Source organism: Acidovorax sp. GW821-FHT10E03, from assembly GCF_059415205.1.
The window spans coordinates 56512-99127 of record NZ_JBWKMU010000014.1 but is presented as its reverse complement, the minus strand read 5'-3'; the positions used below and the strand labels follow the sequence as shown (position 1 = coordinate 99127).

The 42616-nt window shown below is 67.9% G+C and carries 42 protein-coding genes, 1 tRNA gene and 2 pseudogenes; 18 read left to right on the top strand and 27 right to left on the bottom strand.

Annotated elements, in window-relative coordinates:
- Positions 1-2 precede the first annotated feature (2 nt).
- From AC07OD_RS23185 to uvrB, 10 genes are all read right to left on the bottom strand, one after another.
- A tRNA-Val gene (locus AC07OD_RS23185) sits at positions 3-77 on the bottom strand.
- A gap of 37 nt (positions 78-114) precedes the next feature.
- On the bottom strand, positions 115-828 hold the full coding sequence (gene dnaQ / locus AC07OD_RS23180; RefSeq protein ID WP_494598141.1) for a DNA polymerase III subunit epsilon: 714 nt from the start codon (positions 826-828) through the stop codon (positions 115-117).
- Positions 829-914: 86 nt separating this feature from the next.
- Positions 915-1253 (bottom strand): ISC system 2Fe-2S type ferredoxin, encoded by a 339-nt coding sequence (fdx, locus tag AC07OD_RS23175; RefSeq protein ID WP_218295116.1) that lies wholly within the window; start codon positions 1251-1253, stop codon positions 915-917.
- A 34-nt stretch (positions 1254-1287) separates the two neighbouring features.
- Complete coding sequence (gene hscA / locus AC07OD_RS23170; RefSeq protein WP_494598140.1) at positions 1288-3159, bottom strand: Fe-S protein assembly chaperone HscA; 1872 nt, start codon at positions 3157-3159, stop codon at positions 1288-1290.
- A gap of 72 nt (positions 3160-3231) precedes the next feature.
- The gene (hscB, locus tag AC07OD_RS23165) at positions 3232-3750 is read right to left on the bottom strand and encodes a Fe-S protein assembly co-chaperone HscB (RefSeq protein WP_494598139.1); all 519 of its coding nucleotides are present in this window, start codon (positions 3748-3750) and stop codon (positions 3232-3234) included.
- A gap of 86 nt (positions 3751-3836) precedes the next feature.
- Positions 3837-4160, bottom strand: a complete 324-nt coding sequence (iscA, locus tag AC07OD_RS23160) for an iron-sulfur cluster assembly protein IscA (RefSeq protein WP_063459049.1) — start codon at positions 4158-4160, stop codon at positions 3837-3839.
- Between the two features lie 9 nt (positions 4161-4169).
- The gene (iscU, locus tag AC07OD_RS23155) at positions 4170-4571 is read right to left on the bottom strand and encodes a Fe-S cluster assembly scaffold IscU (RefSeq protein ID WP_218295119.1); all 402 of its coding nucleotides are present in this window, start codon (positions 4569-4571) and stop codon (positions 4170-4172) included.
- A gap of 36 nt (positions 4572-4607) precedes the next feature.
- Positions 4608-5828 (bottom strand): IscS subfamily cysteine desulfurase, encoded by a 1221-nt coding sequence (locus AC07OD_RS23150; RefSeq protein WP_218295120.1) that lies wholly within the window; start codon positions 5826-5828, stop codon positions 4608-4610.
- A 113-nt stretch (positions 5829-5941) separates the two neighbouring features.
- The gene (gene iscR / locus AC07OD_RS23145; protein WP_015013980.1) at positions 5942-6478 is read right to left on the bottom strand and encodes a Fe-S cluster assembly transcriptional regulator IscR; all 537 of its coding nucleotides are present in this window, start codon (positions 6476-6478) and stop codon (positions 5942-5944) included.
- Between the two features lie 243 nt (positions 6479-6721).
- On the bottom strand, positions 6722-8812 hold the full coding sequence (gene uvrB, locus AC07OD_RS23140; protein WP_492805288.1) for an excinuclease ABC subunit UvrB: 2091 nt from the start codon (positions 8810-8812) through the stop codon (positions 6722-6724).
- A 105-nt stretch (positions 8813-8917) separates the two neighbouring features.
- Between uvrB and AC07OD_RS23135 the strand changes: the two genes are divergently transcribed.
- Entirely contained in the window at positions 8918-10114 is a 1197-nt protein-coding gene (locus tag AC07OD_RS23135; protein WP_494598138.1) for an amino acid aminotransferase, read from the top strand.
- A gap of 188 nt (positions 10115-10302) precedes the next feature.
- The gene (locus AC07OD_RS23130) at positions 10303-10905 is read left to right on the top strand and encodes a nucleotidyltransferase family protein (RefSeq protein ID WP_492805291.1); all 603 of its coding nucleotides are present in this window, start codon (positions 10303-10305) and stop codon (positions 10903-10905) included.
- Between the two features lie 104 nt (positions 10906-11009).
- Here the strand turns inward: AC07OD_RS23130 and ygiD are convergent, their stop codons facing one another.
- The gene (gene ygiD, locus AC07OD_RS23125) at positions 11010-11873 is read right to left on the bottom strand and encodes a 4,5-DOPA-extradiol-dioxygenase (protein WP_494598204.1); all 864 of its coding nucleotides are present in this window, start codon (positions 11871-11873) and stop codon (positions 11010-11012) included.
- Between the two features lie 175 nt (positions 11874-12048).
- Here ygiD and AC07OD_RS23120 point away from each other — a divergent pair, with 175 nt between their 5' ends.
- The 4 genes and pseudogenes from AC07OD_RS23120 to AC07OD_RS23105 all read left to right on the top strand — a co-directional run.
- A complete protein-coding gene (locus AC07OD_RS23120) occupies positions 12049-12939 on the top strand; it encodes a CoA transferase (protein ID WP_369642394.1) in 891 nt (296 codons plus the stop codon).
- Positions 12940-12955: 16 nt separating this feature from the next.
- Complete coding sequence (locus AC07OD_RS23115; protein WP_494598137.1) at positions 12956-13657, top strand: DUF1294 domain-containing protein; 702 nt, start codon at positions 12956-12958, stop codon at positions 13655-13657.
- Positions 13658-13847: 190 nt separating this feature from the next.
- Positions 13848-14309 (top strand): hypothetical protein, encoded by a 462-nt coding sequence (locus tag AC07OD_RS23110; RefSeq protein WP_218295125.1) that lies wholly within the window; start codon positions 13848-13850, stop codon positions 14307-14309.
- A gap of 234 nt (positions 14310-14543) precedes the next feature.
- Positions 14544-17003, top strand: a pseudogene (locus AC07OD_RS23105) (EAL domain-containing protein); the annotation flags it as partial.
- A 16-nt stretch (positions 17004-17019) separates the two neighbouring features.
- On the opposite strand, the gene AC07OD_RS23100 reads toward AC07OD_RS23105, so the two are convergent.
- The 3 genes from AC07OD_RS23100 to AC07OD_RS23090 all read right to left on the bottom strand — a co-directional run bounded on the left by AC07OD_RS23100 (position 17020) and on the right by AC07OD_RS23090 (position 21414).
- Complete coding sequence (locus AC07OD_RS23100) at positions 17020-18090, bottom strand: DMT family transporter (protein ID WP_494598136.1); 1071 nt, start codon at positions 18088-18090, stop codon at positions 17020-17022.
- 86 nt (positions 18091-18176) lie between these two features.
- Positions 18177-18968: a helix-turn-helix transcriptional regulator gene (locus AC07OD_RS23095; protein WP_494598135.1), complete on the bottom strand. Its 792-nt coding sequence runs from the start codon at positions 18966-18968 to the stop codon at positions 18177-18179.
- A 28-nt stretch (positions 18969-18996) separates the two neighbouring features.
- Positions 18997-21414, bottom strand: a complete 2418-nt coding sequence (locus tag AC07OD_RS23090; RefSeq protein WP_494598134.1) for a YgiQ family radical SAM protein — start codon at positions 21412-21414, stop codon at positions 18997-18999.
- Between the two features lie 191 nt (positions 21415-21605).
- Between AC07OD_RS23090 and AC07OD_RS23085 the strand changes: the two genes are divergently transcribed.
- Positions 21606-22580 carry a bifunctional helix-turn-helix transcriptional regulator/GNAT family N-acetyltransferase gene (locus AC07OD_RS23085; RefSeq protein WP_255594662.1) on the top strand — a complete coding sequence of 325 codons (975 nt, stop codon included), beginning with the start codon at positions 21606-21608 and terminating at the stop codon, positions 22578-22580.
- A gap of 33 nt (positions 22581-22613) precedes the next feature.
- Here the strand turns inward: AC07OD_RS23085 and AC07OD_RS23080 are convergent, their stop codons facing one another.
- The 4 genes from AC07OD_RS23080 to AC07OD_RS23065 form a co-directional block, all read right to left on the bottom strand.
- Positions 22614-23222: a pentapeptide repeat-containing protein gene (locus tag AC07OD_RS23080; RefSeq protein ID WP_255590805.1), complete on the bottom strand. Its 609-nt coding sequence runs from the start codon at positions 23220-23222 to the stop codon at positions 22614-22616.
- 179 nt (positions 23223-23401) lie between these two features.
- Positions 23402-23752: an SMR family transporter gene (locus tag AC07OD_RS23075; RefSeq protein ID WP_218295130.1), complete on the bottom strand. Its 351-nt coding sequence runs from the start codon at positions 23750-23752 to the stop codon at positions 23402-23404.
- The gene (locus tag AC07OD_RS23070; RefSeq protein ID WP_494598133.1) at positions 23749-24324 is read right to left on the bottom strand and encodes a TetR/AcrR family transcriptional regulator; all 576 of its coding nucleotides are present in this window, start codon (positions 24322-24324) and stop codon (positions 23749-23751) included. The genes AC07OD_RS23075 and AC07OD_RS23070 overlap by 4 nt, the downstream gene beginning before the upstream one ends.
- Before the next feature lie 186 nt (positions 24325-24510).
- The gene (locus AC07OD_RS23065; RefSeq protein WP_218295132.1) at positions 24511-24708 is read right to left on the bottom strand and encodes a hypothetical protein; all 198 of its coding nucleotides are present in this window, start codon (positions 24706-24708) and stop codon (positions 24511-24513) included.
- Between the two features lie 207 nt (positions 24709-24915).
- Here AC07OD_RS23065 and AC07OD_RS23060 point away from each other — a divergent pair, with 207 nt between their 5' ends.
- The 3 genes from AC07OD_RS23060 (at position 24916) to AC07OD_RS23050 (ending at position 27388) form a co-directional block, all read left to right on the top strand.
- On the top strand, positions 24916-25509 hold the full coding sequence (locus AC07OD_RS23060; protein ID WP_218338668.1) for an IMPACT family protein: 594 nt from the start codon (positions 24916-24918) through the stop codon (positions 25507-25509).
- A 156-nt stretch (positions 25510-25665) separates the two neighbouring features.
- Complete coding sequence (locus AC07OD_RS23055) at positions 25666-27081, top strand: dihydrolipoyl dehydrogenase (RefSeq protein ID WP_218295134.1); 1416 nt, start codon at positions 25666-25668, stop codon at positions 27079-27081.
- Positions 27082-27172: 91 nt separating this feature from the next.
- Positions 27173-27388, top strand: a complete 216-nt coding sequence (locus tag AC07OD_RS23050) for a YjfB family protein (protein WP_218295135.1) — start codon at positions 27173-27175, stop codon at positions 27386-27388.
- 31 nt (positions 27389-27419) lie between these two features.
- On the opposite strand, the pseudogene AC07OD_RS23045 reads toward AC07OD_RS23050, so the two are convergent.
- From AC07OD_RS23045 to AC07OD_RS23035, 3 genes and pseudogenes are all read right to left on the bottom strand, one after another.
- Positions 27420-28573: pseudogene (locus tag AC07OD_RS23045) on the bottom strand (NAD(P)/FAD-dependent oxidoreductase).
- Between the two features lie 21 nt (positions 28574-28594).
- On the bottom strand, positions 28595-30154 hold the full coding sequence (locus tag AC07OD_RS23040) for an amidase (RefSeq protein ID WP_494598132.1): 1560 nt from the start codon (positions 30152-30154) through the stop codon (positions 28595-28597).
- Positions 30155-30286: 132 nt separating this feature from the next.
- A complete protein-coding gene (locus AC07OD_RS23035; RefSeq protein ID WP_492255321.1) occupies positions 30287-30808 on the bottom strand; it encodes a P-loop NTPase family protein in 522 nt (173 codons plus the stop codon).
- 93 nt (positions 30809-30901) lie between these two features.
- Here AC07OD_RS23035 and AC07OD_RS23030 point away from each other — a divergent pair, with 93 nt between their 5' ends.
- The 3 genes from AC07OD_RS23030 to AC07OD_RS23020 all read left to right on the top strand — a co-directional run bounded on the left by AC07OD_RS23030 (position 30902) and on the right by AC07OD_RS23020 (position 33723).
- Positions 30902-31210, top strand: coding sequence for a helix-turn-helix domain-containing protein (locus AC07OD_RS23030; protein WP_218295138.1), 309 nt, complete (start codon positions 30902-30904; stop codon positions 31208-31210).
- 46 nt (positions 31211-31256) lie between these two features.
- A complete protein-coding gene (locus AC07OD_RS23025; protein WP_494598131.1) occupies positions 31257-32576 on the top strand; it encodes a type II toxin-antitoxin system HipA family toxin in 1320 nt (439 codons plus the stop codon).
- Positions 32577-32673: 97 nt separating this feature from the next.
- Positions 32674-33723 carry a phytanoyl-CoA dioxygenase family protein gene (locus tag AC07OD_RS23020; RefSeq protein ID WP_494598130.1) on the top strand — a complete coding sequence of 350 codons (1050 nt, stop codon included), beginning with the start codon at positions 32674-32676 and terminating at the stop codon, positions 33721-33723.
- A 94-nt stretch (positions 33724-33817) separates the two neighbouring features.
- Here the strand turns inward: AC07OD_RS23020 and AC07OD_RS23015 are convergent, their stop codons facing one another.
- On the bottom strand, positions 33818-35143 hold the full coding sequence (locus AC07OD_RS23015; protein ID WP_494598129.1) for a cation:proton antiporter: 1326 nt from the start codon (positions 35141-35143) through the stop codon (positions 33818-33820).
- A gap of 217 nt (positions 35144-35360) precedes the next feature.
- On the opposite strand from AC07OD_RS23015, the gene AC07OD_RS23010 reads away from it, so the two are divergent.
- From AC07OD_RS23010 to AC07OD_RS22995, 4 genes are all read left to right on the top strand, one after another.
- Complete coding sequence (locus tag AC07OD_RS23010; RefSeq protein ID WP_492805306.1) at positions 35361-35993, top strand: hypothetical protein; 633 nt, start codon at positions 35361-35363, stop codon at positions 35991-35993.
- 235 nt (positions 35994-36228) lie between these two features.
- Positions 36229-36513, top strand: coding sequence for a 7(1) septoil knot domain-containing protein (locus tag AC07OD_RS23005; RefSeq protein ID WP_492805308.1), 285 nt, complete (start codon positions 36229-36231; stop codon positions 36511-36513).
- Positions 36514-36752: 239 nt separating this feature from the next.
- Complete coding sequence (locus AC07OD_RS23000; RefSeq protein ID WP_218338673.1) at positions 36753-37352, top strand: chromate transporter; 600 nt, start codon at positions 36753-36755, stop codon at positions 37350-37352.
- Complete coding sequence (locus tag AC07OD_RS22995; RefSeq protein WP_218338674.1) at positions 37349-37969, top strand: chromate transporter; 621 nt, start codon at positions 37349-37351, stop codon at positions 37967-37969. Before AC07OD_RS23000 ends, AC07OD_RS22995 begins: the two co-directional genes overlap by 4 nt.
- A 90-nt stretch (positions 37970-38059) precedes the next feature.
- Here AC07OD_RS22995 and AC07OD_RS22990 read toward each other — a convergent pair whose 3' ends face one another.
- The 4 genes from AC07OD_RS22990 to AC07OD_RS22975 all read right to left on the bottom strand — a co-directional run bounded on the left by AC07OD_RS22990 (position 38060) and on the right by AC07OD_RS22975 (position 41679).
- The gene (locus tag AC07OD_RS22990; RefSeq protein WP_369642382.1) at positions 38060-39226 is read right to left on the bottom strand and encodes an ABC transporter substrate-binding protein; all 1167 of its coding nucleotides are present in this window, start codon (positions 39224-39226) and stop codon (positions 38060-38062) included.
- Between the two features lie 136 nt (positions 39227-39362).
- Positions 39363-40094, bottom strand: coding sequence for an SIR2 family NAD-dependent protein deacylase (locus AC07OD_RS22985; RefSeq protein ID WP_255594665.1), 732 nt, complete (start codon positions 40092-40094; stop codon positions 39363-39365).
- Positions 40095-40128: 34 nt separating this feature from the next.
- Positions 40129-40875 carry a 23S rRNA (guanosine(2251)-2'-O)-methyltransferase RlmB gene (gene rlmB, locus AC07OD_RS22980; RefSeq protein WP_218295147.1) on the bottom strand — a complete coding sequence of 249 codons (747 nt, stop codon included), beginning with the start codon at positions 40873-40875 and terminating at the stop codon, positions 40129-40131.
- A 90-nt stretch (positions 40876-40965) separates the two neighbouring features.
- On the bottom strand, positions 40966-41679 hold the full coding sequence (locus AC07OD_RS22975; RefSeq protein ID WP_218295148.1) for an ABC transporter ATP-binding protein: 714 nt from the start codon (positions 41677-41679) through the stop codon (positions 40966-40968).
- 15 nt (positions 41680-41694) lie between these two features.
- Between AC07OD_RS22975 and AC07OD_RS22970 the strand changes: the two genes are divergently transcribed.
- Positions 41695-42375, top strand: coding sequence for an arylesterase (locus tag AC07OD_RS22970; protein ID WP_492255316.1), 681 nt, complete (start codon positions 41695-41697; stop codon positions 42373-42375).
- A 15-nt stretch (positions 42376-42390) separates the two neighbouring features.
- Here the strand turns inward: AC07OD_RS22970 and AC07OD_RS22965 are convergent, their stop codons facing one another.
- Positions 42391-42582: a hypothetical protein gene (locus tag AC07OD_RS22965; protein ID WP_218295150.1), complete on the bottom strand. Its 192-nt coding sequence runs from the start codon at positions 42580-42582 to the stop codon at positions 42391-42393.
- Between the last annotated feature and the right edge of the window lie 34 nt (positions 42583-42616).

Sequence of the window (42616 nt, the reverse complement as noted above, 5' to 3'; positions counted from 1 at the left end):
CGTGGTGGGTGATACATGGATCGAACATGTGACCCCTGCCGTGTGAAGGCAGTGCTCTACCGCTGAGCTAATCACCCGTGTCGCTGTGACAGCCTTCTATTATGGCACAGCTTTTCAAGCTGCCTGGACAGTTCTCCAAATTGTTTTGCCTCCGCTGGCCTTGTCGATCTGCGCCAGCACTTCGGCATGGGCCGCCTGCTCCTGCTCGCTGGCGCGCAGCACGGGCAGGCTCAGCAGCCGCAGGTCGATGGCGGCCACCTTCAGGCCGTCGCTGCCTTCCTGCGCATCATCGGCGATGAGCAGGGCATCCTGGCCACGGGTCAGGTTGATGTAGACATCGGCCAGCAGCTCGGCATCCAGCAGCGCCCCGTGCAGGGTGCGGCCGGAGTTGTCCACGCCCAGCCGGTCGCACAGGGCATCGAGCGAATTGCGCTTGCCCGGGTACATCTCCTTGGCCATGGCGAGCGTGTCGGTCACGCTCTCCACGTACGTGCGAAAGCCCGGACGTCCCGTCAGTTCCAGCTCCTTGTTCAGGAAGCCCACGTCGAACGCCGCGTTGTGGATGATGATCTCGGCCCCCTGAAGGTACTGCAGGATCTCGTCCGCCACCTCGGCGAACCTGGGCTTGTCCTTCAGGAACTCGTTGCTGATGCCGTGCACCTTCAGCGCATCTTCATGGCTGTCGCGGCCCGGATTGAAGTACAGGTGCAGGTTGTTGCCGGTGAGCTTGCGGTTGAGCAGCTCCACGCAGCCCAGTTCAATGATGCGGTCCCCGCTGTCGGCCGAAAGGCCGGTGGTTTCGGTGTCGAGAACGATCTGGCGGGTCATACGTGCCCCCACGCTCGGCACTTCGTGTCCTCGGTGCCCCCCAAGGGGGCGCCAGCTTGCCTGGGGCGGCCCGGCGCTGCGCTCATCTAGTGGTTCTCCTTGGCATGGTTGATCGTGTACTTGGGAATTTCCACGGTCAGATCGGTTTGCGCCAGGATGGCCTGGCACGACAGGCGCGATTGTGGCTCCAGGCCCCAGGCGCGGTCGAGCAGGTCTTCTTCCTCTTCCTCGGCCTCGTTGAGCGAGTTCAGCCCCTGGCGCACGATGACGTGGCAGGTGGTGCAGGCACAGCTCATGTCGCAGGCGTGCTCGATGTTGATGTGGTTGTCGAGCAGGGCTTCGCAGATCGACGTGCCGGCGGGCGCGGTGATTTCGGCCCCCTGGGGACAGTATTCGGGATGGGGAAGGATCTTGATGACGGGCATGGGGTGTGGGCTCTTATTGCTTCTTGTCCGGGGCTTACAAGGTCTGCACGTTCTTGCCAGCCAGCGCCTGCTGGATGCCACGGTTCATGCGCTGCGCGGCGAAGGCTTCCGTGCCCTTGGCCAGTGCATCGGTGGCGGCTTCGATGACGGCGGCATCCTGCGCATCCCGCTGGTGGCGCAATGCCACCATCAGCGCATCGATCTCGGCGCGCTCCCGGGTGGAGAGGACATCGCCATCGGCATCGAGGGCACTCTGGGTGGCGATCAGCATGCGGTCCGCGTCCACGCGGGCCTCGACCACCGCGCGGGCCTTCATGTCCTGGGCAGCCGTGGCAAAGCCGTCCTGCAGCATGCGCGCAATCTGGTCGTCCGACAGGCCATAGGAGGGCTTCACGTCGATGCGTGCCTCCACGCCACTGCCCTGCTCCCTGGCGCTCACGCTCAGCAGGCCGTCGGCATCGACGGTGAAGGTCACGCGGATGCGCGCCGCGCCCGCGGCCATGGGCGGAATGCCGCGCAGCTCGAAGCGCGCGAGGCTGCGGCAGTCCTGCACCAGGTCGCGCTCGCCCTGCACCACATGCACCGCCAGCGCTGTCTGGCCATCCTTGTAGGTGGTGAAGTCCTGCGCCTTGGCGGTGGGAATGGTCTCGTTGCGCGCGACGATGCGCTCCACGAGGCCTCCCATGGTTTCGATGCCCAGCGACAGCGGGATCACGTCCAGCAGCAGCAGGTCGCCCGCCGTGTTGTTGCCCGCCAGCTGGTTGGCCTGGATGGCGGCACCCAGCGCAACGACTTCGTCGGGGTTGAGGTTGGTCAGCGGTTCCTTGCCAAAGAAGGCGGCCACCGCCTGCCGCACCTGCGGCATGCGGGTGGAGCCGCCCACCATCACCACGCCCTTCACCTCGTCACGCCCCAGATGGGCGTCCCGCAGCGCGCGGCGCACCGCCGCCATGGAGCGCGCGGTCAGTTCGGCCGTGATGGCCTCGAAGTCCGATTTCTTGACATCGAAATGCACGCCACCGTTTGATAGATGTGCGCTGAAAGCTACTGAATCTATAGCAGTCAAGGCTTCCTTGCAGGCGCGTGCCGCCATGCGCACCGCCGACTTGTCCGCCGGGGTGACGGCCTGAAGGCCCAGTTGCTGCAGCACCCAGTCCGCCAGGGCCGCATCGTAGTCGTCGCCGCCCAGCGCGGAATCGCCGCCCGTGGCGATGACCTCGAACACGCCCTGCGTCAGGCGCAGGATGGAGATGTCGAAGGTGCCGCCGCCCAGGTCGTACACCGCGTAGACCCCCTCACTCGCATTGTCCAGGCCGTAGGCAATGGCTGCGGCCGTCGGCTCGTTGATGAGGCGCAGCAGGTGGATGCCCGCCAGCTTGGCCGCGTCCTTGGTGGCCTGCCGCTGGGCGTCGTCGAAGTAGGCGGGCACGGTGATGACGGCACCGTAGAGGTCGTCATTGAAGGTGTCCTCGGCCCGGTAGCGCAGCGTCGCCAGGATTTCGGCACTGACCTCGACGGGCGACTTGTTGCCGTCCACCGTCGCGAGGCTGACCATGCCCTGCACCCCCGCCTCGCTGGCGGGAACAAAGTCGTAGGGCAGCTTGCCCGCCTCCGCCACGTCTTTCAGGCCCCGCCCCATGAAGCGCTTGGCCGAGGCGATGGTGTTGCGCGCATCCTGGGCCTGCGCGGCCACGGCGTCGTATCCGATCTGGCGTCCACCCTTTTCCAGGTACCGCACGACCGAGGGCAACAGCACCCTGCCCTGCGCATCGGGCAGGCATTCGGACACGCCATTGCGCACGGCGGCGACCAGGGAGTGGGTGGTGCCCAGGTCAATGCCGACGGCAATGCGCCGCTGGTGCGGATCGGGGGATTGGCCGGGTTCGGAAATCTGCAGAAGCGCCATGAAATTTCGGGTCTCAACGTGGTGGAGTCCGCCGTCATACGAACGGGGCCCCAGGGGGAAAGCAAAACCGCTCTATTGTCCCAGTTGCTCTCGGCGGCGTTCAATGTCGTCCGCAAATCGCGCAATGAACATGAGGGCTCTGACCTGCCGGGCGGCACCCGCGTAGTCCCGCTGCTGGTCGATGAGTTGCTCGCACTGCGCCAGCGCGGCACGGCGGGCCTGGGCAACGCCATCCTCGAGCGCATCGAGTTCGCTCTCGGCGCGGGCATCTTCCAGCGCCTCGCGCCACTCCATCTGCTGCATGAGGAACGCCGCCGGCATGGCCGTGTTGTCCTCGGCGCGGATCGGGGCCCCGTGCAGCTCGCACAGGTAGGCGGCGCGGCGCTGGGGAGCCTTCAGGCGCTGGTAGGCCTCGTTGATGCGCACCGACCATTGCATGGCCACGCGCTGCGCGGCCGCGCCCTGCGCCGCGAACTTGTCGGGATGTGCTTCGCGCTGCAGCTCTTTCCAGCGCGCATCGATGGCGCCACGGTCCTGCGCGAAACGGCGCTCGAGGCCAAACAGTTCAAAGTCGTCGGATTGCAGGTTCATGCACAGGTCGCGAGGTGCGGGTCAACAAAAAACCGCCAGCACGGAGAGCGCGTTGGCGGTTTCACGAAAAAAGCGTCGGCAGGCGCTCAAACGCGGAAGCTCTCTCCGCAACCGCAGCGGTCCCGCTCGTTGGGGTTGTTGAACTTGAAGCCTTCATTGAGGCCTTCGCGCACGAAGTCGAGTTCGGTACCGTCGATATAGGCCAGGCTCTTGGGATCGATCAGCACCTTGACGCCGTGGTTTTCAAACACGATGTCTTCGGGCTCGGAATCGTCCACATACTCCAGCTTGTAGGCAAGCCCCGAACAGCCGGTCGTCTTGACACCCAGGCGCACCCCCAGCCCCTTGCCGCGCCGGGCAAGATAGCGGTTGACGTGCCGGGCAGCGGCTTCTGTCAGCGTAATGGCCATATCTCTCACTCAAGCAGCGGTGGCGGCTGCTGCGTGCTTGGTCTTGTAGTCGAGCACGGCGGCCTTGATGGCGTCTTCCGCCAGGATGGAGCAGTGGATCTTGACGGGCGGCAGGGCCAGCTCCTCGGCGATCTCGCTGTTTTTCAGCGCCGCTGCTTCATCCAGCGTCTTGCCCTTGACCCATTCGGTCACCAGCGACGAGGAGGCAATGGCGGAGCCGCAACCGTAGGTCTTGAAACGCGCATCTTCGATCACGCCGGTTTCGGGGTTCACCTTGATCTGCAGCTTCATCACGTCGCCGCAGGCAGGCGCACCCACCATGCCGGTGCCCACCGAATCGTCGCCCTTGTCGAACGAACCCACGTTGCGGGGGTTTTCGTAATGGTCAACCACTTTGTCTGAGTAAGCCATGATGTGTACCTCTTCAATTCTTCGAAATTCCGGGATTCAGTGCGCAGCCCACTGGATGGTGCTGATGTCGATGCCGTCCTTGTACATCTCCCACAGCGGGCTCAGCTCACGCAGGCGGGCCACGTTCTCGCGGATGGTGGAGATCGCGTAATCGATCTCTTCCTCGGTCGTGAAGCGGCCAATGGTCATGCGCAGGCTGCTGTGCGCCAGTTCGTCGCTGCGGCCCAGGGCGCGCAGCACATAGCTGGGCTCCAGGCTGGCGGACGTGCAGGCCGAACCCGACGACACGGCCAGGCCCTTGATGCCCATGATGAGCGATTCACCTTCCACGAAGTTGAAGCTCATGTTCAGGTTCTGCGGCACGCGGCGCTCCATGCTGCCGTTGATGAACACCTGCTCGATGTCCTTCAGGCCATCGAGCAGGCGCTGCTGCAGCGCGTGCGCCTTGGCGTTGGACTCGGCCATTTCTTCCTTGGCGATGCGGAATGCCTCGCCCATGCCCACGATCTGGTGCGTGGGCAAGGTGCCCGAGCGCATGCCGCGCTCGTGGCCGCCGCCGTGCATCTGTGCTTCCAGCCGAACGCGGGGCTTGCGGCGCACATACAGCGCGCCCACGCCCTTGGGGCCGTAGGTCTTGTGCGCGGTCATGCTCATCAGGTCGATGGGCAGGGTGTTCATGTCGATCTCGACGCGGCCCGTGGCCTGCGCGGCATCCACGTGCAGCAGGATGCCCTTTTCCCGGCACAGCGCGCCAATGGCGGGAATGTCCTGGATCACCCCGATCTCGTTGTTCACGAACAGGATGCTGATCAGCACGGTGTCGGGGCGTATGGCGGCCTTCAGGGCGTCCATATTGACCAGGCCGTCTTCCTGAACATCCAGGTAGGTGGCCTCGAAGCCCTGGCGCTCCAGCTCGCGCATGGTGTCCAGCACGGCCTTGTGCTCGGTCTTGAGCGTGATGAGGTGCTTGCCCTTGCCCTTGTAGAACTGCGCGGCGCCCTTCAAGGCCAGGTTGATGGACTCCGTGGCGCCGCTGGTCCAGACGATTTCACGCGGATCCGCACCAATCAGATCCGCCACCTGCACGCGCGCCTTCTCGACAGCTTCCTCCGCCTCCCAGCCCCAGGCGTGGCTGCGCGATGCCGGGTTGCCGAAGTGCTCGCGCAACCAGGGAATCATGGCGTCCACCACGCGGGGGTCCACCGGGGTCGTGGCGCCGTAGTCGAGATAGATGGGGAAGTGCGGGGTCATGTCCATGGCTGGCTCAGTGATAGTTGCTGGCTGGCAAGCTAAAAATAAGAAACGAAACGATGCTTGAAAACTCGTTCAGGGCGCTGCCGACCCCAGGGCCGGCAGCGGAGCCCCGGGTATCAGGATTTCGCGAAGACGTTGCCCAGTGCGAACACCGAATTGGGCGCGTTGACGCGGATGGGCTTGACCACCGGGGTCGTCGAAATCGCCCGGCGCACCACCGGCTTGTCTTCGATCTGCACGCCCTTGGCCAGCTGTTCATCCACCAGCTTTTGCAGCGTGACGGAATCGAGGAACTCCACCATGCGCTGGTTGAGCGATGCCCACAGCTCGTGCGTCATGCAGCGGCCCGCTTCGCCCAGGCAATTTTCCTTGCCGCCGCATTGCGTGGCATCAATGGGTTCGTCCACCGAAACGATGATGTCCGCCACCGTGATATCGCCTGCCTTGCGGGCCAACGTGTAGCCGCCGCCAGGACCACGGGTAGATTCGACCAGTTCGTGGCGGCGCAGCTTGCCAAAAAGCTGCTCCAGGTACGACAGCGAAATCTGCTGGCGCTGGCTGATCGCGGCCAGCGTGACGGGACCATTGTTCTGGCGCAGGGCCAGGTCAATCATGGCGGTGACCGCAAACCGGCCTTTGGTTGTGAGACGCATCGCAAGCTCCTTGTGCTAAGGCTTGTTCGTTGTAGAAACCGCCTTCGCTGGCTGATGGCCAGCAAGGCACCGTCTCCGCCCCTTACTCCGCACAGTTGCCTGGCACGGAGCCCTTCATCGCTGGGCTTTTTTCTTGAGTATTTTGTGCAAGTATAACACAAATCCCTATCGAATTTGTCGGGTTAAAAAACCAACCGGTCGTCATTTGACCTGTGGTGTATTCGCCCGGTCTTCGACATGCCCTCACAAGGCCACCGAATCGCTGCCATGCGCGCCAAATGCCTGGTCCTTGAGACGCGTGAGCTGGTCGCGCACCCGGGCAGCCTGCTCGAATTCCAGGTTGCGCGCATGCTCGAGCATGAGCTTTTCGAGCCGCTTGATTTCGCGCGCCACATCCTTTTCGGACATGTCCTCCACCTTGGCGCGCTGCATGGCTTCCTGCTCCAGCCGCTCGGCGTCCTTGCCGGCTTTCTCGCTGTAGACGCCGTCAATCAGGTCTCTTACCCGCTTGACAATGCTGCGCGGAGTGATTCCGTGGGCCTCGTTGTGTGCGATCTGTTTGATGCGGCGGCGTTCCGTCTCGCCCATGGCTTTTTTCATGGAATCGGTGATGCGGTCGGCATACAGGATGGCCCGCCCGTTCAGATTCCGCGCCGCGCGGCCAATGGTCTGGATGAGGCTGCGCTCGGCCCGCAGGAAGCCCTCCTTGTCGGCATCCAGGATGGCCACGAGGGACACCTCGGGAATGTCGAGCCCCTCGCGCAGCAGGTTGATCCCCACCAGCACGTCAAACGCGCCCAAGCGCAGGTCGCGGATGATCTCCACGCGCTCGACCGTGTCCACGTCGCTGTGCAGGTAGCGGACCTTCACACCGTTGTCCGTCAGGTAGTCGGTGAGCTGCTCCGCCATGCGCTTGGTCAGCGTGGTAATGAGTACACGTTCGTGCTTTTCCACACGAATGCGTATTTCCTGCAGCACATCATCCACCTGATGGGTGGCGGGCCGCACCTCCACTTCGGGGTCCACCAGGCCGGTGGGCCGCACCACCTGGTCGACGATCTGGCCGGAATGGGTGCGCTCGTAGTCTGCCGGCGTGGCGGTGACAAAGATCACCTGCCGCATGCGCTGCTCGAACTCCTCGAACTTGAGCGGGCGGTTGTCCAGCGCCGACGGCAGGCGAAAGCCGTATTCGACCAGCGTGGTCTTGCGCGAGCGGTCGCCGCTGTACATGGCATTGAGCTGGCCGATCATCTGGTGGCTCTCGTCCAGGAACATCAGCGCGTCCTTGGGCATGTAGTCGGTCAGCGTGCTGGGTGGATCGCCCGGCGCGGCGCCCGACAGGTGGCGCGTGTAGTTCTCGATGCCCTTGCAGTGCCCTACTTCGCTGAGCATCTCCAGGTCGAAGCGCGTGCGCTGCTCCAGGCGCTGCGCCTCCACCAGCTTGCCATCGGCCAGCAACTGCTTGAGGCGCTCGGCCAGTTCGAGCTTGATGGTCTCCACGGCGGCCAGCACCTTGTCGCGCGGCGTCACGTAGTGGCTGCTCGGGTAGACCGTGAAGCGCGGGATCTTCTGCTTGACGCGGCCCGTGAGCGGATCGAACAGCTGCAGGCTCTCCACTTCGTCATCGAACAGCTCGATGCGGATGGCCAGCTCCGAATGCTCGGCCGGGAACACGTCGATGGTGTCGCCCCGCACGCGGAACTTGCCGCGTGAAAAGTCCGCCTCGTTGCGCTGGTACTGCATGCGGATCAGCTGGGCGATCACGTCGCGCTGGCCCAGCTTGTCGCCGGTGCGCAAAGTCATCACCATGCGGTGGTAGCTCTCGGGTTCGCCGATGCCATAGATGGCCGACACCGTGGCCACGATGACCACGTCGGTTCGCTCCATCAGGCTCTTGGTGCACGACAGGCGCATCTGCTCGATGTGCTCGTTGATGGCGCTGTCCTTCTCGATGAACAGGTCGCGCTGGGGCACATAGGCCTCGGGCTGATAGTAGTCGTAGTAGCTCACGAAGTACTCCACGGCGTTCTTGGGGAAGAACTCGCGGAACTCGCTGTACAGCTGCGCGGCCAGGGTCTTGTTGGGCGCGAACACGATGGCCGGGCGCCCCATGCGGGCAATGACGTTGGCCATGGTGAAGGTCTTGCCCGAGCCCGTCACCCCGAGCAGGGTCTGGAAGGCCTCGCCATCGCGCAGTCCTTCCACCAGCTTGTTGATGGCCTCCGGCTGGTCTCCCGCCGGCGGATAGGGCTGGAACAATTCAAAGGGGGAATCGGGGAAACGGACGAATTCGCCGTCTTGCTTTTCCGTTATGACCTGTGTGATATCCGGCATGGGTGCAGTCAACGAGTGGGAGGGGCAGGCCGTTAAAATCGGCGGAACCCGGCACAGTACACCACGCCCGGATTCTTCGCTACTGACAACCTTTCAAGGATTTTCATGTCTCTTTTCACCGCCGTCGAAATGGCCCCCCGCGACCCCATCCTGGGCCTCAACGAGCAATTCAACGCCGACACCAACCCCAACAAGGTCAACCTGGGCGTGGGCGTGTACTTCGACGACAACGGCAAGCTGCCCCTGCTGCAGTGCGTGCAGGCCGCGGAAAAGACCATGATGTCCACCCCCACGGCCCGTGGCTACCTGCCCATCGACGGCATCGTGGCCTATGACAACGCCGTCAAGAGCCTGGTGTTCGGTGCCGACAGCGAACCCGTGACCTCCGGCCGCGTGGCCACCGTGCAGGCCATCGGCGGCACCGGCGGCCTCAAGATCGGCGCCGACTTCCTGAAGAAGGTCAGCCCCAACGCCAAGGTGCTGATCTCGGACCCCAGCTGGGAAAACCACCGCGCCCTGTTCACCAACGCCGGCTTCGAGGTCGATACCTACGCCTACTACGACGCTGCCAAGCGCGGCGTGAACTTCGAAGGTTTCCTGGCCAGCCTGAACGCAGCCGCACCCGGCACCATCGTCGTGCTGCACGCCTGCTGCCACAACCCCACCGGCTACGACATCACGGCCGCCCAGTGGGACCAGGTGATCGCCGCCGTCAAGGCCAGGGGCCTGACGCCTTTCCTCGACATGGCCTACCAGGGCTTTGGCCACGGCATCGCCGAAGACGGCGCCGTGATCGGCAAGTTCGTGGCCGCCGGCCTGACCTTCTTCGTTTCCACCTCGTTCTCCAAGAGCTTCAGCCTGTACGGCGAGCGCGTGGGTGGCCTGTCCGTGCTGTGCACCGACAAGGAAGAAGCCTCCCGCGTGCTGAGCCAGCTCAAGATCGTCATCCGCACCAACTACTCCAACCCACCCATCCACGGTGGCGCGGTGGTGGCCGCGGTGCTGAACAACCCCGAGCTGCGCGCGATGTGGGAAAAGGAACTGGCCGAAATGCGCGTGCGCATCAAGGCCATGCGCCAGAAGCTGGTCGATGGCCTCAAGGCCGCCGGTGTGAAGCAGGACATGAGCTTCATCACCACCCAGATCGGCATGTTCAGCTACTCGGGCCTGACCAAGGACCAGATGGTGCGCCTGCGCAATGAGTTCGGCGTGTACGGCACCGACACCGGCCGCATGTGCGTCGCAGCCATAAACAGCAAGAACATCGACTACGTCTGCCAGGCGATCGCCAAAGTGATGTAACCCCCTGAGGCGCTGACGCGCCTTCCCCCTTCCTCTCGAATTGCTGCGCAATTCGGGAAGGGGACGCAGCCAGCGCACGCAAGAGGAGCGCCGCTATGCAGCTTGGGCGGCCCTTGCGCGGCTACCTCGCATTGGCTGCGCTTGTTCAAAGGACAGTGGCGATACGCAATTCGGTGAATACCCCCTTGATGAACCCTGGCGCTGATCTTCAGAGCCGCTTTGTGAGCGAAGCGCTCCAGAACCCGTACAACGCGGTCCTTCTGGAGCGTTTGCCGCTTCTGGGCCTGCCGGATGCCTGGCTGGTGGCGGGCTGCCTGTTCCAGACGGTGTGGAACCTGCGCTCCGGCCTGGAGCCCACGGCGCGCATCAAGGACTACGACCTGTTCTATTTCGATGCGTCGGACCTGTCCGAAGCCGCCGAACAGGCCGTGCAAGCCCGCGTCACCGCCCTCTTTTCCGACCTGCCGATCACCGTGGAAGCCAAGAACCAGGCCCGGGTGCACCTCTGGTACGAACGCTGGTTCGGCTACCCGTATGCGCCGCTGCAATCGGCATGCAACGGGATCGAGCGCTTTCTGGTGCCCTGCACCTGCGTGGGCTTGCAGCCTGCATCCGGCCCTGGCATGGAGGAGCCCACGCTGTACGCGCCCTATGGGCTTGAAGAGCTGTATGCCGGACTGATGCGCCCCAACCCGGCGTGCCCGCACTTGCCGCTGTTCCAGGCCAAGGCCGAAAGCTACCGCGAACGCTGGCCGTGGCTGACAGTCCGGGCGGATGACCTGCCGAGCTGATCGGCGCCGCACAGGGTTTTCAAGTCATTTTGGCCTCTGGCGCTTGATCCATAAGCGCTACCAGCTATAAAAATAGAAGCAAACCACCACAGGCGGGGCGCCCATCACCCCCACAGCACCGACCGCATCGAGATCGACGCCGACTGGTAGCCCGTGTTGAAGAAACGGGGCATCTCGCTGGGCAACACGGCCCCCGCCGCATACAGCAGCGGCAGATAGTGCTCGTGTGTGGGGTGCGCCTGTTTGGCCACGGCACCCAGTTTCTGGAAGTCCTGCAGGGCGCCCAGCTGGCCCTTCTTGATCTGCTCCTGCACCACGGTGTCGAACTCGGTGGCCCAGTCGTACGCCTCGTTGGCGGCCGTGCCACGGCGCGTGAGACGCAGGTTGTGCACCACATTGCCGCTGCCCACGATCAACACGCCCCGCTCGCGCAGCGCCTTCAATTGCTGGCCCAGCGCGTAGTGCTCGGCCGGGGCGCGGCTGTAGTCCATGCTCAGCTGCAGCACGGGGATCTGCGCCTTGGGAAACATGGGCTTGAGCACCGACCAGGTGCCGTGGTCCAGGCCCCATTCACCTTCATCCACGCCCAATGCGCCGCCCGTCGCGGGCGACTTCAGTTCGGCCGCCAGGCTGCGCGCCACCTGCGGCGCACCGGGCGCGGGGTATTGCTGGTCGAACAGCGCCTGGGGAAAACCGCCGAAGTCGTGGATGGTCTTGGGATGGGCCATGCCAGTCAGCTGCCAGCCGCCGCGCGTGAGCCAATGGGCCGACACACACAGGATGAGCTGCGGCTGCACGGCGCGCGCCGTCAACTCCGTGCCCATGGCCTGCCAGCTGCGGCGCCAGGCGTTGTCCTCGATGGCGTTCATGGGGCTGCCGTGGCCCACGAACAGCACCGGCATGCGGGGCGAGGGCTTGAGCACCTGCAGCGCCGGCGCGGTGGCGGCGCTGCTCAGGGACGTGGTCATGAATGCTCCCGGAAAGGCGGCCAGGCCCGTGAGGGCAGCCAAAGAGGTTCTGCGTTGCATGGGTCAGGGAGCGTAACAAATTATGTATAACGCAGGGAGTGAGCCCGCGCGCGCCCTGAAGTTCCGCCGCCGCGCCTTCCGTTCAAGACCACGACACCGAGACAACCCCCAACCCATGACCACCGCCCTGCCCCAGCCCCTGCGCAACGTCCGCGTCCTGAGCCTCGCGCTCAACCTGCCCGGCCCCGCCGCCCTGATGCGCTGCGCGCGCATGGGGGCCGAATGCACCAAGCTCGAACCCCCTCCCGCCCCCGGCCATCCCAGTGCGGACCCCATGGGCATCTACAGCCCGGCGGCCTATGCCACGCTGCACGGCGGCGTGCGCGTGGTGCATGCCCACCTCAAGACCGCCGAAGGCCAGGCGACGCTGCATGCGGAACTGGCCCGTACCGATGTGCTGATCACCTCCTTCCGCCCCTCGGCCTTGGCCAAGCTGGGCCTGGGCTGGGAGGCGCTGCAGTCGAAATACCCGCGCCTGTCGCTGGTGCGCATCGTGGGCGCGGCGGCCGAGCGGGCCGAGGAGCCCGGCCACGACCTCACCTACCTGGCCGACGCCGGGCTGGTGACCGGCACCGAGATGCCGCCCACGCTGTACGCCGACATGGGCGGCGCCCTGATGGCCAGCGAGGCCGTGCTGCAGGCCCTGCTGGAGCGCGCCCACACCGGCAGCGGCGTGTGCATCGAAGTGGCGCTGGCCGATGCCGCCGCCTGGCTGGCCCAGCCGCGCGACTGGGGCCTGACCACGCCCGAGGGCGACGTGGGCGGCAACCACGCGGGCTACCGCATCTACCCCTGCGCCGACGGCCGCGTGGCCGTGGCCGCGCTGGAACCCCACTTCGCCGCGCGCCTGTGCGCCGCTGCGGGGCTGCCAGCCTCCGGCGACCCGGGCCAGCTGCGCGCGCCCGCCACGCACCAGGCCGTGGGGAACTTCCTGCACGGCCAGACCCGCGCGCAGCTGGACGCGCTCGCCACCGCCCAGGACATTCCCCTGCACACCCTCGCCTGAGAACCCGTTTTCACCGATGCACAAGCAAGGCACCGTCATCCGCTGGGATGCCACACGCGCCTTCGGTTTCATCCGCAGCCCGGACACCTCGGCCGATGTGTTCTTTCATGTGCGGGACTACCAAGGCAGCGCCACGCCCCGCGAGGGCCTGGCCGTGGTGTATGAAGAAATCCATGTGGGCGGCAAGGGGCCCAGGGCAATGGCCGTGCAGCCTGCCGCGCACCCGGGTGCCACCGCCGAGCCCCGCCCATCGGTCACGGCGCCGCCGACAGCCGCTGCGCGCCCGGCACGGCGCACACCGGCGCAGCGGGCCGCCCGGCCCCAGGTTCGACGCCATCGGCGCACCGCGGATGCCAGCGGCCCGCCCACCCCGGCGGGCCCGGCCTTGGTGCTGATGCTGGGCTGGGCGGCCCTGCTGGCCTGGGGCTTCTGGGCCGGCCGGCTCCCCTGGTGGGTGCTGGGCGCTGCCATGGCCGTCAACCTCCTGACCTTCCTGGTCTACGCCATCGACAAGAGCGCCGCGCAAAACGGCCAGTGGCGCACCAGAGAGAGCCACCTGCATCTGCTGGGCCTGGCGGGCGGCTGGCCGGGCGCATGGTTCGCCCAGCAGTGGCTGCGGCACAAGTCCCGCAAGCTGGAGTTTCGCGCGGTCTACTGGGCCACCGTGGTGCTCCACTGCGCGGCGCTCGGGGCCTGGCTGGGCGGATGGCTGCGCTAGGCAGGGCTGCAAAGAACCGTCAATTTTGATAGCTGCTTGCGCTGGATGGATCTGCGCCAGAGGCTATTTTCCCCCATATTTCCTGCTGCGTCCCAAAGGGTGCTGACGCGCAGAGTGCCCGCTGGCCTACACCACGCACCGGGGGGAGGGGTTTCAATCGAAAAGGTCTGAAACACCTCGGGAGATGCCCATGAAACCCCTCGTTCTTGATTCCACCATGACCAACATGGGCGGCGTTTTCTACCCCACGGGCCATGTATTCGCCCTCTTCCCCGACGAAGACTGCGTGCGCCAGGCCGCCACGGCCCTGCAGGGCGCTGGCCACGCGGGCGAGATCGCCTACGCCAGCCCCGAGGTCATCCTGCAGGAGATCGTGCACACCCTGGGCACGGCCGACGCACCCCTGCCGTCGGTGGGCGCCGAGGGCGACATGGTGCGCCGCATCGCCGACCTGGCCGGCACGGGACACCACGGCATGCTGGTGCACATGGCCGACAAGGACAACACCGAGCGGCTGGTGGGCGCCATCGCACCGGAAGGCGCGGTAGCGGCTTTCTACTACCGCACGTTCATCATCGAGGATCTCATCACGCCCCCGGCCAAGGACGACGCCCCACAATCGGTACTGGTGGGCACCCACGCGGCACCCTGACAGGGACCGGCCCTTTCCAGGGGCCCGGACGCCGCGAAGCGGCCCGGCGCGCAGACCAGCGCGCCGGGCCGCTGTCTTTTGGGAACGCGCCTTCGCAGTTCCCGCCGCCAGCCCGGGCTGCGCGCCGCAATGCCATGCTTTGCATGCAGGGGCGACCTGATCGCTATATAGTGCAAAGCACCGCACCGGCGGGCTGTCCGACGCCTTGCCGAAGCCTGTGCCAGCGCCACCGGGATGCATGCCCCGCCCTGTGCCGCCGGCGCTGACGCAGCCCCCAGGAAGCGGCCCGGCAACCAACTTGGCGAACAGGCGGGAGAACAGTCCATGGATGTTGTGTTGCAGCCAGACGAGCGAAGACCCGTGCAGCTGACATTGCGGCTCACCTGGCCCTTCATCGTGATGGTGCTGCTGCTGGCCGCCTGCGCCACCGCCAGCCTGTACGTGCTGTCCACCGTGCGCGGTTTCGTCGCCGGCGAAAGCCTGTGGACGAAGGGGCAAAAGGATGCCATCTATTACCTGGGCCAGTACGCGGCCAATGGCTCGCCCCAGGCATTCGCGCTGTTCACGCAGGCCATCGATATTCCGCTGGGAGACCGGGCGGCCCGCCTGGCCCTGCAACCCGGGCAGGTGCAGGTCGATCTGGCACGGGAGGGTTTCCTGCGCGGGGGCAACCATCCGCAGGACATCGACGGACTCATCTGGCTGCTGCGCTACCTCCACCATTTCGACATCGTTCAAAAGCCGATCCAGCATTGGCTGGTGGGAGACGAATACATCAATGCGCTGCGCGACCTGTCCCACGAGATCCGCCACGATACCGAGCTGGGTTCGGTGGACGACGATACCCGCGCGCAGTGGCAAACCGCCATCCGCGACATCAATGCGGGAGTCACCCCCGCCGCCCGCGCCTTCAGCGAGGCCCTGGGAGACAGCTCGCGCCGCATCGTGGCGCTGCTGATGTGGACCAACATGGGCATCGCGGCCACCCTGATCCTGCTGACCCTGTGGCACACCCACACCCTGCTGGCGCAGCGCCGGCGCGTGGAGCAGGCGCTCAGCGCGGAGCGCGAGCAGGCACGCACCACGCTCACCGCCATCGGCGACGGGGTGGTGACGACCAACATCCATGGCGAAGTGATGTACATGAACCCGGCGGCGGAGCAGCTGCTGGCCTGCAGCGCCCAGCAGGCCGTGGGAAAACCGCTGGACGAGGCCCTGAAGTTCGATGGCGAAGACCCCCGGCCCCAGGCCGCCGGGACGCTCATCGAGCAGATACTGCGGCAGGGCAGCCACGGCGCCGCGAACGCGGGCGGCGCAAGGAGCGCCAAGGGAACGCAGGACGACATCAACCGCACCATCGTGCGCCCCGGCCAGACCGTCGTGCCGGTGAAGCTGGTGGGTTCGCCCATCCAGCACCAGGGCACCGTGACCGGCGCGGTGCTGGTACTGCACGACGTCACGCGCGAACAGCACTACGTGGAACAGCTCTCCTGGCAGGCCAGCCACGATGCGCTCACGGGCCTGGTCAACCGGCGCGAGTTCGAGCACCGGCTCGAGGCCTTGCTCAGCCGCCCGCGCCAGCCGGGCCGCGAGGGCTCCTTGCTCTACGTGGACATGGACCAGTTCAAGCTCATCAACGACACCTGCGGCCACCAGGCGGGCGACGAGATGCTGCGCGAGGTCTGCCGCATGCTGCAAAGCCACCTGCGCGAGGGCGACACGCTGGCGCGGCTGGGCGGGGACGAGTTCGGCATCCTGCTCAAGGACTGCCCCGCCGGGCCCTCGGCGCGCATCGCCGAGCAGCTGCGCCAGGCTGGCCAGGACCTGCGGCTGGCATGGGAGGGCCAGCACCTCACGACCGGCCTCTCCATCGGCATGGTGCAGCTCATCCCCGCGCTCACGTCCATACAGGAAGCGATGCGCGTGGCCGACATGGCCTGCTACCGCGCCAAGGAGGGCGGCCGCAACCGGGTGTTCATCTACCAGCCCGAGGACATCGAGATGACCCGGCGCGAAGGCGACATGGACTGGGTGCGGCGCCTGCGCCTGGCGCTGGAGCACGACCGCTTCCAGCTGCACGCGCAGGCCATCGGCGCGCTGCAGGTCCACGCCGAAGAGGGTTTGCACATGGAGGTGCTGCTGCGGCTGCGCGAGGAAGACGGCCAGCTCGTGGCGCCCGGCACCTTCATCCCGGCCGCCGAGCACTACGGAATGATGCCCTCCATCGACCGCTGGGTGATCCGGCACACGCTGCACGCGCTGGCGCTGCACCAGCGCACGCCGGGCGCCCTGCCGCTGCACACCTGCGCCATCAACCTGTCGGGCACCAGCCTGGGCGACGACAGCCTGCTCAAGTACATCCGCACCACCCTCACCGAATCCGGCCTGGACCCCGCACTGCTGTGCTTCGAGATCACCGAGACCAGCGCCATCTCGCACCTGCCCAACGCCGTGCGCCTGATGAAGGAGCTGCAGCAGCTGGGTTGCCGGTTCGCGCTGGACGACTTCGGCGCGGGCATGTCGTCCTTCACCTATCTGAAGCACCTGCCGGTCAACTACCTCAAGATCGACGGCGCCTTCGTGAAGGACATGCTGCAGGACCCCACCAGCCGCGCCATGGTGGAAATGATCCACCGCATCGGCCATGTGATGGGCAAGCAGACCATCGCCGAGTTCGCCGAGAGCGCCGCCATCGTGGACGCGCTGCGGCTCATCGGCGTGGACTATGCCCAGGGCTACGCGGTGGCGCGGCCCCTTCCGCTGGGCGAGTGCCTGGGCCAGGCGGTACCGCCGGCGGGTGGCGCCGCGCTCCCCGACGCGCGGCACGCCGCCTGATGTCCGCTGCCAGGCGCCCCGGCACGACGGCGCCGCTGGCCAGCACCACGCCGGGGACCACCAGCGCCAGTGCCGCCCAGGCACTGCGCTGCGGCACCTCTCCCAGCAGCCAGGCCGCGCCCAGCGCCGTGAGCACGGGCACCAGCGCGGCGGACAGCGCCGCGCGGGCGGCACCCAGCCGTGCAATGGCCACCGTGTAGGCCACCAGCCCCAGCACACCGGCCATCACACCCTGCCCCAGCGCCTGGAAGGCCACGTCGGTCCAGGGTGCCGTCACCAGGCGCGGGGCGCCCCAGACAATCACCACGGGCACCAGCAGCACCGCAGATCCCAGGTTCACCAGGGCGGCCCCCTGCCAGGGCGACAGGCCACAGCCCCGAAACGCCAGCGTGTAGGCGGCCCACAGCACGGCCGCCAGCACAAACAGCAGATCCCCGCGCCAGGACGCCAGGCCATCGCGCCACACCCCCAGGCCCAGCGCCGCCACGCCCAGCGCCATCAGCACCAGGCCCAGCACGCGCAGGCGCCCCAGCCTGTCGCCCTGCACCAGCCGCCCGCCCAGCGCCACGAACAGCGGCATGCAGCCGGCCATGAAGATGCCCATGTGCGCCGCCGGCGCCCAGCGTGCCCCCGCCAGCACCAGCAGGCCAAAGGGCAGCCCGCCCCCCAGCACCAGCAGGGCCAGCCGTCCCAGGGACATCGCGGCGGGCCATCCGGTGCGCCGGCACCACAGCGGGGCCAGCACCAGCGCGGGAACGCCATAGCGCAGCACGGCCAGCTCCACCGGCCCGAGCGACGTGGTGACGCCGTGGCGCGTGACGATCTGCCAGCCGCTGCCCACAAGGGCCGCTGCCAGCGCGGCCAGCACCCCGATGGCCAGGTTCCGGGCCGGCGATGCAGGCCGCGCGTGAAAAATGCGAGAGATGGAAAACGCAGAAGAGGACATGGCGCCAGTCTCGCGCCCATGGCCCCGGCGGGATATCAGAATCCTGCGTTTCGCGCGGCCGCGGGCTTGGCAGGCTTTCGCGGGGTCTACCCGCCCCGCCCCTGCAGCGCGGACCGCGCCTGCGCCAGCGTCACGCCCACCTCGACGCGAAAGACAGCGCCCAGGTGGCTCTGGCTGCAGTACCCCAGGTCGTGCGCCAGCGCGGCCAGGTCCGATTCACCCGCCTCCAGCCGCTGCAGCGCGGCCGCCATCCGCAGGCGCTGGCGGTAGCCGTGCAGGCCCAGGCCCAGATGCCGCCGAAACAGGTGGGCGAGGTGAAACGCCGAGCAGCCGGCCGCGTCCGCCGCATCCTGCAGGGACCACCGCTCGCCATCGGCCAGGGCCACCCGTTGGGCCATGAAGCGCCGCGCGCGCCCTACCGTCCGCGGCGCCGAATGCGGCGGCGTGCCCTGCAGCACATCGAACGCCGCGCCCCCGGCGGGCAGCGGGCGCCCATCGGCCAGCGCCCGCCAGTGCATGCGCAAGCGCCACAGCAGGCGCGGCGTGAGCATGCGCACGCGCGGCGACAGGTTGTTCTGGTTGCCCGGGGCGCCCACCGGCCCATTCCCCTGCGTGCTCACCACGATGCTGGTTTGCGGCGTGGGCTGCAGGGGCCGCATCTGGTAGGGCAGCCCCTGCGGCAAACCCAGGGCCGTCAGGCCGTCGAGCAGGACCACCTGCCCTGCCATCTGGAACTCGGACAGCCCGTCCATGGGCAGCACCCAGCGCCCGGAGGCTGCTTCATAGGTCGCGCTCCACCGCACGGGCGCGGCATGCTTGAGAACCCGCTCGACCTTCCATGCGGCGCCGGCGTGCAGCAGGGTGCGTTGCTGGGGCATGGCGGGTGTGGCGCGCGTGGCGGCCCGCCTAGCGGGCCTTCTTGAATGCCTTGCCGCTCTTGCCACCGCCGGGCGCGGTGGTGGCGCCCCCTGTCACGCGCGGTGGCAGGCCCGTGTGTTGTGTCAGGATGCGGCCCTTGGTGGGCTGCTGCACGCTGCGCGATGCGGGCACCACGGCAGCCTTGGCACCGGTGGGGGTGGAATTCTTGCGCCGGGCGCTCTGGTAGCCGCCGTCGGTCAGCGGCTGGAAGGTCGGGATCAGGTGGTGCTTGCCGTTGCCAATGAGGTCAGCCCGGCCCATGGCCTTGAGCGCATCGCGCAGCAGCGGCCAGTTGTTCGGGTCGTGGTAGCGCAGGAAGGCCTTGTGCAGGCGGCGGCGCTTTTCGCCACGCACGATGTCCACAGTCTCGCTCTCGCGCGTGATCTTGCGCAGCGGGTTCTTGTTGCTGTGGTACATGGCCGTGGCCGTGGCCATGGGGCTCGGGTAGAAGGTCTGCACCTGGTCGGCGCGAAAACCGTTCTTCTTGAGCCAGATGGCGAGGTTCATCATGTCCTCGTCGCTGGTGCCCGGGTGCGCGGCGATGAAATAGGGGATCAGGAACTGCTTCTTGCCCGCCTCTTCGCTGAACTTCTCGAACATCTGCTTGAACTTGTCATAGCTGCCGATGCCCGGCTTCATCATCTTGGTCAGCGGGCCCTGCTCGGTGTGCTCGGGCGCGATCTTCAGATACCCACCCACGTGGTGCTGCACCAGTTCCTTCACGTACTCGGGCGACTTCACGGCCAGGTCGTAGCGCAGGCCCGAGCCGATGAGGATCTTCTTGATGCCCTTGAGCGCGCGGCCTCGGCGGTAGATCTTGATCAGCGGGTCGTGGTTGGTGCCCAGGTTGGAGCAGATGCCCGGGTACACGCAGCTGGGCTTGCGGCAGGCGGCCTCGATTTCGGGGCTCTTGCAGCCCAGGCGGTACATGTTGGCCGTGGGGCCGCCCAGGTCGCTGATGGTGCCGGTGAAGCCCTTGACCTTGTCGCGGATGTCCTCGATCTCCTGGATGATGGAATCCTCGGAACGGCTCTGGATGATGCGGCCCTCGTGCTCGGTGATCGAGCAGAAGGTGCAGCCGCCAAAGCAGCCGCGCATGATGTTGATCGAGAACCGGATCATCTCCCACGCGGGGATCTTGGTCGCGCCGTCGTGGCTGCCGTTCTCGTCGGCATAGCTCGGGTGCGGGCCGCGCGCGTAGTGCAGGTCGAACACGTGGTCCATCTCGGCCGTGGTCAGCGGGATGGGCGGCGGGTTGATCCATACGTCGCGGGCGGTGGCACCCTCGCCGTGCGCCTGCACCAGCGCGCGGGCGTTTCCGGGGTTGGTCTCCAGGTGCAGCACGCGGTTGGCATGGGCGTACAGCACCGGGTCGCTCTTGACCTGCTCGTAGCTGGGCAGGCGGATCACGCTCCTGTCGCGCGGCGGCACCTTGAGCTTCGCCTTGAGTGCCGGGTTGGCCACGAACAGCATGGGCTGGATGGCGGGGTTGGGTTCAGCCGACTGAAGGTCTTTTTGGCCTCCAGCGCTTGATGGATCTGCGCCAACAGCTACAGAATCAGGAGCATCCTCCTTGCTGCAGGTGGTGCCCTGCGCCGCCGCCTGCTCGCTGGTCGTCATGTAGGGGTTGACGTGGGCCTCCACGCGCCCGGGCTCGTCCACGCTGGTGGAATCGATCTCGAACCAGCCCTTGCCGCTCTCGTCGTCGGGCCGGCGCACGAAGGCCGTGCCACGCACATCGGTGATCTGCTCGACCGGCTCGCGCGCGGCGATGCGGTGCGCCACCTCGACCAGGGCGCGCTCGGCGTTGCCGTACAGCAGCAGGTCGCACTTGCTGTCCACCACGATGGAGCGGCGCACCTTGTCGCTCCAGTAGTCGTAGTGCGCGATGCGGCGCAGGCTGCCTTCGATGCCGCCCAGGATGATGGGCACGTCCTTGAACGCCTCGCGGCAGCGCTGGCTGTAAACGATGGCCGCGCGGTCGGGGCGCTTGCCGCCAATGTCGCCGGGCGTGTAGGCGTCGTCGCTGCGGATCTTCCGGTCGGCCGTGTACCGGTTGATCATCGAGTCCATGTTGCCCGCCGTCACGCCCCAGAACAGGTTGGGCTTGCCCAGCACCTTGAAGGGCTCGGCGCTTTGCCAGTCGGGCTGGGCGATGATGCCCACGCGAAAGCCCTGGGCCTCCAGCGTGCGGCCGATCACGGCCATGCCGAAGCTCGGGTGGTCCACATACGCATCGCCCGTCACCAGGATGATGTCGCAGCTGTCCCAGCCCAGCTTGTCCATCTCGGCGCGGCTCATCGGCAAGAACGGGGCCGTGCCAAAGCGCTTGGCCCAGTACGGGCGGTAGCTGGTCAATGGCTTTGCGGCACGCGCAAAAAAGGAGACGTCGACGGGGGCGTTCATTCAGATGGGGAGCGCGGCCAGCCCATGTGCGGATGGGGCCTCGTGGGGCGCGGCTGTGGTGGATAACCCGTGATTTTACGTTGGCAGGCGTGTTTTGTCGCCCCGAACGCACTTGCCCTTCACTCCCCAAGGTTTGATGGAGATCAGGCATATACTTGCTTTTGTCAATTAATTACATGACAAAGGCATATATGAGCACGAATCCATCCTCCCAGGCCAGCGCAGCCGCAGGCAGCGCGCCCGTCGCCGCCGACGCCGTGAAGGCCGTGCGCAGGTTCAATCGCTTCTTCACCCGCCGCGTGGGCGTGCTGGACCCGTACCTGGGCAGCGATCTCTCGCTGACCGACGTGCGCGTGCTGTACGAGCTGGCCCACCGCGACGCGCCGGTCGCCAGCGAGCTGGCCCGGGACCTGGGCCTGGACGGCGGGTACCTGAGCCGGATCCTGCGGCGTTTTGAAGGCGCGGGCTGGATCCTGCGCAGCGCCAGCGCCCGTGATGCGCGCCAGAGCGTGCTCACGCTCACCCCTGCCGGGCGCGCTGCGTTCGAACCGCTGCAGCAGCGCTCGCGCGACGAAGCCGCCGCGCTGCTTGCCCCGTTGCCGCCGGCCCGGCGGCACGAACTGGTGGACGCCATGCAACGCATCGAGGCCTTGCTGGAGCCCGCCAGCGGCGCCGCGGCGGCGCCCAAGGTGGCCGTGCTGCGCGACCCCGTGCCCGGCGACATCGGCTGGGTGGTGCAGCAGCATGGCGAAATCTACTGGCGCGAGTACGGCTGGGACAGCCGCTTCGAGGCACTGGTGGCGGACATCGCCGCGCAGTTCGTGCGCAAGTTCCAGCCGGGCTGGGAGCGGTGCTGGATCGCCGAACTGGAGGGCGAACGCGTGGGCGCCGTGTTCGTGGTGCGCAAGTCCGCCAGCACGGCCCAGTTGCGGATGCTCATCCTGTCGCCCCGGGCGCGCGGCCTGGGGCTGGGCGCCCGCCTGACCGACGAGTGCATCGCGTTCGCGCGGGCCAAGGGCTACCGGAAAATGGTGCTGTGGACCAATAGCTGCCTGGCGGCCGCGCGTGGCATCTACGCCAAACGCGGGTTCAAGCTGGTCAAGTCGGAACCCTACGAGGGCTTCGGCCAGCAGGCCGTGGGCGAAACCTGGGAGCTCAGGCTGTAGAAAAGCGCCGGCGATCCGGCCGCCTCGCCGGCTTCACACCACCCGGATGCCCAGCTCGCTGACCAGCACCCCCGCCTGGTCGGCCGAGATGATGGCGCCCTTGAAAGACTGCGCCAGGTGCGCGATGCGCAGCCCGCCCAGGTCGACCGACCGCAGGTCCGCGCCATCAAAGCGCGCGTTCTTCAGGTGCGCATCGCGCAGGCTTCCGCCTTCGAACACAGCATCCCGAAAATCGCACCCGGCCAGATCGGCATCCGACAGGTCCAGCTGCTCCACCGTCTGCTTGCGAAACGAGACGCCGCGCAGGTCGGCCCCCACCAGCAGCGAATCGTGAAAACCCAGCCCCAGCGTGCCGGCCTCGCGAAAATGCGCGCCGGTGAGCTTGACTTCGGCGAACCGTGCCGAGGCCAGGTTGGCGCGGTCCCAGGAGGTGTTGTTCAGGTCGCAGCGGTGAAAGCGCGCCTCGGTGAGGTCCGCCAGGCGGAACTGCGCCTGCCCTGCCCGGCAGTCCAGCCAGCGTGTGCCGCCAAGATCCGCCTTGTCCAGGGAGGTCCCGAGGAACGAACAGCCAATGAACTGGGCGCCGCGCAGCGGCAGGCCCGCCAGGTCCAGCCCGTCGAAGTCGCATTGCTCAAAGTGCAAGGCAGGATGTCCTGCCGCCAGCAGCGCTTGCAGCTGCGCTCTCGAAGGTGTCTGGCCAGTGACGCAGAAAGGCCCGGCGGACGGGGAAGGTCGCAGGTTCATGGGAAACAGGTACAAAAACGGGAATCGGTGGATAGGACATGCCGCGAGGCCGCAAGCCGGGCCGCCTTGGCGGCTGCTTAGTGGCCCACGCTGTGGGAAAACAGGTTCACCACCAGGACACCCGCCACGATCAGGCCCAACCCAATCACGGCCGGCAGATCCAGGCGCTGGCCGTAGTACACCCAGCCCACGGTGGAGATCAGCACGATGCCCACACCGGACCAGACCGCATAGGCAATGCCCATCGGCAGCGTCTTGAGCGCCAGCGAGAGCAGGTAGAACGACGCCATGTAGGCCACCGCGGTGACCGTGCTCGGCACCAGCCGGGTGAATCCCTCGGAGGCCTTCAGTGCCGTGGTGCCCAGCACTTCCAGCAAGATGGCGGCGCCCAGGATCAGATAGGTGCCCGCGGACGTGCTCCAGGTCATGGCCGGCCTCCTTGGCACAGGGACAGGAGGATGTCCAGGATGGCGGCCTTGCGCGGCTGGTCGAGTGCATAGACATCGAGCATCTGCGCGAACCAGAACCCGTCTCCCGCCAGGCGGCAGGCCAGCAGCACATTGGCCATGTGGGGATCGTCGCCGTCGGCCTTCAGTGCCGCCGCCATCGCGGCATGCCACCGCTGGCGGCACGGCGCGGACGTCAGGGCCAGCAGGCCGATCGCCCGCTGCGTCTCCACCTGGCGGCTGTCCGAGCCGCTGTCAAAACAGGTCCTGATGTAGGCACGCGCATGGCGCCCGGGCGTGTCCTCTTCCTGGTCCAGCGCTTTCGCAAAACACTGTTCAAACTCCTCGAAGAGCTGGTCCGACAGCGCATCCAGCAGGGCCTGCTTGCTGCGGTAATGGTGCTGGAGCCCGCCCTTGGTCACGTGGGCCCGCTGGGCCACGGCATCGAGCGTGACGGCGTGGGGGCCCTCCCGCACCAGGAGTTCCCGGACCACGGCCAGCAATTGGCTGCGGATCAGTTCAGGCTGTTTTTGGCGGCGATGTGCTTCGGTCATTCAATAAACCATCCAGATGGATTGTTTATTGTACCGAGGAGCCAGACCGATATCGACGAAAGCCCGCAGGGAACCGTGGGGACTTTCCGTGGCCATGCACGGCCCTGCATTGCCGCTACCCAGGAAGAAGGAAGGCGCCCGGGTGCTGGACAGGGCGGGGCCGCCCGTCGAGCGCCGTCGCCCTGGCTACCATTCCCCGACTTCACGCACCCGCTGCGCCAGATCCGGGAACGCGTCCTCCGCCACCGCGGCTTCGGCCTCGGCAGGCATGGCCTGCGCAACCGCCACGCCAGCAGCGGGCGGTGCCGAGCGCGACAGGAACCTGCCAAAAAGATGGTGGCCCCAGGCGGCATGCGACGGGGCGGTGAACGGGATGGCGAACATGGCGGTTCCTTTTTATAAGGCTTCGGCGCTGCAAAAAACTGAGCGCCAGCGTAAGTCAGGGCTTCAATGCGCAGTGTAGGAATCCGCGCCGCACTCCTGTGTGACAGAACACACGGTCGCGGGCGTTTCACGCGGGCGTACCCCTTCCCGCGGCCCTGGGCTGTGACTTTTTTCACACACGGGCCGCCCCCTTACACTCTGCGCCCCATGCCCCACACTCTGGCCGCGCCCGCGCACAGCGAACTTGTCATCAAGAAAAGCCGGTTCATTGGCTGCGTGCAGCCCATGGCCGACCGCGCCAGCGCGCAGGCCGCGGTGGATGCGCTGTGGAAGCAGCACCCTGGTGCCGCGCACATCTGCTGGGCCCTGCTGGCGGGCGGCCAGTCGGCGGCGGTGGATGACGGCGAACCCGGGGGCACGGCCGGGCGGCCCATGCTCGACGTGCTGCGCCACCAGGACCTGGAGGGGGTGCTGGCCACGGTGGTGCGCTACTTTGGCGGCGTGAAGCTGGGAGCGGGCGGCCTCGTGCGCGCCTACACCGACACGGTGGCCCAGGCACTGCTCACCGCCCCCAAGGTCACGCTGCAGCGCATGAAAACCCTGCAGTGCCTGGTGCCCTACGCCCTGGAAGGCCTGCTGCGCCGAGAAATCGACCTGGCCGGGGCCGAACTGTCAGAGGTGCGGCATGGCAGCCTGGTCACCGTGCAGTTGCGCCTGCCCGAAGCGCGGGCCGCGGCCTTCGTGCAGCGCATCAACGACTGCGGCCAGGGCCGCGTGGGCTGGACCGAGCCCGCGGCCTGACCGACGGCACCTTTCGGGGCTGCCGCGAGGGCAAGGGCTTCGCCGGCCACGCCGCGCTGCCCGGGCAGGGGGAACCAACAAAGGCCTTTGCGCCTACAAGCGCCGCGCGGCCGGGCCGCGACACTCAGGGTTTGCAGGGCTCCCAAGGAACCACCCATGAGCCAACCGCTCGACACCATCATCATTGGCGCAGGCACGGCCGGCCTGGCCGCCCTGCGCGAGGTGCGCAAACGCACGGACCGCTACCTGATCGTCAACGAAGGGCCCTGGGGCACCACGTGCGCGCGGGTAGGCTGCATGCCCTCCAAGGCACTGATTGAGGCGGCCAACGCCTTTCACCGCCGCCACGCGTTCGAGGAATTCGGCCTGCGGGGCGCACAGGCCCTGACCGCCGACATACCGGCCGTGCTGCGGCGCGTGCGCGCCCTGCGCGATGATTTCGTGGCGGGCGTTCTGAAGGCCACCAGCGGGCTGGGCAGCGCCCAGGTATCCGGGCGCGCGTCGCTGGCCGGCCCGCACGCGGTGGACATCGACGGCACCCGCCATGCCACGCGCAGCATCATCATCGCCACCGGCTCGCGCCCGAGCGTGCCGGACGAATGGCTGGCGTTTGGCGACCGCATGCTCACCACCGACACCCTGTTCGAGCAGCCCAGCCTCGGCCCCCGCATCGCCGTGATTGGCATGGGCCCCATCGGCGTGGAGATCTCCCAGGCGCTGGCCCGGCTCGGGCTGCAGGTGGCCGCCTTCACCACCGGCGACACACTGGCGGGCCTGAGCGACCCGGCGCTCAACGCCGAACTGACAGCGCTGCTCAAGAAGGACATGGTGCTGCACGCCGGGGCCCCGGCCGAACTGCGGGAAGTGCCCGGCGGCATCGAAGTGCGCAGCGGCTCCCACCGCGTGGTGGTGGACCAGGTCGTCGCCGCCATGGGCCGCGTACCCAATATCGAGCACCTGGGCCTGGACACCCTGGATGTGCTGCTGGACAAGCATGGCATGCCCACGGTGGATGCACGGACCCAGCAGATCGGCAGCCTGCCCGTGTTCCTGGCCGGGGACGCGAACGCCCACGTGCCGCTGCTGCACGAGGCGGCCGACGAAGGCCATATCGCCGGGATGAATGCCCTGGCGGAGACACCTGCGCGCTTTCAGCGCCGCACCCCGCTGGCCATCGTGTTCTGCGATCCCAACGTCGCGATGGTGGGCCAGCGCCTTGCCGACATGGACCCTGTCCACACCATCACGGGCACGGCCAGCTTCGACGACCAGGGCCGGGCCCGGGCAGCCCAGCACAACCATGGGCGCATCTGCCTGCACGCCGACCGGGCCACCGGCCGTCTGCAGGGCGCCGAGATGTGCGCGCCCCAGGGCGAACATATGGCCCACCTGCTTGCATTGGCCATTCAGCAGAAACTGACGGTGCACGACCTGCTGGGCATGCCGTTCTACCACCCCACGCTGGAGGAAGGCTTGCGCACGGCGCTGCGGGACGCAGCACGGCAGTTGCCCGGGGTTCGCGCGTCCGACCTGGCGGCGTGCGGAGCCATTGGGGCGGCGGCGCTGGAGTGAGAATGGCAACCCCAGGCGGGCCCGGATATGTAAAAACCCTCAAGCCTGCCGCCCGCATGCCGATATGAATCCATCACCCCAAGGAATCACCATGGACGTCGCCCTCACCAACAGCATCGTCAACACCGCCACCGCGCTGGCCAGTGCCAAGACGTCCGATGCGCTGAACATGGTGGTGCTGAAGAAGGCGCTGGACATGCAGGCCACGTCAGCGGCCACGCTGCTGGATGCCATGCAGCAATCCATGCCCCAGCCAGGGCTGGCCACGTCCGGCACGCTGGGTACCCAGGTCAACACGTTCGCCTGAGCCACCCTTCGGCCAAAAAACAGACGCGCAGCTATCGCAGCCGTGCAGGCGACAGCCCTTGCGGCGCCACCCCCTCGCGCACCAGTTCTTCCGCCAGTGGCTCGCCGCGCAGCAGCTGCCGCGCCAGCAACGAGGCGCCCGCCGCGCTCTGAATCCCATACCCACCCTGCCCCGCCAGCCAGAAAAAGCCGGGCACATGGTTGTCCCAGCCGATCACCATGTCGCCGTCGGGCACGAATGAGCGCAGGCCTGCCCAGGTGTGGGAGGGGCGGCGGATCTGGAAGATCGTTTTTTCCTCGATGTGATAAATCCCCGTGGCCACGTCCAGTTCCTCGGGCACCACGTCGTGGGGATGTGTCGGGTCGGCGTTGGCGGGGGAGCCCAGCAACTGGCCTGCGTCGGGCTTGAAGTAGAAGCTCTCGTCGATACCGATCACGGCGGGCCAGTGGGTCGCCTCCATGCCTTCGGGCACGGCGAAGGTGAAGGCGGTGCGGCGGCGCGGCGGCGCGGCTCCAGGCCGATGGGTGGCACGCCGGCCAGGCCCGCCACCACGTCGGCCCAGGCGCCCGCGGCGTTGATGATGGTGGTGGCCCGCAGCGCCCGGCCATCGGCGAGCGTCACCTGCCAGCCATCGCCCTGGCGCTCCAGGGCCGTGACCTCGGCATTCGTCAGCACCTGGCCTCCACGCTGGCGCAGGCCGCGCAGGTAGCCCTGGTGCAGCGCGTGCACATCGATGTCGGAAGCTTCGGGCTCGCTCATGCCGGCGGCCACGGCTTCGGGCTTCAGGCATGGCAGCTGGGCCAGCAGTGCGGCCTGGTCCACCCATTCCACATTGGGCGAGATGGTGTGGGCTTCGTCGTAGGCCTGTTTCAGCATGTCGAGCTGGTCCGGCCCCGCCACGTAGACCACGCCACGGGGCGAGAGGATGGGGTCAGTTCCAAACTCGGGCGGCGGCGCGTCGTAAAACGCGCGGCTCGCCCGGGTCAGCGCCTGGATGTTGGGCGTGCCGTAGGTGGCCATGTACAGGGCCGCCGAGCGGCCGGTGGTGTGGTAGCCGGGCTGCGATTCGCGCTCGAGCAGCAGCACGCTGGCGCCCTGCCCCCCGACGCGCTCCTGTACAAGCTGCCACGCCACCGAGGCGCCCGCGATGCCCGCGCCAATGACGATGGTGTCCGCTGATTGCATGGTTTTGTCTCCTGGCTCGAATTACACCGCTGACACCTGAGCCGCCGAGGCGGTGCGGTCATCACGCGGCAGGCTGCGGGCGTCGCGCGGATCGGGCGCGCCAGTCACGATGGAGGTCAGCGCGGGCTCCGCGTGTGTTTGCATCAGCTTGGCGATGTCAGGCCGTGGGCGGGCAAGCCCGGCGATGCCCTTGAAGGCTTGCTCCAGCGCGTGGCCCACGCCCAGCGTGTGGCGGTCGGCGCGAAAGCGCCCGACGATCTGCAGACCAAACGGCATCCCCACGTCATCCAGCCCGCACGGCAAACTGAGCGCTGGGTGCGTGGTCAACGTGGTCACATAGGTCAGCGCCAGCCATCGGTAGTAGTTGGCCTGCGGCTCGCCGTTGATGTGGCTGGCGAACAGCTGCGTCCACGCAAAAGGCGACACGGGCGTGGTGGGCGCCAGGATCACGTCGTACTGCTCATACAACTTCTGGAACCGCGCCAGGATGCGCGTCTGCTCGGCCTGCGCCCAGGCGCTGTCCAGCAACGTCATCGCCGCGCCCATCTCGTAGTTGGCGCGGGTGTTGGGGCCCAGGCTGGTGGGGTCGCGCTCATAGGCCTCGCGCGTGCTGGCCACAAAGGCTTCGGCGCGCAGCACGTCAAAGCAGCGGTGCACGTCACCCAGGTCGATGTCGATGGCATCGCAGCTGGCAAACAGGTGCTTCATGGCCTGCACCTTCTGGCGGAACACGGCGCGGATGCCGTTGTCCACGGCGCAGGCGCCAAGATCTTCGGTGTACGCCACGCGCAGGCGGCTCAGGTCCACCGCTTCGGGCAACAAAAAACTCATCGGGTCCAGCGGGTAGCTCAGCGGGTCGCCCGCCGACATACCCGCCGTGGCAGCCAGTTGCAGGCAGGCCTCTTCTACCGTACGGCCCATGGGGCCCACCACCGAAATCGGCGTCCAGCCCAGCAGCTTGCGCGAGCTGGGCACCACGCCGGGCGACGGCCGGAAGCCCACCACGCCACAGATAGAAGCGGGAATGCGCAGCGAGCCGCCCGTGTCCGACCCCGTGCACACCGGCAGCATGTCGCACGCCAGCGCGGCGGCCGAGCCACCCGACGAGCCCCCGGCATTCAGGTTGGGATTGAACGGGTTGCCCGTGGCGCCCCACACCGTGTTGCGCGAATTGGCGCCCGCCCCCATCTCGGGGATGTTGGTCTTGCCCGCCACGACGGCACCCGCCGCGCGCAGGCGTGCCACCAGCACGTTGTCCTCTGCCGGTATGTTGCTGCGGTAGATCTCCGAGCCATAGGTGGTCAGCAGCCCGGCCGTGGCTTCCAGGTCCTTCACGCCCAGCGGCAGGCCGTGCAGCAGGCCCAGCGGCTCGCCGCGCAGCACCGCCTGCTCGGCGGCCTGGGCCTCGGCGCGGGCGCGGTCGTAGCAGGTGGCGGTGATGGCATTCACATGCGGGTTGACGGCCTCGATGCGCGCCATGCAGGCGTCGAGCAGCTCGACGGGCGAGACCTCGCGCGTGCCGATGCGGTGGCGCAGTTCATTGGCGGTCAGCTCGACCAGGGCGTTGTGTGGAGTGGTCATGGCGTTGGTGTCCCTTTCGTCGTTCTGTGGTTTTTCCGCTGGCGCGGCCGGCGGCGGTGTTGGCCGGGGGGTGAAACGGCGCGAACCCACGGCCGCCATCTTGGCATGGTGGGGACGCCCTCGCCCGTTGCTTCAGAACCCGGGCAATGCCCTCATCACAGCCGCCACCAGATTCTGGACAGGAGCGTCCGAGCTCAGTTCGATATGGGGACCGCGCCGTGCCGCGAGCCAGTTCCGCTGCCTCTGCAGGCTTCTGCCTGGCAACACCCCGTCATCGTATTGAGCCGCCCATTCCAGGAAAGCAGGATTCGCCTGGCCAAAGCGCTGCGCCTCCCGGTGGCGAAGGCGCGCGAGACGCGCGGGGGCATCCAGGTAGAGAAACACGATCAGGTCAAAGCAGTCTTCCAGTTCCTGCCCCCACCCGGCCACGGAACCGGCCAGCACCGCCACCTTGCTGGCGCGCAAGTCGCCGAGGAGCAGGGCCAGGCGCTGTGTAGGGTCCCGCCTGCTGGTGAACGGCGGCGTGGTGGGCAGCCAGTAGTAGTCGTCAGCGTCGAGGTGGGTCCCGTTCAACGCTGCGGCCAGGGCCGCGCTCAGCGTGGACGTGCCAGAGCCTGAAGCACCGGTGACATGGATTCGCAGCAGCTGGGTCAATGGTGGGTTCCTTGAACTGTATTTTTGCCAAGATTAATGACGATAATGATATCTATGTTTATCTTTTTCAGATAAAAGAGTATAAATATCATCATGAACAACGATCTCATTCAGAGCCTGGCCATCGCCCGCAAAGCCGGCAAGCTCACCCAGGCCGAACTCGCCGAGCGCGCGGGCCTCTCCCGCATGACCGTCCAGCGCACCGAAGGTGGCGACCTGGACCCGCGCTACTCCACCCTGGCCGAGATGGCCCGCGTGCTGGGCATGGACATCATTGCCGTGCCCAGCAGCCTGCGGCCCAGCCTGGAGGCGTTCATCCAGTCGGGCGGCAAGTTCCTGGGCCAGCCCGCGGGAGTGGACGCGCCGCCGTCGGTGGTGGACAGCCTGAGCCGCGCCGGCTGAGGCCGCCAGCGCCCACACCCGCACGCGCCTGCGCATACCCGGCCCCATGAGCACCTCCATCCGCTACCTGCGCCTGTACCTGCACCGCCCCGCCCTGGCAGACGGCGCGGCGGGCGGGCGCGAGGCGATTGGCTACCTTTCGCAGTACGGCGACATCCTGCGCGTGTCGTTTGACGAGAGCTACATCCGCAACCCGCAGCGCCCCACCCTGTCGCTCAGCTTTCAGGGTGCCGACGAGGCAGCCACGCAGCAGATCCTGGCGTCGGCGCGGGATGCACGGCTGGTGCGCACCGACGGGCGCTGGCCCGTGTATTTTCAGAACCTGCTGCCCGAGGGCCACAACCGCGAGCGGCTGGCGCGCGAGCGCGGCTGCAGCCCCGACGACGAGTTCGAACTGCTGGCCGCCGCGGGCCACGACCTGATGGGCGCGCTGGAGGTGGAGCCCGTGCCCGCGCAAGACGGCATCCCCGACGTGGTGCGGCACTGGCACACCACGCAAGGGCTGGACGTGCTGGAGCCGGGCTTTGTCGAATTCCCGGTGGAAGACGCCGCATCGCTGCCCGGCGTGGTCACCAAGTTCAGCGCGGTGCTGGACGGCCGCCGCTACACCGTGCGCCGCCAGGGCGCGGCCGGCAGCGTGATCCTCAAGCTGCCCACCACCGCGCACCCCGACCTGGTGGCCAACGAGTTCGCCGGCTACCAGCTGTGCAAGGCGCTGGGCCTGCACTGCGCCGATGCACGCGTCATCACCCGCGCCGAGGCCGACCTGCCGGGCACCGTGCCCTTCAACGAGATATTGGCCGTGCAGCGCTTTGACCACCTGCCCGGCGGCGCCCGCGTGCACATGGAGGAGTTCAACCAGGTGCTGGGCTACACCCCGCGGCAAAAGTACGGCAAGGGCATCCTGCAGGACTGGTCCACCATGCTGCGCGTGCTCAACCGCCTGAGCCGCCAGCCGGTGCAAGACACACGCGAGTTCCTGGCGCGCATGGTGGCGTTCATCCTCATGGGCAACACCGATGCGCACCTGAAGAACTGGGCGCTGGTCTACCCCGACGGGCGCGTGCCGCAACTGGCGCCGGTGTACGACCCGGTGTGCGTGGCCGCGTTCTTCGAGGGCGTGCCCGAGGGCCAGTACGCGATGAACCGCTCCATCGACCGCGCGCTGCGCGCGTTCAGCTGGGACGACATGGAAGGCCTCATGAAGTCGGCCGGACTGCTGCGCGTACCGCGCCACCTGGCGCTCCTGCGCGACACGGTGGCGCGGGCCCGGGAGCAATGGCCCCGCCTGATCGCGGATGCGCCCGATTCCCTGCGGGCCGCCGTCACCCAGCGGCTTGCCGGGGGCGTGGCCCTGGCACGTTGACAGCAGGCGACGTTGCAAAATGGGAGGGCGCCCACGGGCACGCGTGTCCCCGATCGGCCGTGCCCTCTTTCCATTCTCCTGTTGCCCCTGCCCCTCCATGTCCGCCGCTGCCGCCCCCACGCCCCTACCCCACCCACTGCCGCCAGACACGGAGACGGGCGCCTTGCGGGTCCCCCACCTCAAGCGCTGCTGGGCCCGCTGGATGGCCGCCCGCAGGGGCCTGGCACAGAGCTCCCACGGGGAAGGCCACCGCACGCAGATCGTGCTGGCCGCGCTGGGGGTGGGGCTGGAGCAGACCATGCAGTACGTGCTGCGCGAGGCCCCGGAGTTCGCCGCCTTCGAGGACTGGATCGTGCGCACGGCGGGCGCGCCCGATGCAACCACCGTGGCGCGGATTCAAGCCCTTGTGGATGGCGGCCCGGCGCCCGAAGCGGCCTTGCAGCTGCATGCCCGGATCGACGCGATGGAGCCCGTGCTGGATGCGGAGGACCTTGCGCATTGGGACGAGCATGGCTACGTGGTGGTGCGCGCTGCCGTGCCGCCGCACGACAGCGCCGCCGCGGCGCACGCCGTGTGGGACGCGGTGCGCGCCGATCCCGCCGATACGGCGTCGTGGTATGCCCACGCCCCGCGCAACACCATGGTCCAGCTGTTCCAGCACCCCGCCTTCGAGGCCAACCGGCGCTCCCTGCGCATCCACAAGGCCTTTGCCCAGCTGTGGGGCACGGCGGACCTGTGGCGCAGCACGGACCGCTGCGGGTTCAATCCACCCGAACGCGCGGGCTACCCCTATGGCGGCCAGGGCATGCATTGGGATGTGAGCCTGCACCAGCCCATCCCCTTCGCCACCCAGGGCATCCTGTACCTGACCGACACGCCCCCCGAACAGGGCGCCCTCACCCTGGTGCCGGGTTTTCACCGCCGGGTGGGCGACTGGCTGGAGCACCTGCCCGCCGGCGCCGACCCGCGCCAGCAGGACCTGCACGCGCTGGGCGCCACGCCCATCGGCGCCCACGCGGGCGACCTGGTGATCTGGCACCAGGCCCTGCCCCATGGCCCCAGCCCGAACCGGGGCGCGCGGCCCCGCCTGGTGCAGTACATCAACATGGCCCCCGCCCACGTCCCCAGCCACGCCACCTGGATCTGACGCCGCCCACCCCTTCGCCCCGCGCGTCCCGGCAAGGCGCCGCTCCATCCGGCGGCATCGGGTGGCATCCACCGTGGCCGGCGGCCGGCGCCCTTCAGTCCTCGGCCACCCGCCTGGCCTCCTTGCGCTTCTCGTAGCGCCGCATCAGCGGCGTGACCGAGATGCCGTGCAGCAGCACCGAGGCCACCACCACCGCCAGCGTGATCGCCAGCAGGCGCTGCGCGATCACCGGGTGCAGGCCGTGCGTGATGGCGTACATGAGGTAGTACACGGAGCCGATGCCGCGGATGCCAAACCACGCGATGAGGCGGCGCTGGGAGCGCTTCACCCGGGTCCCCACCAAACCGGCGTAGACCGCCAAGGGGCGGATGGCGAACAGCAGCAGGGGGACGAACCACAGCACCTCGGCATCAAAGTCCACCACGGTGAGCAGGACGCCCACCACCAGCACCACGGCGACTTCGGCGATGCGCTCGAGCTGGGCGTTGAAGCGCTCGACCGCCTGCATCATGTGGCCCGGCGCCTGCGCGGGCTCCATGTGCCCGACTTCCGTGGCGCCCTCCACCTCCACCTCCACCGCCGTCGGCGCAGGGCCGGCGGGCTGCGCCGCCACGCGCCGCAGCGCCAGCCCGGCGGCGAAGACGGCCAGAAACCCGTAGGCATGGCATAGCAGGGCCGTGCCATAGGCCAGCGCGATGAGGCCCAGCACCATGAACTCGTCCGGCCCCAGCATCTCGCGGTGGCGCATGCGCAGGTACAGGATGGCCCGGCCCACCACCGCGCCCAGCGCGAAGCCGATGCCCACGCCCCCCGCCACGGCCCAGAGCACGTCCACCGCCCACCAGCGCCATCCCCCCTCGCCCAGCTCATGCAGGGACATCAGCCCGAGGCCGAGCATCACCAGGGGAAACGCGGTGCCGTCATTGAGCCCGCCCTCGCCCGTCAGGCCAAAGCGCAGGCGGTCGCGGTCGTGGGGGTCGGCCACCTGCACGTCCGACGCGAGCACGGGGTCGGTCGGGGCGAGGATGGCCCCCAGCAGCACCGACACCCCCAGCGGCAGCCGCAGCAGCCACACGCCCACGGCCGCGATGGCCCCCACCGTCAGCAGCATGGAGACCGTGGCCAGCTGCAGCGGGATGCGCCAGCGCGCATCGCGCAGCGGCAGCTCCAGCTTCAGGCCCACGGTGAAGAGCGAAATCAGCACGGCGATCTCGGTGAGCCGCTCCAGCAGCGCCGCATCGCCCAGCGGGTCCAGCACCAGCAGGCCCAGCCCCCAGGGGCCGATGCCCACGCCCACAGCCAGGTAAAGGATGGCCGAGCTGAGCGGTACGCGCGAGATCAGCGAACTCGTCAGTGTCATCACCACCAGCAGCAGGCCCACCAGCAGGAAGCCCAGCGGGACAAGCAGGGCTTCGCTCATGGAGACACCGCGCCACACCCCCGGCGCACGGCCAGGGCGCCCCTGGCGCGCGGGGGCAGGGGCCGGGCTGGGTGGCGAATAGATGGCACGCTCATCACGCCACTGTATGGCCGTGCCCCGGCAAGGCTGTGCCGGGGCACGGCCCCTGCGGCTGTCAGCGGATGCCGCCAGTACCGAAACCTGTTCACAATCGCGCAAACCCTTCTTCGGCCCGCGCATGAACCTGTCAACGCTCCTCAAGATCGCCATCGCGCTGGCGGTGGCCTTTTTCGCCATCGAGAAGCTGCGGGTGCACCGGGCCGACCAGCGGCTGCAGAGCCTGGGGCCCGCCGCCGTGACGCAGCAGCAGCAGTTCGCGGACAGCCCGGTGCAGGCCGCCACCAGCGAGGCGCCTTTCGAGTTCCGGGGCTACCAGGTCAAGCCGCTGGCGGCATTCGCGGTGCGCGCACGGGTGCTGGCACGCGAGGACTACTACGCGGGCAAGGAAGCCGAGCTATCCCCCGTGGACCTGGCGCTGGGGTGGAAGCGCATGGCGGAGCCGGCCGTGTACGAGCCCCTGGGCATCACCCAGGGCAACCGCTGGTACCGCTACTCCTGGCGCGACCAGCCGCCCATCCCGCTGCAGGAGATCATCGAATCGTCCGCCAACATGCACATGATCGCGGCCACGCCCACGGTGGAACGGGCGCTCAAGAAGGCACGCAAGGGCGGGTACATCCGCATCACGGGCAAGCTGGTCGAGGTCTCCCACCCCAGCGGCTGGCGCTGGACCAGCTCGCTCACGCGGTCGGACTCGGGCGCGCATTCGTGCGAGCTGGTGTTCGTGGAATCCGCGCAGGTGGAAGACTGAGCGGCGGGCCAGGCCCGGGGGCATTTCCACGGCAACTTCCAAAATGATAGCGTCGCACGCCGACCCAACCAGCGCTCGGGGCGGTTTCGGCCCAAAAATACGACAGACCCGCAGGGCACGCACCGCAGCGCCCCCAAAGCCCGGATACTCGGGTGGCGGGGCCGGTGGTTGCGCGGCGCGGCGCCTTCCCTTGCGCACAGCCACCTTCACCGCCTGACCGCCAGAAAGGATGCCCATGGCCAAGATCCTGGAAGTGAAGTATGAGCACCAGGCCGATGCGCGCGTGTGCGAGGTCGCCCACGAAAGCCTGGCCGACCTGTGCTGGCACGAGGTGGCCTATGCCACGCAGGCCAGCGGCGATGCGATCTGGTTCTTCGTGGCCTACGCGAACCAGGCCAGCTTCAAGGTCCTGCGGGTCAAGCACGCCAGCCAGGCGGACCTGAAGCTGTTCAAGGTGGGCACTCCCGAACAGGCAGGCTGGCGCAACAAGGACCATCTGCTGCGCGGCAAGCTGGGCTGAGCCCCGGCGCGCGGCCAGGGCGCAGCCCCAACGCCACCCTGCCCCGGTGCTGGCGACGCGAATCGCAGGCCCAGCCTTGCCGCAACGCGAGGCCTGCGCCTCCCGCGCGCGCGGCGTGGCGCGCGTAACATGGCGCCTGGGCGCCGCGCGCCGGGCCGCGCACCCCGAATACTCCTGATTTGATAGCTGCTAGCGCTTACTGCAAAAGCGCTAGCGGCCATTTTGACCAAATTTTCCCCATGGCCACAGCCACCGATCTGCCGTCCCCGCCCCCCGAACCCGCGCCCCGGCCACAGCCGCGCAACCCTGCCGACCTGTTCTGGTCCTTCACCTGGCTGGCCCTGCAGGGATTTGGCGGCGTGCTGGCCGTGGTGCAGCGCGAACTGGTGGAGAAAAAACGCTGGATGACGAACGAGGAATTCGTCGAGGACTGGGCGGTGGCGCAGATCATGCCGGGCCCCAACGTGGTCAACCTCAGCATCATGATCGGCGACCGCTACTTCGGCCTGCGCGGCGCGCTCGCGGCGCTGGCGGGCATGCTGACCTTTCCGCTGATCCTGGTGCTGGCCCTGGCCGTGGTCTATGCCGAGTTCTCCAGCCACCCGGCCGTGGCGGGCGCGCTGCGCGGCATGGGCGCCGTGGCGGCGGGGCTGATCGCCGGGGTGGGCATCAAGCTCTTCGTCTCCATCCAGAAACACCCCCTGGGCCGCCCGCTGTGCGTGGCCTTCGTGGCGCTCACCATCGTGGCCATGGTGGTGCTGCGCTGGCCACTGCTGTGGATCCTGCCGGTGGTCGGCGGCGCGGCCTGCCTGCTCACCTGGAGGAAGCTCGCGCCATGAACACGTCCGCCTCCACCGCATTGACCGCCCCGCTGCTCGCGCTCGGCCCCGCTGACTGGTTCAACCTCTTCCTGTACTACATGTCGCTGTCGCTGCTGGCCGTGGGCGGCGCCATCGCCACCGCGCCCGACATGCACCGCTTCCTGGTCGAGCGCCAGGCTTGGCTGACCGACCCGCAGTTCAACGCCTCCATCGCCATCGCCCAGGCTGCACCCGGCCCCAACGTGCTGTTCATCGCGCTGCTGGGATGGAACGTGGGCATCAACGCCGGAGGCCCCGGCATGGCCGGCTGGCTGCTGGGCGCGCTGGGCATGGCGGTGTGCATGCTGGGCGTGATGCTGCCCAGCAGCCTGCTCACCTGGCTGGCCACGCGCTGGGGGCACCGCAACCGCGAGCGCCGGGGCGTGCGCGCCTTCAAGCAAGGCATGGCGCCGGTGGTCATCGGCCTGCTGCTGGCCACCTCCTGGGTGCTGGCGCGCGCCCATGGCGGCCCGGCCACGGCCTGGCCCCTGTGGCTGCTGAGCGCCGTCACCGTGGTGCTGGTGTGGCGCACCAGGCTGCACCTGCTGTGGATGCTGGCCGCGGGCGCCGTGCTGGGGGCCGTGGGCTGGGTCTAGGGTCTAGCGCGCCGGCCGGGCACGGGGCCGGCGGCGGCGCGGGCCCCGCGAGGCCGCTGGCCCAGCGGGGGCTGGGCCGCTGCTGGTCGCCTAGCTGATGCGGCGTCCGTTCTCCGCGTACACCGCCAGGTAGATCGCGTCCGAACCGATGTAGGGCGCCTTGTTGCCAAAGCCCACGTTGAAGTCGCCGAACGACAGCGAGCGGATGCTGGCCAGGCCCGAGCGCAGGCGTTCACGCGTGACGTCCTTACCGGCATTCTTCAGGCCCTCGATCATGATCTGGCCGTTGAGCCAGCCTTCCAGCGCGCTGCCGCTGTTCAGGAACGCCGCATCGCCGCCCGTGGCCTTCATGCTGCTCTGGAACTTGCGCACCACCACTGACTTTTGCGAGTTGGCATCCGGGAACACCTGCACCAGCGCCAGGCCGCGCGTGGAAGCCGCGAGCTTGGGCAGCTCGGAGGAGATCACCGTGACCGACAGGCCCGCCAGCGGCACGCCCTGCGCCTTGGCGCGAAAGGCCTGCACGAACGCGGTGTTGGCCGTGCCGGTGGTGGCCAGCAGCACGGCGCCCGGGCGCTCGGCGGCCACCTTGTCGGCCAGCTCGGCGCCGTTCTTGCCATCCACGGCCAGGGCAAACTCGCCCGCGCGCTCGACCTTGATCTCGTCGAGCACCTTGGACATGTCCTTGAGCACTTCCTTGCCAAAGGGGTTGTCCAGGTAGACCACGGCAATGCGCTTGAGGCCCATGTCCACGATCTGCTTGACCAGGCGCTGCGTCTCTTCGCGGTACGTGGGGCGCAGGAAGAACACATGGCGGTTTTCGGGCATGCGCAGGGAAGTGGCGCCCGTGACGGGCCCCACGGTGGGAATGCCCTTGGATTCGATGAGCGGAAGAATGGACGCGGTGTTGGCCGTGCCCAGCGGCGAGATCAGCGCGAACACCGACTGCGCCTCGACCATGCCGGTCACGTTCTGCAGGGTGCGGCTGGCCACATAGCCGTCGTCCTTGATCTCCATGCGGATCTCGCGGCCGTGCACGCCGCCGGCGCTGTTCACTTCGGCAAACGCCGCCTTCATGCCCGCCACCTGCTCGATGCCTGCCTGGCCCAGCGGGCCGGTCAGCGCGATGGAGCAGCCCAGGTTGACGCTCCGGGCGGTCAGGGCTTCTTCTGCGGCCATGGCGGTCTGGGCCCATGCGGGCAAGCCGGTGGCAGCCACGGCCTGGGTGGCGCGCAAAAGAAAGTGTCTACGGCTCATGTCGATACGCCCCAAAGTAGTGCAAAGGTGGCGCAGGCTACAGGCAGATGCGGGTTTCACTTGTCAGCTTCGCGACAGCTGTGCGCATCACGTCACACCACGGCCGCCGGCCCGCAGCAAAGAACCTGCCTGCGCCCTAGCCGCGGGCCAGCAGCAGTTGCGGCAGGAGCGTGGCGGCGGTGCCACGCAGCACCGCATGCGCGGCGCCATCCAGCTCGCTGGGCGCGGGGTTGAGCACCGCCACCCGGGCACCGGCCGCGCGCGCCTGGTGCGCCAGGCCGGCCGCCGGGTAGACCGCACCGGCCGTGCCCACGACCAGCATCAGGTCGCAACGCCCGGCTGCGTGCTGCGCGGCCTCGAGCGTTGCATACGGCAGGGCCTCCCCGAACCACACCACCCCGGGGCGCAGCAGGTTGCCGCAGCGGTCGCAATATGGCGGACGGCCCGCCACGGCGTGGTCGACATGGCAGCAGTTGCGCGGCATATCCAGCCAGCGGTCCTCAAAGATGTCGCCGTGCAGGCACAGCACTCCGGCGCTGCCGGCACGCTGGTGCAGGCCATCGACGTTCTGGGTGATGAGCGTGAGGCGGCCAGGATCGCCGCGCTGAAAATCGGCCAGCGCAAAATGCCCCGCATTGGGCGCCACCCCCTGCAGCAGATCGCGCCGGTACTGGTACCAGTCCCACACGCGCTGGGGGTGGGCGCGAAAGCCTTCCTCGGTCGCCATGTCCTCGGGGCGGAACTGGGCCCAGTAGCCCGTCCGGGCGTCACGGAAGGTGGGCACGCCCGATTCCGCGCTCACGCCCGCCCCGGTCAGCACGGCGATGTGGCGGGCCTGCCGCACCCAGTCCTTCACGGTGTCCAGCAAGGCCCCTCCTGCGTCGTCCGGGCCGGCGCAGGAATCAGGAGCGTTGACGGAGCGCCTCATACAGGCACACGCCGCTGGCCACCGACACGTTCAGGCTCTCGACCGCGCCCTTCATGGGAATGCTCACCAGTTCGTCGCAGGTCTTGCGCGTGAGCTGGCGCATGCCATCGCCCTCGGCGCCCAGCACCAGGGCCACGGGGCCTTTCAGGTCCACCTGGTAGACCGTCTTGGGCGCATCGTCGCTGGTGCCGATGCACCAGATGTTGCGCTCCTTGAGCTCGCCCAGCGTGCGCGCCAGATTGGTGACCATGAAGTACGGCATGGTCTCGGCCGCGCCGCTGGCCACCTTGGCCACCGTGGCGTTGATGCCCACGGCATGGTCCTTGGGGGCGATGACGGCATGCGCGCCCGCGCCATCGGCCACGCGCAGGCAGGCGCCCAGGTTGTGCGGGTCGGTCACGCCGTCGAGCACCAGCAGCAAAGGCTGCTCGATGCCGGCGGCTTCCAGGTTCTCCAGCAGCTCATCCAGCGAGGTGACCTGGGCCACGGGCTCCACCCGCGCGGCCACGCCCTGGTGGCCGTGGCTGCCGGCCAGCTTGGCGATGCGCACGCTGTCGGCCTCGATCAGGCGGGCACCGGCTTCGCGGGCACGGTCGAGAAACTGGCGCATGCGGGCGTCGCGCCGCGTGGCTTCGTAGTAAATCTCGATGATGGATTTCGGCGCGGTCTTCAGACGCACGCCCACGGCGTGAAAGCCGAAGAGAACTTTGGGGCTGGACATGGCGTGATTATCCGTTGCACGTCATAGCTATCATTTTTATAGCTGCAGGCGCTTGCACTGCTTGCGCTTTAGTGCAAACAGCACTTGAACTCAAACGACCCGCCCGGCCTCGATGGTGATGCGCCGCTCGCACTGGTCGGCGATGGCCCGGTCGTGCGTGACCAGCACCAGGGTCGTGCCCTGTTCGCGGTTGAGGTCGAACATGAGCTTCATGATCGTCTCGCCGGTGGCGAAGTCCAGGCTGCCCGTGGGCTCGTCGGCCAGCAGCACCGCCGGCTGCACCACGAAGGCACGCGCCAGCGCCACGCGCTGCTGCTCGCCACCCGACAGCACCTTGGGGTAGTGCGCGAGGCGCTGCCCCAGGCCCACGCGGGCCAGCATGTCGGCGGCGGCCTTGCGCGCATCGCGCCGGTTGGCCAGCTCCAGCGGCAGCATCACGTTCTCCAGCGCGGTGAGGTTGCCCATGAGCTGAAAGCTCTGGAACACGAAGCCCACCTTCTGGGCGCGCAGCGCGGCGCGCGCATCCTCGTCGATGGCAAAGAGGTCGTGCCCGTCCAGGCGCACGGTGCCCCGCGTGGGGGTGTCCAGCCCCGCGATGATGGACAGCAAGGTGCTCTTGCCCGATCCCGAAGCCCCCACGATGGCCGCAGTTTCCCTGGAGGCCAGGCGGAAATCGATATCCCGCAGAATGTCGAGCGTTCCGGTGGAATCCGTCACCGACTTGAAGACATGCTCCACGGCAATAATGGGTGCCGCGGACGGCGCCGTGGCCGATGCCACGGGCGATGAGAGGGATTCGGACATGAAAGGCTCTTTACTTTGATTCGAGATCTGCATCGGCGCCACTTTATCCTGAGCGCCGCCACCGGCGCCGTGGTGGGGGCTTGCGCCCCCGCCGCCTGGGCCCAGGCCAGCGCGAAAGCCGCGGCCACGCCGCCTCGCCCTCCCCTCATCCTCGTGCTGGGAGACTCCCTGAGCGCCGAGTACGGGCTGGCGCGCGGCACGGGCTGGGTGGCCCTGCTGGAAAAGCAGCTCGCCCAGGACAAGCTGGCGGCCACCGTGGTCAACGCCAGCGTGAGCGGGGAGACCACCGCGGGCGGGCGCTCGCGGCTGGCAGCGCTGCTGGCGCAGCACAAGCCCAGCCATGTGGTGATTGAACTGGGCGGCAACGATGCCCTGCGCGGGCTGCCGCTCAAGAATACCGAAGAGAACCTGACGTGGATGACGCAGGCGGCGCAAAAGGCCGGCGCCAGGGTGCTGCTGGTGGGGATGCAGGTGCCGCCCAACTATGGCACCGACTACGCGAACCGGTTTGCGGGCCTGTTCGCCACGGTCGCGCAGGCCCAGAAGGCCGCCGTGGTCCCCTTCTTCCTGAAGGGCGTGGCGGACGGGGCGGACCCGACCCGCCTGTTCCAGCCGGACCGCATCCACCCACGCGCCGAGGCGCATCCGCAGATGCTGGCCAACGTATGGCCGGAACTCAGGAAATTGCTGCGCTGAAATGGGCCCGGCGCCTCAGGCGCCGGTGGAATCCGCGGGCTGACCGGCGGGGGCATCCGCGCCCTCGGCCGGCTGGCCATCCGAGGGCTGGTCCCCCTGCGGGTCATCGGGCCGGCGCTGTGTTTTGGCCCTCAGCTTCTCTTCCTTTTTTTTCTTTTTGGCGAGTTCGCGCTGGCGTTTTTCGTATCCGTAGTTGGGTGTTGCCAAGGTAGTTGCTTCCTGAAGTAGAGGCTCACTGTAA

Coding starts and splice junctions, on each gene's coding strand:
- AC07OD_RS23030 (WP_218295138.1), top strand. CDS start 30,902: ATGAACAACGATCTCATTCAGAGCCTGGCCATCGCCCGCAAAGCCGGC.
- iscA (WP_063459049.1), bottom strand. CDS start 4,160: ATGGCCATTACGCTGACAGAAGCCGCTGCCCGGCACGTCAACCGCTAT.
- uvrB (WP_492805288.1), bottom strand. CDS start 8,812: ATGCCGGATATCACACAGGTCATAACGGAAAAGCAAGACGGCGAATTC.
- AC07OD_RS23040 (WP_494598132.1), bottom strand. CDS start 30,154: ATGACCACTCCACACAACGCCCTGGTCGAGCTGACCGCCAATGAACTG.
- AC07OD_RS23060 (WP_218338668.1), top strand. CDS start 24,916: ATGCCCCACACTCTGGCCGCGCCCGCGCACAGCGAACTTGTCATCAAG.
- AC07OD_RS22995 (WP_218338674.1), top strand. CDS start 37,349: ATGAACACGTCCGCCTCCACCGCATTGACCGCCCCGCTGCTCGCGCTC.
- AC07OD_RS23020 (WP_494598130.1), top strand. CDS start 32,674: ATGTCCGCCGCTGCCGCCCCCACGCCCCTACCCCACCCACTGCCGCCA.
- AC07OD_RS23120 (WP_369642394.1), top strand. CDS start 12,049: ATGACCACCGCCCTGCCCCAGCCCCTGCGCAACGTCCGCGTCCTGAGC.
- AC07OD_RS23075 (WP_218295130.1), bottom strand. CDS start 23,752: ATGACCTGGAGCACGTCCGCGGGCACCTATCTGATCCTGGGCGCCGCC.
- AC07OD_RS23025 (WP_494598131.1), top strand. CDS start 31,257: ATGAGCACCTCCATCCGCTACCTGCGCCTGTACCTGCACCGCCCCGCC.
- iscR (WP_015013980.1), bottom strand. CDS start 6,478: ATGCGTCTCACAACCAAAGGCCGGTTTGCGGTCACCGCCATGATTGAC.
- ygiD (WP_494598204.1), bottom strand. CDS start 11,873: ATGACCACGTCCCTGAGCAGCGCCGCCACCGCGCCGGCGCTGCAGGTG.
- dnaQ (WP_494598141.1), bottom strand. CDS start 828: ATGACCCGCCAGATCGTTCTCGACACCGAAACCACCGGCCTTTCGGCC.
- hscB (WP_494598139.1), bottom strand. CDS start 3,750: ATGAACCTGCAATCCGACGACTTTGAACTGTTTGGCCTCGAGCGCCGT.
- rlmB (WP_218295147.1), bottom strand. CDS start 40,875: ATGTCCAGCCCCAAAGTTCTCTTCGGCTTTCACGCCGTGGGCGTGCGT.
- AC07OD_RS23070 (WP_494598133.1), bottom strand. CDS start 24,324: ATGACCGAAGCACATCGCCGCCAAAAACAGCCTGAACTGATCCGCAGC.
- AC07OD_RS23090 (WP_494598134.1), bottom strand. CDS start 21,414: ATGAACGCCCCCGTCGACGTCTCCTTTTTTGCGCGTGCCGCAAAGCCA.
- AC07OD_RS23095 (WP_494598135.1), bottom strand. CDS start 18,968: ATGCCCCAGCAACGCACCCTGCTGCACGCCGGCGCCGCATGGAAGGTC.
- AC07OD_RS23150 (WP_218295120.1), bottom strand. CDS start 5,828: ATGGACATGACCCCGCACTTCCCCATCTATCTCGACTACGGCGCCACG.
- AC07OD_RS23010 (WP_492805306.1), top strand. CDS start 35,361: ATGAACCTGTCAACGCTCCTCAAGATCGCCATCGCGCTGGCGGTGGCC.
- AC07OD_RS22990 (WP_369642382.1), bottom strand. CDS start 39,226: ATGAGCCGTAGACACTTTCTTTTGCGCGCCACCCAGGCCGTGGCTGCC.
- AC07OD_RS23110 (WP_218295125.1), top strand. CDS start 13,848: ATGAAACCCCTCGTTCTTGATTCCACCATGACCAACATGGGCGGCGTT.
- AC07OD_RS23100 (WP_494598136.1), bottom strand. CDS start 18,090: ATGTCCTCTTCTGCGTTTTCCATCTCTCGCATTTTTCACGCGCGGCCT.
- AC07OD_RS23015 (WP_494598129.1), bottom strand. CDS start 35,143: ATGAGCGAAGCCCTGCTTGTCCCGCTGGGCTTCCTGCTGGTGGGCCTG.
- AC07OD_RS22975 (WP_218295148.1), bottom strand. CDS start 41,679: ATGTCCGAATCCCTCTCATCGCCCGTGGCATCGGCCACGGCGCCGTCC.
- AC07OD_RS23065 (WP_218295132.1), bottom strand. CDS start 24,708: ATGTTCGCCATCCCGTTCACCGCCCCGTCGCATGCCGCCTGGGGCCAC.
- iscU (WP_218295119.1), bottom strand. CDS start 4,571: ATGGCTTACTCAGACAAAGTGGTTGACCATTACGAAAACCCCCGCAAC.
- AC07OD_RS23130 (WP_492805291.1), top strand. CDS start 10,303: ATGAACCCTGGCGCTGATCTTCAGAGCCGCTTTGTGAGCGAAGCGCTC.
- hscA (WP_494598140.1), bottom strand. CDS start 3,159: ATGGCGCTTCTGCAGATTTCCGAACCCGGCCAATCCCCCGATCCGCAC.
- AC07OD_RS23055 (WP_218295134.1), top strand. CDS start 25,666: ATGAGCCAACCGCTCGACACCATCATCATTGGCGCAGGCACGGCCGGC.
- AC07OD_RS23000 (WP_218338673.1), top strand. CDS start 36,753: ATGGCCACAGCCACCGATCTGCCGTCCCCGCCCCCCGAACCCGCGCCC.
- fdx (WP_218295116.1), bottom strand. CDS start 1,253: ATGCCCGTCATCAAGATCCTTCCCCATCCCGAATACTGTCCCCAGGGG.
- AC07OD_RS23085 (WP_255594662.1), top strand. CDS start 21,606: ATGAGCACGAATCCATCCTCCCAGGCCAGCGCAGCCGCAGGCAGCGCG.
- AC07OD_RS23135 (WP_494598138.1), top strand. CDS start 8,918: ATGTCTCTTTTCACCGCCGTCGAAATGGCCCCCCGCGACCCCATCCTG.
- AC07OD_RS23050 (WP_218295135.1), top strand. CDS start 27,173: ATGGACGTCGCCCTCACCAACAGCATCGTCAACACCGCCACCGCGCTG.
- AC07OD_RS23005 (WP_492805308.1), top strand. CDS start 36,229: ATGGCCAAGATCCTGGAAGTGAAGTATGAGCACCAGGCCGATGCGCGC.
- AC07OD_RS23115 (WP_494598137.1), top strand. CDS start 12,956: ATGCACAAGCAAGGCACCGTCATCCGCTGGGATGCCACACGCGCCTTC.